We start from the raw sequence: 43,693 nt of genomic DNA on the forward strand, positions 1-43,693 counted from the left end.
CTGCTCGACGTGGCCGACCGGCACCGGGGCCGGGTCGACCCCGCCGCCATCGCCCCCACGGTGCAGTGGCGCAAGACGGCCAGCCGGCTGACGACCGCCGGCGGGCCGGGCGCGTAGACGGTCGACGCCTGACCGTCGGGGAGGACGAACGCCCTGCTTCGGCGCGGGCGGGGCGCGTCCTGGACGGCACGGTACGGCCCCGACCCCTGTCCTGTGCCGCCGCCGTGCGCGACCCTGAGAGGTCATGATGCCTGAGGCGGTGAAGTTCCTGGCGCTGGTGGCGTTGCTCGTCCTCGGTGCGTGGGGATGGGGGGCTGCGGCCGTGGCGGCCCTGGGTCGCGCCGGGTGGGCGTCTGCGCGTGACGAGCTGCGCGCACCGCTGCAACTCGTCATCGGCGTGTCGTTGTTCTTGGCGGCAGGCGGCATCCTGGTCGCCCTCGACGCGGCACGCCTTCCGTTCCTCCTCGGCTGGCACGTGATCGGCGCCGCACTCCTGCTCCCGCGAATCTGGGCGGGGACCCGGCGGTTCGTCTCTCCCGACGCTCGCACGCTGGTGGGTGGACTGGCCCTCGCCGCGGGAGGGCTCTTCTTGCTGCTCGTCTCGCTCGGTCTCGCCATCGGCTATGTCTTCTACAACCAGTACGACGACGACCCGGCGTACATCTACCTGGCGAAGCGGCTCCTGGGCACCGGGGGCCTGATCGACCCCTTCAATGCCCGGCGGATGACGAGCTACGGCGGCGCCACCCTCTACCACGCGCTCTTCCTCGACGTGACGGGGAACTCCTCCATCCGGGGATTCGAATTCACCTTCGCTGTGGTCCTGCTGGTCGTGGTCACCGTGGGCACATTCCGGCGCCGGTGGATCGCCCTCGGCACCGTGGTCCTCGGCATCGGGGTCATGGCCGGCCACAGCATCGGGCCGATCCAGAACCTCAGCCCGACCCTGTCAGCAGCCGCGCTGTCGTTGGCGACGTACCAGCTCCTGGGCAAGGTGCGCAGAGCCCCGGATGCTGACCAGCCATGGCTGTTCGTCGTCATCGGCGTCGTGCTCGGGGGAATCCTGGCATTGCGCTTCTACTATCTGTTCTCCGTCGTCGTGGCAGCCATCATCGCAATCGTCTTCGCCCGGCGGCGCCGCGCCATTCGAGCCGTCGCCGTGTGCGGGCTCGCCGGACTGCTGTCGGTCGCCGGTTGGGCCGTCGCCTCCTACCGATCGTCGCGGACACCACTGTTCCCGCTCGTCGAGGGCAACTACGACCCGTCGTATCCGGTCGGGCCGAACCCGTTCGCGGGTGGCGTCGGCGAGTACCTGCGCCATCTCGGCAGCGTCATCAATGGCTACGGGGTCGGGTGGGTCGCAATCGGTTGCATCGGCATCGCCGTGGGCGCCCTCGTCATCGGTCGCCGCGCACGAACGGACCCGAACCACGTCGCCCCGTTGCGCCATCCCGACCGCCAGGAGCTTGTGGTCCTCCTGGGCGCGGGGATCGGGTGCCTGGTCCAGCTCGTCGTCTACACCGTCGTCTTCTCGGGGTTCGCCGGCTACGAGATCGACCGCTTCGAGGGTCCCAGCACGCTGGCATGCGGTCTGTTCGCCGTTCACCTCTTCTGGCCGTGCCGTGATCCCGCCGTCGCCTCCGCCCGGCCCCGACGCGCGCCGCGACACGCCCCAACGACGCGCCGCGGTCCGCTCAGGCGCCTCGGCCCCACCGTTCCCTGGCGGGTACCGGCCAGGTTGGCGCTCGGCACCTTCGCCGTGGTGGGTCTGACATGCGTCATGTTCGGTGGGACGCCGCGCTCGTATTGGGATGCGACCCGCAGCAACGTTCGCAACGCCTGGGACATCCTGCAGGGGTCTTCCGGCTTCGTCGACCGGTACGTACTCGTGGAAAAGGAATACCGCCGGATGAACCGGACCGTGCCACGGGGTGCGACGGTCCTCGCCGCGGTCGACGAACCGAGCCTTTTGAGCTTTTCGCGCTTTCACTTCGCCACGCTGGACCTGGCGGGCGCCGCCTCACCCGCGCCGCACATGCCCTACTTCAGGGGGGCGGCGGCCAAAGCGACGTACCTGCGGCGACTGGGGTACCAGTACATCCTGGCCGATGCCTCGACCGGTCCTGGTCTGTACGACCTGGACGCCTGGCGGCAGGAGCTGCACGCCCCCCAGTACAACTACCGTTCCTGGGCCCCGTACTACTTCGACTGGGCCAAGTCGATCACCGATCTCGAGCACGACGGCAGGCACCGGGTGCGGTACGTCGGCACACTCGCCCTCATCGAGATCGGCGCCGGCTGAACGCGGCTGCGGCCGAGTCGAAACAACGACAGGGTGCCGCCCTCAGAAGATCCCGGCGGCGAGTCCCGCGGCGAAGGCGGCCCCCAGCTCGGCGGCCCGCTCCACCTCCGGCGCACCGGCCGCCCCCACGACGGTCACCGGCGCCAGCACCCGGCGCCAGCGCAGGCCGGAGGCGATGCGCTCGATGCTGGCCAGCGCCCCGTCGACGTCGGTGTCGCCCTTCACCAGCACGGCGTACGGCAGGCCTGCGGTGCGGTCCATGCACGGGTGGTAGATGCGCTCGAAGAAGTCCTTCATCGCACCCGACATGTAGCCGAAGTTGGCCGGCGTCACGAGCAGCACGCCGTGCGCCCACAGCACGTCCTCGGGGCCGGCCTGAAGGGCACCGACGGTGCGCACCGTGACCTCGTCGCCGACGGCCTCGGCGGCCGCCGCCCGCGCGGCGTCGCGCAGCACGCCCGTCGACCCCGTGCGCGAATGCCACACCACCAGGAGGTGGCGGGCCTCGTCGCCGCCCGCGTCCCCGACGGCGTCGGTGCCCGCATCGTCGGCCATGCCCAGATCGTACGGACCGCGCCGGGCCCGGGCGGGACCCCGCCCCGGAGGTGGCATCATCGGCGGATGGCCGAAACCGACGCCACCGTGACCGTCACGGACGCGGCCCGCCCCGGCGGCGGGCGGACCGTGTCCTCGGGCATGATCCTCGCCCTCGTCTGCGTGGGGCAGTTCATGGTCGTCCTGGATCTGTCGATCGTGAACGTGGCGCTGCCCTCCATGCAGCACGACCTGGGCTTCTCGACCGCCGGCCTGCAGTGGGTGGTCAACGCCTACGCGCTGTCCTTCGGGGGGTTCCTGCTGCTCGGCGGCCGGGCCGCGGACCTGTTCGGGCGCCGACGCGTCTTCATGCTGGGGCTGTGCCTCTTCGCGGCGGCCAGCCTGGTGTGCGCCGTCGCCCAGAACCAGCTCATGCTGGTGGCGGCCCGCGCCCTGCAGGGACTGGGGGCGGCCGTGCTGTCACCGGCCACCCTGACGATCCTCACGATGACCTTCCGGGCCCCGGCCGAGCGGGCCCGCGCCCTGGGCATCTGGAGTGCCATGGCGGCCGTGGGGGGCGCCTCGGGGGCGCTGCTCGGCGGGATCCTCACCGACCTGCTGTCGTGGCGGTGGATCTTCTACGTCAACCTCCCCGTGGCGATCGGCGCGCTGGTGGCGGCGCGTGTCGTGTTGGCCGAGACCCGGGCGGAGGGGGAACGGCCCTCGCTCGACGTGCCCGGTGCCATCACCGTGACCGGGGGCCTCGTGGCCCTCGTCTACGCCGTGGCCGGCACGCACACCCATCCGTGGGGCTCGACCGCCACCGTCGTGCCGTTGGCGATCGCGCTCGTGTCCCTGGCGGTCTTCGTGGTCGTCGAGACGCGCGGGGCCCGATCGCCGCTCGTCCCCTTCCGGCTGTTCCGGTCGCGCGCCCTGAGCACCGCCAACCTCGCCATGCTCTTCCTCGGCGGGGCCATGTTCTCGATGTGGTTCTTCGTCTCGCTCTACCTGCAGGAGGTGCTTCGGTTCTCCCCGCTCGTCACGGGGCTCGGGTTCCTTCCCCAGACGGCCGCCATCGCCGCCGGGGCCCAGATCAGCTCGCGCCTCGTGCCCCGCATCGGCCCGCGCCTGCCCCTCGTCGCCGGCGCGCTCATGAGCGCGGGCGGCCTCCTGTGGCTGTCACGTGCCGGGCCCACCGGGTCGTACTGGGCCTCGGTGTTCGGGGGCGCCACCCTGGCCACGTTCGGCATGGGCACCGCCATGACCCCGCTCGCCTTCGCGGCCACGGCCGGCGTGGCGCGCACCGAGGCGGGCCTCGCCTCGGGCGTGCTCAACACCAGCCGGCAGGTCGGCGCGTCCACGGCCCTCGCCGCCCTGGCCACCATCGCCGCCAACCGCACCCGTGCGATCCTCGGCACCGAGGGGCGCGCCGCGGCGCGATCGGTGGCCCACCAGGCCGCCGCGCTCACGGCGGGGTTCTCGCGGGGGCTGGCGGTGTCGTCGGCGATCGCCCTCGCGGGCGTCGTGGCCGGCTTCTTCCTCCCGCGCCAGACCAGGGCGGCCGTGGCCACCGTCACGGCCGTCGACGGCGGGGGCGTCAGGAGAACTGGCGCCAGTTCGCCACCGACGGATCGGTGACCGACGCCGGGCCGGTACCGAACACCGCGAAGACGTTCTCCATCATCCGCTCCAACACGGGCGTGACACCGGGGACCGCCGGGCGCACGATGTTGGCGCCGATGAGCGGGGCGTCGGCGAGCCTGGAGACGAACGCCGCCGACCCGGTGGCGAGGACGCCGCCGCCGCCCGGCGCGCTGTAGTAGGTCATGTCCGAGAACCGCCCCGGGCCGCGGTTGGCCACGGGCGAGTGGGCGAGGATCATGACGTCGTCGGGCCCGCCCAGCCCGGGCTCGTAGCGGTCGTACTCGCCCTGCACCACGCCCGGGAGGTGCTGGCCGTCGACGAGGCCGGTCCCCTGGAACACCCACGCGGCGGCGTCGACCACGACCAGGTCGGCGTTGGCGCCGACGTCGGCGTACTGCGAGCCCACGAGCTGCTGCTCGGGCCGGGGGTCGGGACCGTCGGGCCAGTTGGCGGTCACCTCGGCCGGGTCGATGCCCCACAGGGGGTCCTCGTGGGCGAAGTCGGTCTTGTAACAGACCTGGTGCCGGTCGGCACCCAGGGGCGACGGCTCCAGCCGGATGTGGCGGTAGACGGCGTTCGCCCCGAGGAACGCCAGGTTCACACCCTGACCGACGGCCCGCGACGCCCCGTCGCGCATGGCGCTCGACCAGTACTCGTCGTGGCCCAGGCTGAACAGGCAGCGGTGGCGGAGGAGCCGGTCGGGCTGCTGGTGCAGGTCGATGTCGGTGATGTAGGTCACGTCGAGGCCGAGGCGTTCCGCCAGGAAGACGACGGGGTACTCGTTGCCCATGAAGTCCGGTGCGCCCCACCCCCGCTGGTCGTAGGGCCGGTCGAAGGAGACGACCCGCGAGCGGTTGGCGCCGCCGGACTCGCCCCCGCCGCTGCTGCCGGGCCCGACGTACAGGCTCCGACCCCCGTAGGCGTTGTAGGCCTGCCAGGTCGTGACCGAGTGCATGACGGCGTAGGCCGCCGTGCTGTCGTCGTCGCGGACGCACAGAGGGATGTAGCCGGCGTGCAGGCCACCGTCGTCGCCCGTCAGCTTGATGAGGTACGCGCCAGGGGGCCAGGCGTGGTCGATGCCGATCCGGGTCGTGGGGCGCCACTGGCACTCGACCATGTTCGTGCCGGGGGCCACCGTCGCCGCCGGCTGGGCCGCCGCCGGCGCCATCCATCCTGAGCGCCACACCAGGCGGCCTCCCAGCCCGCCGTAGTACCCCATCCGGTACAGCTCGACCCGGTAGGGGACCGCCGGCGGGTCGACGAACAGGGTCACCTCGTCGCCGAGCACCGCGCTCACACGGTCGGCGTAGCCGTAGATGCGCGTGTCGGCGCCCATCACCCAGTCGAGCGTCCCTGGCCGCTGGTTCTCGTCGACCACCCAGTCGGCACTGGGGACGAGCACCCCGCTGTCGAGGATCACCACGCGCACCTTGTCGGGGGTGGCGGGCCGGGCACGGCCGGCGGGTCGGCTCCTCGTCGCCCGCCGCGCCTCCTCCGAGGCGACCCGGTCGACCTCCCACGCCGCGCCCCCCAGGGCGGCGAGCCCGATGCCCACACCGCCGACGACCAGGAGCCGGCGCCGGCCGATCGGCACCCGGGGTTCGTCACGCCCGGAGTCCCCGCGCCGATCGTCGCGCACCCGGGCGTCGAGCTCCCGGGCGAGCCCGTCGAGCAGCCTCCGACCGGCCCCCCGATCGGTGCCGGCCCGCTCGCTCGTCGGCCAGGTGCGCATGGCGACCCGGCAGCCCCCGTCGGGGGTCGCCGCCACCGTCACGCGCAGCGCCTGGCCCCCGGAACGCAACGTCGGACCGTGGCGGCCGGAGATCACGCCCTGGGCCTCGTCGGCCCTGAGCTCCATGTGCAGCGCCTCTCCCGCCGCCGTCACGAGGTGCACCGCTCGATCGGCCGGCAGGGGGAGGAGGACCTCGTCGTCGACGGCGCGGGGGTCGTCGCCGGTCCGAGCCCGCCGCGCCATCCGGCGCCGGATGCCGGGCTCCCGCCCGAAGGCGATCCCGATCGCCGCCGCTGCGAACAGCACGGTGGTGGCGATGAGCACCACGAGGCCCGAGGTCGACGACACGGCGCCCATGGTGGCCCACGGGCGCCGGATCGTCGGGACGGGCCCCACCGTCGTGCGTGCAGAGCGAACGTATGTTCGCTACGGTGGCCGAGTGCTCGAGCCCCCGCCCGCGCCCCACGCCGCGCCCCACGCCGCGGCCCGATCCGCGCCCCGATCCGCGGCTGGGCCGACGCCCCGGCCCGAGCCCCGCCCGGTGGCGTTGCGCTGGCGGCGGGCGGAGGACGACGGCGGCCAGCCCATGCTCTTCCCGGAGGAGGAGGTCGTCGACCGCCGCGTGGGCGTCGGCGAGTACCGCGGCCTGGAGTTCCTCCACGTGAACGCCCGGCGGGTCATCAACGAGGTGCCCGCGGCGTCGCGCATGCCGTTCCGCTACACCATCAATGCGTACCGCGGGTGCAGCCACGCGTGCACCTACTGCTTCGCCCGGCCCACGCACGAGTACCTCGGGCTCGGGATCGGCGAGGACTTCGAGCGCAAGCTGGTCGTCAAGGTGAACGCGGTCGAGCGCGTGCGCGCCGAGTTGCGGTCGGCCACGTGGCGGGGCGACCACATCGCCATGGGGACCAACACCGACCCGTACCAGCGCGCCGAGGGCCGGTACCACCTGACGCAGGGGATCGTGCGGGAGCTCGGGGAAGCCCGCAACCCCTTTTCGATCCTGACCAAGTCGACACTGATCCTGCGCGACCTCGATCTCCTGGTGGCCGCGGCGGCGCGCACCGACGTGCACTGCAACCTCTCCATCGGGACACTCGACGAGGAGGTCTGGAAGGCGACCGAGCCCGGCACGCCCCACCCCCGCCGCCGCGTGGAGGCGGTGCGGCGCCTCAACGACGCGGGGATACCGACCGGGGTGCTCGTGGCACCGGTCATCCCCGGCTGGTCGGACTCCGCCGAGCAACTCGCCGAGGTGGCGGCCGCCTGCGCGGAGGCCGGGGCGGTGTTCGTGACACCGATCCCGCTCCACCTGCGCCGCGGGGTCAAGGAGCACTTCCTCGGGGTCCTGGCCCGCGAGCGCCCCGACCTCCACGCCGAGCTGGCACCCCGGTACCGGCGTTCCGCCTACCTGTCGCGCGCCGAGCAGGAGGCGATCACGGCGCGCGTGCATGTCGTGGTGGGCCCGACCCGTCGCCGGCGCAGCAGGGCCGACACCTTCGGGCACCCCGAGGCCACCGCGATCGATGCCGGGCCGCCGAGGCCAGCCGGTGGTGTCGTCGACCCTCGCCCCGCCGGACCGGCCGGCGGTGCGGGCCCGGCGCCGTCCGTCGAGCAGCTCGCACTTCTCCCCTGAGGCGTCGAGCGGCTCCGGGCGGTGGCCTCCGTCACCGGGACCGGCGTCAGGCCGGGTGCCCCGTGGCGCCGCACCGCCATATCAGTCCTCGATGAGTCGCCCGTGGAGGTAGTCGTCGTAGGCACCCAGGTCGAGCAGGCCGTGGCCCGAGTACGAGAACAGGATGACCTTGGCCTCGCCCGCCTCGCGCGCCGCCAGCGCCTCGTCGATGACGGCGCGGATGGCGTGGGCGGTCTCGGGCGCGGGGATCGGGCCCTCGGTGCGTGCGAACTGCACGGCGGCGTCGAAGACCTTGCCCTGCCGGTAGGCCGTCGCCCGCATGCGCCCGTTCTTCACCAGGTTGCAGATGATGGGGGCGTCGCCGTGGTACCGCAGTCCGCCGGCGTGGATGGACGGCGGGACGAAGTCGTGGCCCAGCGTGTACATGGCCAGCAGCGGCGTCATCCCCGCGGTGTCCCCGAAGTCGTACTCGAAGCGTCCCTCGGTGAGCGTGGGGCACGAGGACGGTTCCACGGCCAGCAGGTCGACGTCGGCGTCGGGGACGAAGGGCAGGGCGATGCCGCCCAGGTTCGACCCGCCGCCACAGGACCCGATGATGAGGTCGGGGCGCTCCTCCCCGGCCAGGGCGAGCTGCTCCTTGGCCTCCAGGCCGATCACCGTCTGGTGCAGCAGCACGTGGTTCAGGACGGACCCGAGCGAGTAGTGCGAGTCGTCGCGGCCCACGGCGTCGCGCACGGCATCGCTGATGGCGGCCCCCAGCGATCCCGGGTGAGAGGGGTCGTCGACGGGGGAGGGCTCCACGTCCGCGCCCCACACCTCCATCATCACGCGGCGGTAGGGCTTCTGGTCGTACGACGCCCGCACCATGTACACCTTGCACTCGAGGCCGAAGCGCGCCGTGGCGAAGGCGAGGGCGCTGCCCCACTGGCCCGCACCGGTCTCCGTGGTGAGCCGGGGGACGCCCTCGGCTTTGTTGTAGAAGGCCTGGGGGACCGCCGTGTTCGGCTTGTGCGATCCCGCCGGGGAGACCGACTCGTCCTTGTAGTAGATCCGCGCCGGGGTGTCGAGCGCCTCCTCGAGGCGCCGGGCCCGCACCAGGGGGGTCGGGCGCCACGAGCGCAGCACGTCGAGCACCTCGCCGGGGATGTCGACCCACGGCTCGGCCGTGACCTCCTGGCCGATGAGCGCCATGGGGAAGAGCGGGGCGAGGTCGTCGGGGCCGATGGGCTGGCGCGTGCCCGGGTGCAGCGGCGGCTGCAGGGGCTCGGGCAGGTGGGGGACGACGTTGAACCACGCCTGGGGGAGTCGGTCTTCGGTGAGGATGAAGCGCATCGGGGCTCCTCGTGGTCCGGCGGGCCGGCGCAGCCGGCACCGGGGGCGGACGGCTCGGCTCCCGGTGCGACGAACTGTACCGGCACCTCCCCGGCGCGTCCCGTGGGCGGCGTCCCGTCAGGAGGCTGCGGCGGCATCTGCCAACATGACCCCATGGCCGCGGACCACGGTGCAGTCACCGCCACCCCGGGCGCGTCGGGCCGGGGGACGTGGGTCGTCGACCTCGACGGTGTGATCTGGCTGGCGGAGCAGCCCATCCCCGGCTCCGCCGACGCCATCGCACGGCTGCGTGCCGCCGGCTACGGCGTCGTCTTCGCGACCAACAACGCCGCGCCCACCCTCGCCGAGCTCCGTCAACGCCTGGCGCGCGCCGGTATCGACGCCGCGTCCGGCGATCTCGTCACCTCGGCCCAGGCGGCGGCGTCGATGCTCGAGCCGGGCTCCACCGCCGTCGTGTGCGGCGACGCCGGCGTGCTCGAAGCCCTGGCGGCCCGGGGTGTGTCCGTCGTCGCCGAGGGCCCGGCCGACGCCGTGGTGGTGGGATGGACACGACACTTCGACTTCGACCTCTTGGCGACGGCGGCGACCGCCGTGCGGGACGGGGCCAGGTTCGTGGGGACCAACGAGGACCCCACCCACCCCACGCCGCAGCGCCTCCTGCCCGGGTCGGGGGCGATCCTGGCGGCCGTGGCCACCGCCGCCCAGGCCACGCCGGAGGTCGCCGGCAAGCCTCACGAACCCCTGGTGGCCCTGCTGCGCAGCCGCGTCCCCGACGCCGTGCTGGTCGTGGGGGACCGACCTTCCACCGACGGCGCGCTGGCGAGGCGGCTCGGGCTCCCGTTCGCGCTGGTGCGCAGCGGCGTGACCGGCGACGGGCGCGAGCCCATGGTGGTCGAGCCCGACGAGGAGGCCGACGACCTCGCGGCCTTGGTGACGCGCCACCTGGCGGCCGACGGCTGACACCCCGTCGCCCGACGACCGCGACGACACCGGCCCCCGGGGGGAACGGTGCGGTCCACAAGGGACTTCCTGCCCTTGCCGCGGCGCGCGGCGGGCCGTAGCGTGGCCGCATGACAGAGAACGACGGACTGCGTCGCTACGTCGAGGCCGGCATGGCGCTCACGCAGATCACCCGGGCACGTGCCGAGGAGCTCGTGCGCGAGCTGATCAAGACCGGGGAGGTGGAGCGCCACCGCGCCCAGGACTGGGTCGAGGACATCGTGAAGGCGAGTCGCGAACGCTCCGAGGCGCTCGTCGCCACCGTCCGCGGTGAAGTGAGGCAGCAGCTCAAGGAGCTCGGCTTCACCAACGTCGACGACCTCGCCAAGAAGGTGGCCGACATCCTGGCCCGCTCCTCGGCGGCGGCACGCAGCGCCACCGGTCGCGGCGCCAAGGGCCCCAAGGCCGCCAAGAAGGCGACGGCCAAGAAGGCCGCCACCCGGGCGCCGGCCGCCAAGGCGGCGAAGAAGAAGGCTCCCGCCAAGAAGGCGGCGAAGAAGGCGGGCGCCTGACACCAGCGCCGGTCCGCCGCCGGCTCGACGCCGAGCTCGTGCGGCGGGGTCTCGCCGGCTCGCGTGAGAGCGCGCGTGCCCTCGTCGAGTCCGGCGTCGTGCTCGTGGCGGGTGCGCTCGCCGACAAGTCGGCGCGCCTCGTGTCCGAGTCCGAGCCGGTCGTCGTCGGGGACGACCGCTCGAAGCGCTTCGTCTCGCGCGGCGGGGACAAGCTCGATGCCGCCCTCGAGCGCTTCGGTGTCGACGTGGCCGGGTGCCGGTGCCTCGACGCCGGCGCGTCGACGGGCGGGTTCACCGACTGTTTGCTGCGGCGGGACGCGGCCTCGGTCGTGGCCGTGGACGTCGGCTACGGCCAGCTCGCCCCGGCGTTGCGCCACGACGCCCGGGTGACCGTGCGGGAACGGACCAACGTGCGCGCCCTGACGAGGGAGGACGCCGGGGAGGCGCCCTTCGAGGTCGTCGTGGCCGATCTGTCCTTCATCTCCCTTGCCACCGTGGCGCCGGTGCTTGCCGGCGAGATGGCCGCGCCGGGCGCCGCCATCGTCGTCCTGGTCAAGCCCCAGTTCGAGGCGGGACGCGCCCAGGCCAGCCGGGGGAAGGGCGTGATCCGCGACCCCGCCGTGCGCCGCCGGGCCCTCGACCAGGTGGCCTCCGCCCTCGCGTCGCAGGGAGCCACCATCATGGGGGCCATGGCATCGCCCCTGCTCGGCCCGGCCGGCAACGCGGAGTTCTTCCTGCACGCCCGGGCCCACGAGGCGCCCCCCGGGCTTTCGACACCGTCGGACCCCGCCGTGGCGGCCATGCTCGACGCCGCGGTGGTGGCGGCACCCGACGCCGATGCAGACGCCACCCCCCGCACGCCGACGGGCCCCGGGCCCGGGGAAGGGTAGGGACGCCGTGGCCACCGTGGCGTTCGTCGTTCACCCCTTCCGCCCCGAGGCGGCCTCGATCGCGTCGCGCGCCGGCGCGTGGCTGACCGAACGTGGGCACACCGTCGTGCAGCTCGACGACGTGGCGCCCCCCGGGTCGGACGTCTCCGAGGACGGCGACGGGGAGGGCGCCGACATCCGGCCCGCCGGCGGCGCGGCGGGCCCGTCGCTCGAGGACTCGGTCGACCTGGCCGTGAGCCTCGGGGGCGACGGCACGATGCTGCGGACCGTGGCGCTCGCGTGCACGGCGGGTGTCCCCGTCCTGGGCGTGAACCTGGGCCGCCTCGGCTACCTCACCGAGATCGAGCCGCACGGCCTCGAAGGCGCGCTCGAGCGGTTCCTGGCCGGCGACTACAGCGTGGAGGAGCGCATGACCCTCGAGGTCGCGCTCGAGCCGGCTGGAGGTGGGCCGCCGCGCCATGGCGCCACCGTCGTGCTCAACGAGGCCGTCGTCGAGAAGACCGTGCCCGGCCATACCATCAGGGTGACGGCGTCGATCGCGGGACGGCCGTTCGTCACCTATGCCGCCGACGGGCTGCTCGTGGCGACGCCCACGGGCTCCACGGCGTACAACCTCTCGGCGCACGGGCCGATCCTGAGCCCGGGGCTGCGGGCCCTCGTCCTCACGCCGGTGTCGCCGCACATGCTCTTCGACCGCCCGCTCGTCCTCGACCCCGAGCAGTGGGTGCGCCTCGAGCTGGTCGCCCCGCGACCCGCCGTGCTCGTCCTCGACGGGCAGAGCGTGGACTCGCTCCGACCCGGCGACGCCGTGGTGTGCCGCATGGGCCCCTCCCCGGCGCGCCTGGTCACCTTCGGGCCGCGCGACTTCTTCTCCATCCTGCGAGCCAGGTTCCACCTGGCGGACCGCTGATCGACGTCGGGGCGCCGGTGCTCGTCGAACTGCGGGTGCGCGATCTGGGGGTGATCGAATCGGTCGCCCTCGACCTCGGGACCGGCATGACCGCGCTCACGGGCGAGACCGGTGCGGGCAAGACGCTCCTCGTCGAAGCGCTCGAGCTCCTCGTGGGCGGGCGCGCCGACCCGGGCCTGGTGCGCCCCGGGGCCGCCGAGGCGCTCGTCGAGGGACGCTTCGTCGTCGACGACGAGGAGGTGATCCTCGCTCGCGCCGTCCCCGCACAGGGGCGGTCGCGTGCCTGGGTCGACGGCCGCATGGCGCCGGTGGCGGCGTTGGCCGAAGCCGGTGGGCGCCTCCTCGAGCTCCACGGCCAGCACGCCCACCAGTCGCTGCTCGACGCGGCCGCCCAGCGCCGCGCCCTCGACGCCTTCGCCGGCACCGACCTCGGGCCGCTCGAGGCCGCCCGCGCCCGGCGGCGGGCGCTGCACCACGAGCTCGACGGCCTCGGCGGCGACGAGCGCGCCCGGGCCCGTGAGACCGACCTCCTGCGCTACCAGCTCGAGGAGATCGACGGGGCCGCCCTGTCGGGCCCGCTCGAGGACGACGAGCTGGCCGAGGAGGAGGACCGCCTGGCGCAGGCGACGTCGCACCGCCAGGCCGCCGCCGACGCGCTCGCCGCCCTCGACGCCGGCGAGGGGGGACGCGCCGCGGCCGTCGACCTCATCGGCACGGCCCGGGCCGCCCTCGACGGCCGCGACCCCCTGGCGCCGCTCGCCCAGCGCCTGGCCGCCCTGCAGGCCGACGCCGCCGACACCGCCTCCGACCTGCGCCACGTGGTGGAGACCTGGGACGCCGACCCGGCGCGCCTGGAGGAGGTGCGCACACGACGCCAGCAGCTGCGCGAGCTGACGCGCAAGTACGGGGAGGGCCCCGCCGGGATCCTGGCCTTCGCCGAGGAGGCGCGCCACCGGCTGGCCGAGCTCGACGCCGTGGAGGAGCGGGCCACGGCCCTGCAGGCGGCGATCGACGGGGTCGAGGCCGAGGTCCGGTCGGCCGAGGCCGCCGTGGGCACGGCCCGCCGCGCCGCGGCACCTCGGCTGGCCGACGCCGTCGAGGAGCGCCTCCGGGGGCTGGCCATGCCCCACGCCCGGATCGAGGTGACCGTCGACGGGGACGACCCCGGCGACGACGTGTCCTTCCTCCTCGGCGCCAACCCCGGGGAGGCCGTGCTGCCCCTGGCCAAAGTGGCCTCGGGGGGCGAGCTGGCCCGGGCCATGCTCGCCCTGCGGCTGGTGCTCACCGAGGCGCCACCGACCATGGTGTTCGACGAGGTGGACGCGGGCGTCGGTGGCGAAGCCGCCCGGGCGGTGGGCCGGGCCCTGGCCGAGGTGGCCGAGCACCACCAGGTCCTCGTGGTCACCCACCTGGCCCAGGTGGCCGCGTGCGCCCGGCAGCAGCTCGGCGTGCGCAAGGAGGTCGAGGCCGGGCGCACCGTCGCCCGCACGACGCCGCTCGAGGGCGAGGACCGCGTCGTCGAGCTGGCCCGCATGCTGTCGGGCCGGCCCGGCTCGGCCACCGCCCGGCGCCACGCCGAGGAGCTCCTGGCGCCCCCGGCCCGCGCCCGGGGCCTCCACCGGTAGCCTGCATCCGTGGTCTACCGTGGAGCGATGCCCGGGAGGCACCGAGCGTGACCAAGTACGTCTTCGTCACCGGTGGCGTCTCCTCCTCACTCGGCAAGGGCCTCACCGCCTCCTCGCTCGGCCGGCTGCTCAAGTGCCGCGGCCTGCGGGTGACGATGATCAAGCTCGACCCGTACATCAACGTGGACCCGGGCACGATGAACCCCTTCGAGCACGGTGAGGTGTTCGTCACCCACGACGGCGGCGAGACCGACCTCGACCTCGGGCACTACGAGCGCTTCATCGACGTCGAGCTGCGCCAGACCTCCAACGCCACCACGGGGTCCATCTACCAGGCGGTGATCGACAAGGAGCGCCGCGGCGACTACCTGGGCAAGACCGTCCAGGTGATCCCGCACGTCACCGACGAGATCAAGGAGCGCATCCAACGGCTCGCCTCCGAGGAGATCGACGTCGTCATCGTCGAAGTGGGTGGGACCGTGGGCGACATCGAGATCGTCCCCTTCCTCGAGGCCATCCGCCAGTTCCGCCACGACGTGGGGCGCGACAACGTCTGCTACGTGCACCTCACCCTGGTGCCGTACCTGGCGCCGTCGGGGGAGCAGAAGACCAAGCCCACCCAGCACTCCGTGACCGAGCTGCGCAGTCGGGGCATCCAACCCGACATCATCGTGTGCCGCTCGGACCAACCCATCTCCGACGGGTTGAAGCGCAAGATCTCCCTGCTGTGCGACGTGCCCAGCGAAGGGGTGATCTCGGCGGTCGACGCGCCGAGCATCTACGAGATCCCCCTCGTCCTGCACGACGAGGGCTTCGACCGCGTGGTGTGCCAGATGCTCGCCATCGACAGCGCGCTGCACCCCGTCGACCTGTCGGGATGGGAGAAGGTCGTCAACCAGGTCTCCGCGTCGGAGCGGCCGGTGCGCATCGGCGTCGTCGGCAAGTACGTCAACCTCCCCGACGCCTACCTGTCGGTGGGGGAGGCGCTGCGCCACGCCGGGTTCCACCACGGCGCCAAGGTCGAGGTCGACTGGATCCAGGCCGAGAAGGTCCCCGATCTCCTCGGCACCGAGCGCATGCTCCAGCTCGACGGCATGGTCATCCCCGGCGGCTTCGGCGAGCGCGGCATCGAGGGGAAGATCCTCGCCGCCCGGTTCGCACGCGAGCGCGAGATCCCGTGCCTCGGGCTGTGCCTGGGCCTCCAGGTGATGGTCATCGACGTCGCCCGGCACCTCGCCGGCCTCGAGGGCGCCAACTCGCGAGAATTCGACACGGTCACGCCGTACCCTGTCATCGACCTCATGGACGACCAGCACAACGTGGTGGACATGGGCGGCACCATGCGCCTCGGGTCCTACTTCGCGCAGCTCGAACCGGGCTCGATGGTGGCGGCGGCCTACGAGGCCACGGTGGTGTCGGAGCGGCACCGGCACCGCTACGAGGTGAACCCCCGCTGGCGCCCCAAGCTCGAGGAGGCCGGCCTGCTGTGCTCGGGCACCTCCGCCGACGGCATGCTGGTCGAGTTCGTGGAGCTCCCCGGGCACCCCTTCTGGGTGGGGACGCAGGCCCACCCGGAGTTCAAGAGCCGACCGGACCGGCCCCACCCGCTGTTCCGGGAGCTCCTGGCCGCAGCCCTGGCCCGCGCCGAGGGTCGCCTGCCGCGACTGATCGCCATCGACGCCGACGTCGGTGCCGCCTCCTGACGGCGGGTCCCCGCCGGGCCGCTCCCCGCTCACCGACACCACTCCCGCCGCCGGGTTCCGCCACCTCGGTGACGACGTGCGCGTCGAGGGCTGGCGGATCTCACTGGTGAGCGCCGAGTTCGAGGCTCCCGACGGCACGCGCTTCACACGCGACGTCGTGCGCCATCCCGGCGCGGTGGCCGTCGTGCCCGTCACCGACCGCGGCACCGTCCTCCTCGTCCGTCAGTACCGCGGGCCCATCGACCGCGAGCTGCTCGAGATCCCCGCGGGGACACGCGACGTCGCCGGTGAGCCACCCGAGGAGACGGCGCGCCGGGAGCTCGAGGAGGAGGTCGGCGTGCGCGCCGGCACCATGCAGCTGCTCGGCACCGTGTTCAACACGCCGGGGTTCTGTGACGAGGAGACGCTCCTCTACATGGCGGGCGGGCTCGTGCCCGGCACGGCGGCGCGCCATGGCCACGAAGAGCGCTTCATCGAGGTCGTCGAAGTGGCACTGGCCGACGTCGATGCCATGACGGCGTCGGGCGCGCTCGTCGACGCGCAGACCGTGCTCGGCCTCCTGCTGGCGCGCCATGCGCTGGCGCGGCCGCGCCCCTGACCACCGTGGCCCCACGCGCCGTCGGCTCGGCCCCGTCCACACCCGCCCGGCCCGCCCCGCCCGCCCGGCGCGACACGGTCGCCCGACCGGGACCGCCCGGCACGCACGACACCGCCGGCACGCACGACACCGCCGGCGTCGACGACATCGCCGACGGGACGCGCCTGCTCAGCCGCGAGGCCGAGGAGTTCCTGACGTGGCTGACCGTCGAGCAGGGCCGGGCCCGCAACACCGTGGCCGCCTATCGGCGCGACCTGCGTTCCTACGAAGCCTTCCTGGCCGGGCGCGGGCGGTCGGTGGGGGACGCGGATCTGGCCAGCGTGGAGGAGCACCTGGCTGCCCGGCGCGCCGCCGGCCTCGGGCCGGCATCGGTGGCGCGTGCCCTGGCGGCCCTGCGCGGCCTGCACCACTTCCTCATCGAGGAGGGTGGCGCCACGGCCGACCCGACCGCGGACGTCCGCCCGGTCCGCCCGCCGCGCCGGCTCCCCAAGGCCATCGACGAGGACGAGGTCGAGCGGCTGCTCGCCACGACGACCGACGACGACCCCGCGTCGATCCGGGACCGGGCCATCCTGGAGGTGCTCTACGGCACGGGGATGCGCGTCTCCGAGCTGGCCGGGTTGTCACTCGGCGACCTCGGGTCGGACACCGGGCTCGTGCGCGTGCTCGGCAAGGGCGACAAGGAGCGGCTCGTCCCCATGGGCAGCTGTGCGCGCGACGCCCTCGACGACTGGCTCGGCCCGTGGGGCCGACCGGAGCTCGAGCCGCGGCGCTGGGCGCGGCGCGGCGATGCCGAGGCCGTGTTCCTGAACGCCCGGGGCGGCCGTCTGACGCGCCAGGGCGTGTGGGGCGTGTTGAAGAAGCGGGCGCGCGCCGCGGGGATCGAGGGCAAGCTCCACCCGCACGTCCTGCGCCACTCGTGCGCCACGCACATGCTGGCCCACGGCGCCGACATCCGCGTGGTGCAGGAGCTGCTCGGCCACGCGTCGATCGCCACGACGCAGCTGTACACCCGGGTGTCACCCGAGCACCTCCGCCAGGCCTATGAACAGGCACATCCGCGCGCCGGACGGGGGTCTGGGCAGTAATCTCGTGTCCGTGCCCAATGAGGCCTCCACCGTCGATCACCGCGCCCTGCTCGAGGAGGAGCGTGCGGACCTCCTGGCCAAGCTCGACGAGCTCGGGCTGTCCGGCGCGAGCCTGACCTACGACTCCAACTTCGCCGACTCCAGCCAGGTGACCGCGGAGCGTGGCGAAGTGGAGGCGCTGGGGGCGTCGCTCCGGGAGACCCTCGCGGACGTCGAGCGGGCGCTGGCCAAGCTGACCGACGGGAGCTACGGCGTGTGCGAGGACTGCGGGCAGCCGATCGACCCGCTGCGCCTGGAGGCGAAGCCCGCCGCGCGGTACTGCATCGACTGCGCCGCGAAGCACTGATCCGGACCCGGCGGTGAGCAACCCCTGGGGCGCGGCGGCACCGGGACCACCCCCGCCCCGACGGGGCCTCGACCCCCGCACCACCATCTGGATCATCGCCGGCATCGCCCTGGCCGTGGTGCTCGTGCGCTCGCACAAGATCACGACCTTCGAGATCCTGTTCTTCTGCGCCCTCGTCCCCTCGGTGATCCTGCACGAGGTGTCGCACGGCGCCATGGCGCTGGTATTCGGTGACGACACGGCCAAACGCGCCCACCGCTTGACGCTCAACCCGGTGCACCACATCGACCCGTTCGGGACCGTCATCCTGCCCGTCCTGCTCCTCCTGAGCGGCCACGGCGCCCTGGGGTACGCCAAGCCCGTACCCGTGAACGTGTCGCGCCTGCGCCATCCCCGCAACGAGAGCGTGCTCGTGTCGCTCGTGGGCCCGGCGGTGAACATCGTGCTCGCCGTGATCTGCGGCCTCGCCTACAAGAGCTTCGTCTCCGCCGCTGATCGTCCGCTGCCGCTCTTCGACACCGGGCCGATCTGGGTGCAGCTGCTGTTCATCGGCGGCTACGTCAACCTGATCCTGGCGGCGTTCAATCTCATCCCGCTGCCGCCGCTGGACGGCTCGGCGGTGCTGGAGCGCTTCCTGCCCAGGAGCCTGCTGCCCGGCTACTACCGGATCCGGCCCTTCACCATGTTCATCCCGCTGATCCTGATCGTGCTCGACCCGGCCGCGTTCAACAGCTTCTTCCAATGGGTCGCCAACCACTGGGCCGACGCCGTCGTCTGATCCCCTGCAGGGATCGGCTGAAGGGGATCCCCTGTAGGGATCGGCTGTCAAGGCGCCCGGGCATTCGTCACCCGGCACCCCTCAGGCGTGGAACCCGCCCGGGGGTGCGAGCAGCCCGACGGCGCGCATGGCACGGTCGAGCGTCGGGCCGGCCAGGGCGCGGGCCTTGGCGGCCCCCTCGACGAGCAGTGCCTCCACCGCACCGCGCTCCGAGCGCAGCTCGGCGTAGCGCGCGCGCACCGGGCGCAGCATCTCCACGAGCCCGCCGGCCACGTCGGCCTTCAACTGCCCGTAGCTGGCGTAGCGCGTCGCCAGCTCGGCGGGGTCGCCGCCCACCGACGCCGCCAGCAGCTCGAGCAGGTTGGACACCCCGGGCTTGGCCTCGGGGTCGTAGCGGACCTCGGTCTCGGTGTCGGTGACGGCCTTGCGCACCTTGCGGTCGATCTCCTCGGGCGAGTCGAGGACGAGGACGGTGCCGAGCGGCGAGCTCACCGACTTCGACATCTTGCGGGTGGGCTCCTGCAGGTCCATGACGCGCGCCCCCAGCGTGGGCAGGGCCGCCTCGGGCACCACGAAGGTGGCGCCGTAGCGGTTGTTGAAGCGCATGGCCACGTCGCGGGTGAGCTCCAGGTGCTGGCGCTGGTCCTCGCCCACCGGGACCCGGTCGGCGTCGTAGAGCAGGATGTCGGCCGCCATGAGCACCGGGTAGGTGAACAGCCCGGCCCGGACGGCCTCCTGCTCGCCGCCCTTGTCCTTGAACTGCGTCATCCGCCGCAGCTCCCCGAAGGTCGCCGTGCACTCGAGCAGCCACGTCAGCCGGGGGTGCTCGGGGACGTGGCTCTGCACGAACAGCGTGCACACCGCCGGGTCGAGGCCCACGGCCAGCAGGCTGGTGGCCGTCTCGAGGGTGCGCCCGGCCAGGAGGGCGGGGTCGTAGTCGAGGGTCATGGCGTGCAGGTCCACCACGCAGAACAGGGCGTCGTGGCCGTGCTGGTCGAGGACCCAGTTGCGGAAGGCGCCCAGGTAATTGCCCAGGTGGAGGTCGCCGCTCGGTTGCACCCCGGACAGCACCCTGGCCATGGCGTGCCATGGTACGGGACGCCCGGGCGCGCTCCCGGTGACCCCCCGGTGACCCCGCGGCGCTGCGGTGACACCCGGCCCGCGGCCGTCGGTCCTGGTCAGCGGGCATGCACAGGGGGCGGCGGGGGAGCCGGTAGGGTCGACGGTGTGGTGGCGCAGGTCTCGACACCCGTCTTCGAGGGCCCCTTCGACGTGCTGCTGGCGCTCGTGACGGACCACAAGGTGGACGTCTACGACATCAAGATCGCCGAGGTGGTGGACGCCTTCATCGCCGAGATGGCGGCCCGGCAGCCCTTCGACCTGCACACCGCCAGCGAGTTCCTGGTCATCGCCGCCATCCTGGTGGAGCTCAAGTCCAAGAAGCTCCTCCCCGGGGCCGACGACGTCGAGGACGACGAGGAGCTGTCGGGCTTCGAGGAGCGCGACCGCCTGCTCGCCCGGCTGCTCGAGCTCCAGGCCTACGCGGCGGCGGCCGACGCCTTCACCGTGCTGATCGACCGTGCCCGGCGCTCGCTGCCCCGGATCGCCGGGCTCGAGGAGCGCTTCCGGGACCTCGCCCCCGACCTGCTCGCCGGGATCACACCCGAACGCTTGGCGGCCGCCTTCGTGGTGGGGACGGCGCCGCGGCCCGAGCTCGTGCTCGACCTGTCGCACGTCACGGTGGAGGCGGTGACCGTGTCCGAGGCGGTGGCCGAGCTCGAGGAGCGCCTCCCGGGCGAGGGGCGCGCCACGTTCCGCGAGATCACCGCGCACTGCACCACGCGCATGCAGATCATCGTCCGCTTCCTCGCCCTGCTCGAGCTGTGCAAGCGGGGACTGGTCAGCCTGGACCAGGGCGAGACCTTCGGCGACCTCGTCGTCGTGTGGGTCGCCGGCTCGTCCGTGCTCTCCACCGTCGGTGGTGGCGAGTCGGTCGAGGAATACGACGGCTGAGGCCGCTGTCGGTGGGCATCCCCGAAGAACACCGCGCCATCGAGGCCGTGCTGCTGTCGGCGGTCGAGCCCGTCCCTCCCAACATGCTGGCCGAGCTCCTCGAGATGCCCATCGAGCGCGTCGAGGCCGCGTGCGCCGAGCTGGCGGCGGGTTACGAGGAGCAGGGCCGCGGTTTCGTGCTGGCGAAGGTGGCGGGCGGCTACCGCTACCAGACCCATCCCGACATGGCGCCGTTCGTGGAGCGCTACGCCATGGAGGGCGTGTCGTCGCGCCTGTCGTCGGCCGCGCTCGAGACGCTGGCCATCGTCGCCTACCGCCAGCCCGTGTCGCGCGCCCAGATCGCCGCGCTGCGCGGCGTGAACGTGGACGGCGTCGTGCGGCTGCTCGAGCAGCGCGGGTACATCAGCGCCGTGGGCCACGCTCCGGGACCGGGCGCGCCCGTGCTGTACGGCACGACGGCGGCCTTCCTCGAGAAGCTCGGTGTCTACGGCCTCGAAGAGCTCCCGCCGGTCGAGGACCTCCTCCCCGGACCCGAGGCGGTCGAGCAGCTCGAGGAGCGCCTGCGCCCCGGCGCCGATGCCTGACGGCCGCCGCCGGCCGCCCCGACAGGACCCCGACCCCGACCCCCAGGCTGACGGCGCCGCCGGTCCCGGCCCCGGCGCGGCACCCCGGGAAGGCCCCGACGCCGCACTCGGCGGCGCAGGACCGCAGGGGGAGCGGCTCCAGAAGGTCCTCGCCCGCGTGGGCCTGGGCAGCCGCCGGGCCTGCGAAGAGCTCATCGCCGAGGGCCGGGTGAGCGTCAACGGCGAGCCCGCCACCCTCGGGCGGCGCGTCGACGTGGGGCGTGACGCGGTGGCGCTCGACGGCGTCCCCCTGCCCGTGCTGCCCGGCCTGGTCCACTACCTGCTGCACAAACCGGCGGGCGTGGTCACCACGGCCGAGGACCCCCAGGGCCGCCCGACGGTCGTGCAGCTCGTGCCCGACGAGCCCCGGGTGTTCCCGGTGGGGCGGCTCGACGCCGACAGCGAGGGCCTGCTCGTCCTGACCAACGACGGCGACCTCGCCCATCGCCTGGCCCACCCCTCCTTCGGCGTCGAGAAGGAGTACCTGGTGGAGACCATGGGGGTGCCCACCCCCGGCGCGCTGCGGCGCCTGCGCCAGGGCGTCGACCTCGACGACGGCACCACCGCCCCCGCCCGGGTCGGGGTGGTGGCCCCCGGCGTGCTGCGCATCGTCGTCCACGAAGGGCGCAACCGCCAGGTCCGCCGGATGTGCGAGGCCGTCGGGTTCCCCGTGCGCCGCCTGGTGCGCACCCGCATCGGCCCGCTCACCGACGCCCGCCTGGCGCCGGGGCGGTGGCGCCCGCTCACGGGGGACGAGGTGCGGGCACTGGCACGCGCCGCGGTGCCCCGACCAGGGCCGGGCCGGGCCCGGCGGCCGCCGGGGCGCCCGGGTCGGCCTGGGTAGCATGCGGGGCCATGCCCTCCGTCCGCGCCCTGCGCGGCGCCACGACCGTCGACGCGGACACCCCCGAGCAGGTCACGACGCGCGTGCAGGCCCTCCTCGACGCGCTGCTCGAGCGCAACGGCGTCGACCGCGACGACCTCATCAGCATCGTGTTCACGGCCACGAGCGACGTGGTGTCGATGTTCCCGGCGGCCGCCGCCCGGGCCATGGGCCTCGGCGACGTGCCGCTGCTGTGTGCCCGGGAGCTCGACGTGGTCGGGTCCACCCCCCGGTGCCTGCGGGTGCTGGTCCACGTCAACACGGCGCGGTCGCGCCAGGAGCTCCACCACGTCTACCTCGAAGGGGCCCGCGGGTTGCGCGATGACCTCCCCGAGTGAGGACGGCCCCGGGCCGGCGCCGGGGCAGCGCCGCGCCGCGGTCATCGGCACCGGGCTCATCGGGGGCTCGGTCGGGCTCGCCCTGCGGGCACGCGGGTGGTGGGTCACCGGCCGCGACGCCGACCCGGCCAGCGCGGCCCGGGCCCTGGCCCTCGGCGCCCTCGACGCCGTGGGCGACGACCCCGAGGCCGAGGTGGTCTTCGTGGCCACGCCCGTGGGCGCCGTGGTGGCCGAGGCCGAGGCCGCCCTGCGGCGCGCCGCCCGCGGCGACGCCGTGGTCACCGACGTGGCCGGCGTCAAGGCCTCCATCGCCGCCCGCCTGCCCCATCCCAATTTCGTCGGCGGCCACCCCATGGCGGGCTCCGAGCAGGTGGGCGTGGAGGGCGCCGACGCCGACCTCTTCGTCGGGGCCACCTGGGTCCTCACGCCCACGGCGACCACCGACGCCGACGCCTACTCGAGCCTGCGCGCCGTGGTCACGAGCCTGGGCGCCGAGGTCGTGGCCCTCGCCCCCGAGCAGCACGACACCCTCGTGGCGGTGGTGTCCCACGTCCCGCATCTGACCGCGGCCACGCTCATGAACCTGGCCGACCGCCTGGCCGCCGAGCACGGCGCCCTGCTGCGGTTGGCGGCCGGGGGATTTCGCGACATGACCAGGATCGCGGCCGGCCAGCCCGGGATCTGGCCCGACGTGTGTACCGACAACGCCGTCGCCATCGTGGCCGCCTTCGACATCCTGCTGCAGGACCTGTCGGCCATGCGCGACCGCGTGGCGGCGGGCGACCGCGGCGGCCTGCTGGGCGACCTCGAGCACGCTGCGGTGGCACGGCGCTCGCTCCCGGCGCGCGTCGTGCGCCCCGAGCGCCTGGCGGAGCTCCGGGTGCCGGTCCCCGACCGCCTCGGCGTGCTGGCCGAGATCACCACGCTCGCCGGCGACCTCGGTGTGGACATCGTCGACATCGAGATCGCCCACAGCGCCGAGGGTGACCGCGGCGTGCTGGTGCTGGTGGTCGACGCCGACGCCGCCGACCGCCTGCGTGACGCCATCGCCGGACGCGGCTACCGCCCCACGACACGGGCCCTCGGATGAGCACCGCCGCCGCCGCCGCCGGCTCGCGCCGCGCCGTGTTCACGGTCGAGGGAGGCCGCCCCCTCGTCGGGCGCCTCCGGGTGCCGGGCGACAAGTCGGTGTCGCACCGCGCCCTGCTGCTCGGGGCCATGGCCCACGGCGAGTCCGCCGTGCGGGGCCTGTCCGACGGGGACGACGTGGCCCGCACCGCCGCCGCCGTGCGCACCCTCGGCGGGCGCGTCGAGGGCGACCGGGTGTCCGGAGGGCCCGACGGGCTGCACGCCGCGTCCGTCCCCCTGGACCTGGGCAACTCGGGCACCACCATGCGGCTGCTCGCCGGCGTGGTGGCGGGCCGCCCCTGGACCACCACGCTCACCGGCGACCCCTCGCTGTCGGCGCGCCCCATGGACCGCGTGGCCGAGCCACTGCGCCGCATGGGCGCGGTGGTGGAAGGACGGGGGGAACGCTGCCTGCCGCCCCTCACCATCCGGGGCGGGTCGCTGCGGGGGATCGACTTCACGACCCCGGTGGCGAGCGCCCAGGTGAAGTCGTGCGTCCTGCTGGCCGGCCTCGGGGCCGAGGGTGACACCGTGGTGCGCGAGCCGGTGCTCACCCGGCTGCACACCGAGGAGCTGCTGGCCCGCTGCGGCGCCCGCATCACCGAGGAGGAGGGGCCCGACGGCCACGTGGTGCGCCTCAGCCCCTCGGCACTGTCGCCCTTCGAGCTGGACGTCCCCGGTGACCCCTCGCAGGCGGCGTTCTGGATCGTGGCGGCCTGCGTGGTGCCCCGCAGCGAGGTCACCGTCGAACGCGTCTACGTCGGGCGCGGCCGGCGCGGCTATCTCGACGTGCTCGTCCGGATGGGGGCGGACCTCGACGAGGTCCCCGCCACGGGCGCCGGCGACCTGGCCGACAGCGCCGACCTCGTGGCCCGCGCCGGCCCCCTGCACGGCACCGCCGTCCACGCCTCGGAGATCACCGGGCTCGACGAGGTGCCCGCGTTGGCCGTGGCGGCCGCCTGCGCGCAGGGCGACACCGTGTTCGAGGCGGTGGGGGAGTTGCGGGTGAAGGAGTCCGACCGCCTGGCCGGGGTGGCCGCGCTGGTGCGCGCCTTCGGCGCCCGCGCCGACGTCGACGGCGACGACCTCGTGGTCCACGGTTCGGGCCGCCTGGCGCCCGGCGACGTCGACGCCCGCGGCGACCACCGCATGGCCATGGCCGCGGCGGTGGCGGGCCTGGCGGCCCCGGGCGGGCCCACGCGCGTGACGGGGTGGGACGCCGTCGCCACCAGCTACCCGCGCTTCGCCGAGCACCTGGCCCTCCTGCTCACGGGGACGTCCCCGTGATGCCTGCGGCGGTGCGCGTGGTGGCCATCGACGGGCCCGCCGGCGCGGGCAAGTCGACCCTGGCCGAGGCGGTGGCCGCCCACCTCGGTGTCGAGCGGCTCGACAGTGGGGCCATGTACCGGGCGGTGGCCTGGTCGGCCCTGCGCCACGGCGTCGACCCGGCCGACACCGAGGCCGTCGCCCGCCTGGCACGGGCCATCCACATCGAGGCGGCCGAGGAGGTGATCGTCGACGGCGAGGACGCCACCGACGCCATCCGGTCGGCCGAGGTGGACGCGGCGGTCTCGGCGGTGGCCGCCAACCCCGAGGTCCGAGCCGAGTTGGTGGCGCGCCAGCGGGCGTGGGTGGCGGCGCGCGGCCGCGGCGTGGTGGAGGGTCGTGACATCGGGACCGTCGTGCTCCCCGACGCCGATCTCAAGGTCTACCTGACGGCGTCGAGCGAGACCCGGGCGGAGCGGCGGTCCCGCGAGCGGGCCGACGGGCGCAGCGTCGACGACGTCCACCGGGCCCTCGTGCGGCGCGACCGCCTCGACTCCACGCGCCCCACGTCGCCGCTGCCGTCACCCGAGGACGTCGCCGACGACGCCAGGGTGATCGACTCGACCGGGAAGTCCGCCCGGGCCGTGCTGGAGGAGGTACTCGCATGCCTGTGAGATACGACACCGGCGCGCCCTCGCGGGGCACCGGCATCGGCTTCCCGCCGTTCGTCTACCGGTTCCTGCGGCTGCTGGCGCATCTCATCAACCGCGCCTACTGGCGGGTGGAGGTCGACGGCGCCGCCCACGTGCCCGCCACGGGTCCCGTGATCCTGGCCCCCGTGCACCGCAGCTTCATGGACTTCTTCGCCGTCTCCGAGGTGACGAAGCGCAAGATCTTCTACATGACCAAGGACGAGATGTGGAGAACGCCCCTGTTGGGCTCGTTCCTCGACGCCGTGGGCGCGTTCCCGGTGCACCGCGAGGGCGCCGATCGGCTGGCGCTCGACCGCGCCCAGGACGTGCTCGAACGCGGCGACGTGCTCATCCTCTTCCCCGAGGGGACGCGCCGCGCCGGTCCCGTGGTGCAGGACCTGCACGAGGGGGCGGCCTTCCTCGCGGCGCGCACGGGGGCGGTCATCGTCCCCATCGGTGTCGGCGGCACGGCCCAGGCCATGCCCAAAGGATCGAAGTTCGTCCGGCCCGTGAAGGTCCACCTCGTAGTGGGCGCGCCGCTCGCCGCCCCGGAGCGCTCGGCACGCGGGCGCGTGCCGCGCACCCAGGTCCACGCCCTCACCGAGCAGCTGCGCACCGACCTGCAGGCGCTCTACGACACCGCCGAGGGGCGCGCCGCCCGCCCCGGCGGGCGGGCGGGCGCGCCCGGCGGTTAGCCGTCCGCCGCCTGCGCCTGCACGTCGACGGCCACGAGACTCGAGCCGCTGGCGTTGGCGGCCACCTCGACGTCCTCGCCGGCCACCAGGGCCCCGCCCCCGTCGTTCTCGATGGATGCGCCCACGAGCGAGATGTCGAGCGAGGTCGGGTCACCGTTGGCGTCGAGCCACGCCTGCGCGGCGTCGTTGACGTCGTTGTAGGTGATGTTCATCGTGGTCGACCCGTCGGTGGTGTTGACCGTGCCCTGGAGCTCGAGGGTGGCATCGCTCACGTTGCCCCCCTGGCAGTCCGCGTTCTCCTGGTCGTCCTGACCGGCACCGACCACGGTGACCTGCGCGCTGCCGGTGCCGCAGTTGATGGTGTCGCTGCCGGAGCTCGCGTCGATGACGTCGCTGCCGCTCGACCCGGCGTCGAGCGTGTCGTCACCGGTGCCGCCGATGAGCGTGTCCTGGCTGCTCGGGCTGGACGACGCGATCAGCTTGTCCTTGCCGGGACCGGCGATCAGGGTCACCGCACCGGGGCCGACGGCACGGAGCACGTCGTTGCCGGAGACGCCGCACACGACGGCACCGGCGCGGCCGACGACCTTGCGGTGGTGCTTGGTGGCGACCACCGTGCAGACGTGCCCGTGCATGACGACGGGCTTCGCCGGCTTGCTCCTGGCCAGGGCGGCGGGTGCGCCCACGCCCAACGACCCTGCGACCGCCAGCGACGCCACCCCCACCGCGACGCGCCAACCCGACCTGATCCCGATGCCCTGCATGACGACCCCCTCGACGCTCGTTGTAACCCCGTACCCGTCGCCGTCTCCCCGCCGTGCGGCCGCCCTCGCCGCCGTTGAGCAGGCAGCGGCATCGTCACCCGGGAACGGGGACCCGTCAAGCACCGGCGCGGTGCATGAGAGCTTTCTCATACCCGTCTTCGACAACCACGGCGCGACGTGTGTCCGCCGGCACGCTCCGTGCCGGTGGCGGCGGCCTCGATGGTGACTGCGCGTGCTATTCCTCAATTTTGGGACGCGGCAGCCAGAGGACGCGGCAGCCAGAGGACGCGGCAGCCAGAGGACGCGGCAGCCAGAGGATGAAGGCGCCGCGCACCGTCGTCGAGCCCGCGCCGGGCCGAGGAAGTCGTTGTCCCGCGCCCTGGCACGGTTTACGATCGCCCTGACGCCGTGCGCCGGTGACCGCCGGCGGAAGGAGGGGGGCAATGGCTCGCAGGATGCTGGTGGGCGCGATCGTGGCGGCGGTGGTCTCCGTGGGCCTGAGCACCGCCGCACACGCCTCGACGACGATCGCGCTGCTCCTCCCGCAGTCGACGGCGTTCACCGTGCTCGGGCACTCCTGCGGCGGCATCCAGGAGCAGTCGCTGGCGACCGGGTTCGACGCCGTCAGCGGCGACCCGACGGGCGACGTCTACCTGCAGACGCGCTGCGGCGGCAGCGGGCGCGGCGGCGGGTACACCGTCACCACCTACGCCGCCTGGGTGTCGGCGTCGTGGGACTTCACCGGCGCGGTGAGCACCGAGGCCACGCTGGCGAGCGCGCCGGGGACGATCGACCCGACCTTCACCGCCTTCGACGCCAACGGTAACGAGGTCTCCACCGTGTTGAACGCCGTGAACGTCCTGCCGCCCAACTGCACCGTCGGCGACACCACCTACTGTTCCTACCGGGCGTACCTCACCGTCGTGCAGGCGCCCCCCGGCCCGGTGCCCTGCGGGGCGGGCACCTTCAGCGCCACCGGGAACGCGCCGTGCACGGCCGCGCCACCGGGGACGTTCGTGACCGGCACGGGCGCCACCGCGCCGACGCCGTGCCCCGCCGGCTCCTACCAGCCGAACTCGAGCGCCACCGCGTGCCTCCCCGCACCGGTGGGGACGTTCGTGCCCGGTTCGGGGGCGACCTCGCCCACGCCCTGCCCCGTCGGCACCGGTCAGGAGCTGACTGGCCAGGCCTCCTGCGACCCGCTCGACTTCTACGTGGCCACCGTCACCGTCCCCGATGCCGCACCCGGCGTGCGCTTCAGCATGCCGCTCCACACCGTGGGGGCGTCGACGCGGGTGCGGTGGAGGCTCGTCGACGGGACGCTGCCCCGGGGCCTCCGGGTGCGCCCCACCGGCCTGGTGGCCGGCGTGCCGAACCGACGGGTGGCGGCACCCGGTGACTACGTCTTCACCGTGCAGGCCACGGCCAGGGCGGTCGGTGCCCAGCCCGCCCGGACGACCACACAGGTGCTGATCCTGACACTGTCGTAACGGGTGCCGGGGTGCGGGTGCTCCTGACACTGTCGTAAGGGGTGCCGGGTGCTGCGGGCGCCGGGCGCGCTCGAGCTCAGGCCTCGTGCCGGAAGAGGCGCCGGCGCATGGCCGGCCACCGGCCGAGCAGGACCAGCGCCAGTACCCCCAGCCCGGTGGCGGTCAGCCCTTCGGTGACCCGGTGGGGCCGGTACACGAAGCGGACCTCGGACGTGCCCGCCGGCACGCGCACGGCCTCGACGAGCCCGGCACGGCGCACCCGGGCCGACCGGGTCGGGCCCGTGGGTCGCATCGACGCGCCGGCGACGGGCGTCACCGTGGCCTGCCACCCCGTGGCGAACTGCTCCGACCGCACCAGCCGCGCCGGGCGCGTCGTGGTCACGCGGATCGATTCGTCGCCCCACGGCGTGCTCGACACCACGTGGGCGGTCGCCCCGGCCACACCCTCCACCCAGGCCCGCCCCGGCGCCGACGGCCGGTCGAACACGGTGAAGGGACCGATGGTCTTCACGAAGCGCCACTGGCCCGGCGCCACCAGGTCGCGCAGGGAACCGTCGACGCGGTAGGTGCCCTGGCCCTCGGTGCGCACCACGGCCGTGCCGACCGACAGCACCGGGGCAACCGTCGTGCCGGCGGTGCGCGCCTGCAGGACGATCCCGCTCGCCGCCATGGGGCGGGGCGCCTCGACCGTGGCGGAACCGGCGCCGCCCGCACCCGCCGACGCCTCGCCGATCCAGGTCGTGGAGCGGCCGTCGGGGGAGAGCAGGCCCACCCGCAGGCTCGGGCCCGCTCCCGGCGACACGCTCCGGACGGGCGCCGTCACCGCGGTGACCGACAGCACGGTGCCGAAGAACTGCGTGCGGGGCTGGGCCCCCACGGCGACGGCGGGGGCCGGCGCGGGCGCGTCGTCGTAGGCGTTCGCCGGCGTCGGGGGCGGCACCGTGCGGTCGGCGGGGGCGCCCGGCGTCGGGCCCACGGGCGGCAACGGCGTGGAGCCGTTGACCGCGCTCCCGGGTGCCGAGACGGGCGGGGTGACGAGGTGCACGAAGTACTGCGGCACCGAGGCCAGGACCCCGAGATCGAGGCGGGCGAAGGTGCCGTTGCCGAGCCCGGCGGCCGTCATGCTCAGCTGCCGGTGGGTGCCGGTGGCGCGGTCGTAGGTGGCGTCGACCACCGCGCCGTAACCCTGCACGCTCGGCAGCCCCCGGACGATGTTCAGGTCGGGCTCGCCCAGGCGGTCGGCCTCGAGCGGGTAGTAGCGGTCGGGGTCGAAGATGGCCACCCGGTGCAGGCCCCCGGCCGGCCCCGGGCCCTGGGCGACCACCACCGCCGCCAGAGCGTTCGCCCACGCGCTGTCGGACGACGTGGCGTCCTGGCGATTGGGGCCGCCCTGGACGAAGACGTTGAAGAACACGAGGTCGGCGAGCACGAGCAGCCCCAGCAGGCGGGGCATGAGGCGACGGAGCGGGGCGCGCCGCAGCACCAGGACCGCGGCGCCGATCGCCAGCGCGCTCGGCACGGTCAGCAGCGCCACCAGGGGGAGCAGGGACGACCGCGTCACCTGGCCGGGCACGTGGGCGAAATGCGGGAGCCACGTGCCACCGGCGAGCATCACGATCTGCAGGCCCACCAGCGCCGCCACGGGCACCAGTGGCAGCACGATGTCGGAGCGCCACCCGCCCGGGCCTGCCACCCGCTGCCACCACCGCCCGGTCGACACGGCCGCGGGGGTGGGGGTCGGGGCCAGGAGCATGTGGTCGACCCAGGTGGCGAAGAGCACGGCCAGGGCCAGGTCGACCTCGAGGATGTTGCGGGAGAGCAGGCGCTGGCGGTTGAACAGGGGAAGATGGAAGAACACGTGGCCGAGGGGGGTGAAGTCCCCCCACGTCAGGATGAGCCCGAGGGCCAGGATGCCGTACCAGATGCGCCACTGGCGGGCCTCGGGGTGGCGGCGGTGGCGCCGGGCCAGCAAGCCGACCAAGGCCATGACCGGCACGATGCCGATATAGCTCGACACCTCCGACAGGTTGTAGGTGGCGAAGAACGGCACCGAGAAGGCGTGGTTCGCCCCGAAGATGAACGGGTCGAGGCCGAGCAGGGTCAGCGACTTGTTCATGGAACCCGAGCCGAAATACCAGTAGTCGTGCACGGCGCGCTGGCTCTGCGACTGGATGAGCGCCCCGGGCACGAGCTGGGCGCCGGCGAGCAGGAGCCCGACGCCCACCCCGACGGCCGAGGCGACCACGAGGGCGATGCGCCGCCCCCGGTTGTGCACGATGAGCCACAGCGCGTAGACGGCGAGCACGACGCCGCCGTCGAGGATGGGCTCCGCCGCGCCGGAGAGGCCCATGAGCCCGATGGCGCCCGCCAGCAGCGCCACCCACGGCACGGCCGAGCGACCCTGGGGACGGTGCGCGATCCGGTCGAGCGCGGCGAAGGCCCACGGCAGCCAGGCGGCCGCCTGCACCACGTCGATGTGCAGCGCCTGCACCGCCATGAACCCGCCATAGGCGAACGACAGGGCACCGAGCCCCGCCGCCGTCCAGCTGCGCCCGAGCACGCGCAGCAGCAGCAGCATCCCGGCGGCGGCGGCCACCTCCACCACGGCCTGGTTCACCACCCAGGCCAGCACCCCGGGCAGCACGGCGAACAACCACGTCGTCGGGTAGGCGGCGCCGGCGTTGAACGCCGAGAGCAGGGGCGAACCGCTCCACAGGTAGGGGTCCCACAGCGGGAGGTGCCCGTGTCGCAGGTCGGTGCCCACGAGCACGCGCAGAGGGAAGTTCTGGATGAGGTTGTCCCCGACCAGCCACGTGACGCCGACCGCCGCCGGCACGCCGAACAGCGCGAAGGGCAGCGCCACGAACAGGGCCACCAGCCGGCGGACCGACCGCCGCGACGCGCCTGCGCCGCGCGCCGGGCGCGCCCGGCGCGCGTCCACGGAGCTCACCCGATCAGGCGCCCGACGACAACGATCAGCGGCGGTGCATGACGGGCCGGCGCACGCCGTCGAGGCGTCGGCGCTCACGCGCCCGGGCGCGCGTGAAGGGCGCGAGGAGCGAACCGGCCATCAGAAGGTCCGGGGCCGGGCGAAGACCCTGCGGACCGCCGGCTCGAAGTGCGACAGGGGCTCGGTCGGGTAATCGGGGTCGAAGCTCGCCTGGTCCCAGTCGTCGGCGAAGCGCTCGCCGAGGGCGAACCACTCCTCGCCCCGGTACTGCTCGCGGGCCTCGGGGTCCCCGCCGAAGTGGTGGTAGTAGTGCCGACCCTGGAAGTCCTGGTGGGTCCGGATCACGTGGAACACCTCGTCGCGCACGTAGGGGCGCAGGATCTCGGCGGCGATGCGCGGGTGGTTGGGGACCGACACGTACTTGCCGATGTCGTGGCACAGGGCGGCGACGACCATCTCCTCGTCCGCGCCGGCCTGCTCGGCCCTGGTGGCGGTCTGCAGCGAGTGCCGGAGCTGGTCGACGGCGAACCCGTCGGTGATGTCGCCGAGGGACCCGAGCATGCCCAGGACCTGGGTGGCCACCCGGGCCTGGCGCTCGGACGTGCGCGCCCCGATCTCCGCCCATTGCGCGGCGGTCGACTCGTCCATCCGGCGGAAGCTCCCGGTCGTGGTCATGGTGCCATTCTCGCGCCCCGGAGGCCGTCGGACGCGATTCGGCCCATGCGGCTCAGCTTCCTCACAGACACGGGCCCGCAGCCCGGGTCGGGTGGGACTGCCCGCGGTCGGGCGGGGTCGACGGGCGGCAGGGTCAGGCGGTGCCGACCGCCGCCGCGGCGACGGCGCCGGCACCGGCATCGGCGCTCTGACCGTCGACGCCGTGGCCGATCGGCGTCGCCTCGAGCGCACAGCACATGGGGACCGGGGCGGCGAGACGCGCCCGGGCGGGGGCACCGCGCCCGGCGCCGGGGTTGCGGATGAGGGCCCCCGCCAGCACACCCCCGAGCGCGGAGGCCGACCCGGCGAAGACCACGGCGTGGCGGAACCCGGCGGCGAACGCGGCGGGGTGCAGGTAGCTGTGGCCGGTCAGGCCCGACACCGCCGGCAGCAGGGCCACGGCGATCAAGCCGCCCGCCCGGGCCACGTCGTTGTTCACCGCCGAGGCCACCCCGGCCCGCTCCATGGGGGCCGACGACAACGCCGTCGAGGTGAGGGGCGCCACCGTGACGGCGAGGCCGACCGCCAGCACGAGCACACCGGGCAGGACCTCGGTGAGATAGTCGCCCCGGGCGTCGATCATGCGCAGGAGCACCAGGCCCGCGCCCACCACCACGGGCCCGACGGCCATCTGCAGCCGCGGCCCGATGCGCGCCGCCAGGGCACCCGAGCGCGCCGAGAAGACCAGCATCACGACGGTCAGGGGCAGCAGCGAGGTCCCGGCCTCGATCGGCGAGTAGTGCGACACCTGCTCGAGCTGCACCGGCAGAAGGAACAGCGCGCCGCCGAGGGCGGCGTAGACGACGAAGGTCACCGCATTGGTGGCGCTGAACTGCAAGGAGCGGAACACGCCGAGGGGGAGCATCGGATGCCGGGCGCGCCCCTCGCGCAGCACAAAGGCGACGAACCCGGCGGCCCCCCCGACGAGCGCGCCGAGCACTATCCCCGACGTCCACCCGCGCGCCGGCGCTTCGATGAGCCCCGCGGTCACCCCGACCAGCGACCCGGTCACCAGCGCGGCGCCGAGCACGTCGATACGGCCGGTGGCGCCGGGGTCACGCGTCTCGGGGACGTGCCGGGCGGCGATGGCCACCACCACGACGGCCAGGGGCAGGTTGATGAGGAAGATGAGCCGCCACGACACCGCCCCGATGAGGAACCCGCCCAGGAACGGGCCGATGGCGGTCCCCACACCACCGAGACCGGACCACGCCCCGATGGCGCGCGACCGGTCGTCGGGATCGAACGACGCCTGCAGGATGGCGAGCGACCCCGGGGTGAGCAGAGCGCCGCCGACGCCCTGCAGCGCCCTGGCCGCCACGAGGACCTCGGGGCTGCGAGCCGCCGAGCACACGAGCGACGCCAGCGCGAACCACACCACGCCCACGACGAAGACCCGTCGTCGTCCGTAGCGGTCGCCGAGGGCGCCGCCCACGAGCAGCAGGCCGGCCAGGGAGAGCAGGTACGCGCCCACCACCCACTGCAGGCTCGGCACCGCCATGTGGAAGTCGTGCCCGATGGCGGGGAGGGCGATTCCCACCACGGTGGAGTCGACGGCCGTCACGGCCGAGCCGAGCACCGCCGCCGTGAGCACCCACCGCCCCGGCGCGCTCGACAAGCGCAGCAGGGGGGCCGGCCCGGCGGTCACCCCGCCAGCCGGGCCAACACGTCGGCCGCCGAGACCTGGCGGTCGCCGGCGACGGCGCCGGGGTCGGTGTCCGCGCCGGGTGCGCCGGTGCCCGGGACGCCGGTGGCCGCCGGCGCGGCCAGGCCCACCGCCAGGGCGGCGCCCAACCCGCGCAGCAGGTCGCGCAGCTCCGGCGGCGGCGGGAAGTACTCGTCCTCGTCGGTGACGTGGACCTCCTCCACCCCCAGGCGGGGGGCCAGGCGGGCGACGACCGCCTCCACCAGCTCGTCGGGGGCCGAGGCCCCGGCGGTGACGCCGACGGTGCCCGACAGGTCCCCGGGGAGCTCGGCGGCCTCGTTGACCCGCAGGACCCGCGGGCATCCCGAGGCGGCGGCCACCTTCTCGAGAGCGCGCGTGTTGGACGAGTTGACCGACCCGATGACGACCACGACGTCGGCCCGCCCGGCGATGGCCTTCAGCGCCGCCTGGCGGTTCGTGGTGGCGAAGCACAGGTCCGAGCGGTTGGGCATCCACAGCCCGGGGAAGCGCTCCTTGGCCCGGCCCATGATGCCGGACCACTCGTCGTGGCTCAGGGTGGTCTGGGCCAGCAGGGCCACCGGCGCGCCCGGGCCGATCTCGGCGGCGGCCTCGTCCACGTCGTCGGGGGAGCGCACCAGCCGCACCGAGTCTGGCGCCACCGCCATGGTGCCCACGGCCTCCTCGTGGCCCTCGTGCCCGACGTAGAGGACGGTGTAGCCCTTGCCCGCCCGCACCTTCAGCTCGTGGTGGACCTTGGTGACGAGCGGGCACACGGCGTCGACCACCACGCGGCCGCGGTCACGGGCCGCCGTGACGACCTCGGGGGCCGAGCCGTGCGCCGACAGCATGAGGGGAGCGCCCGCCGGCACCTGGTCGACGTCGTCCACGAAGACGACGCCCCGGGCCCGGAACTGCTCGACGACGTGCCGGTTGTGCACGATCTCGTGGTAGCAGTAGACGGGCGGCTCGAAGACCCGGACCATCCACGCCAGGGCCTTGATCGCCTTCTCCACGCCGGCGCAGAAGCCGCGGGGTGACGCCAGCAGGACGCGCTCGACCGGCACGGATGCCAGGCTACCGGCCGGGGTCACCGGGGCTCCGCGGCAAGCGGGGCCGGGGCCGGCCGGTTCGGGCCCCGCCGCCCACCCGGTAGCCTGACGTGCATGTCGGTGCCCCGGGTGGTCTCGGTGGCGGCCGGGTCCCCGGCGCAGCTCGCCGGGCTCCGAGCAGGCGACGAGCTGCTCTCCATCGGCGGCCGCGCGCCACGCGACGTGATCGAGTACCGGCTCCTGGTGGACGAGACCGACCCCGAGCTGGAAGTGCGCCGCGGGCACGAGGAGCTCACCGTGCAGCTGGTCAAGGAGGCGGGCGCGGTGCCCGGGATCGAGGTGTCCTCGGCGGTCTTCGACCGGGTCCGCACGTGCGACAACCACTGCGAGTTCTGTTTCATCTACCAGCTGCCCAAGGGCATGCGCCGCAGCCTCTACCTGAAGGACGACGACTACCGGCTGTCCTTCCTCTACGGCAACTTCACGACCCTCACCCGGTTCACCGAGCTCGACCTCGAGCGCGTCCTCGGCGAGCGGCTGTCACCGCTCTTCGTGTCCATCCACTCCACCGACCCGGGGCTGCGGTCGCGCATGCTGCGCAACCCCCGCGGCGCCACCAGCCTCCGTTGGTTGCGGGCCCTGCTCGACGGGGGGATCGAGGTGCACGGGCAGGTGGTGGTGTGCCCGGGCGTCAACGACGGCGCCGCCCTCGAGACCACGCTCGCCGGGATCGTGGACGAGTACCCCGACCTCGCCACAGCGGCCTGCGTCCCCCTGGGGGTGAGCGACCACACCACCGAGCCGGCCATGCGCCCGCACACCGCGGCCGAGGCCGGCGCCGTGGTCGACGCCGTCGAGCAGTGGCAGGAGCGGTGCCTCGAGGTGCTGGGTCGGCGCCTCGTCTACGCCGCCGACGAGTACTACCTCCTCGCCGGGCGGCCGTTCCCCGAGGCCGCCGCCTACGACGGCTTCCCCCAGCACGAAAACGGGATCGGCATGGCCCGGGCCTTCGAATCCGCCTTCCATGGCGACGTGTCGGCCGCCCACGGCGTGCAGCCCGGCTTCTTCGCCTGGGTCGACGGCGCCCCCGCCGCCGGCTACCGGGCGCCGCGCAGCGGGGTGGGCGACGTGGCCGGGGGCGGCGTGGACGGGGGCGGCGCGGCGGTGGCAGGCCGCGCCGCACCGGCGGGCGCGGGGGTGGCCATCCTCACCGGCGAGTACGGCGCGGCCGTGCTGGCGCCGTTGCTGGGCGACCGACTCGGGCCGCGTGGTGCGGCGTCGGCCGACGGCCGCGTCCCGCTGCGGATCGTGCCCGTGCGCAACGAGTTCTTCGGCGGCAACATCGCCGTCACCGGCCTCATGACGGGCCGCGACCTCACCCGCGTGCTGACGACGCAGCCGCTTGGCGACCGCTACCTGCTCCCCGACGTGTGCCTGTCTGAGGGTCGCTTCCTCGACGGCACGACCGTGGCCGACCTGCCCCGGCCCGTGGAGGTGGTCCCGAGCGACGGCTCCTCGCTGCGGCTCGCCCTCGACGGCGCGCCGAGCGCCCCCGCGGCGGCACCCGGCGCCACGGTCTCCCCGGTCCTGGCCATCCGAGCGGCGCGGTGAGCGCCGTGGCCCCCGCCGGCAGCCCCCGGTCCGGCCCGTCCGCCCGGGGCGCGCTCCGTGCCCCGGGCGCGACGGCCCGTCCGCTGGTGGTGGTGGCCGGACGCCCGAACGTCGGGAAGTCGACGCTCGTGAACCGCTTCGTGGGCCGCCGGGCGGCGGTGGTCGAGGAGAAGCCCGGCGTCACCCGGGACCGCCTCGAGCTCGAGGCGGAGTGGAACGGGCGCGCCTTCGTCGTGGTCGACACGGGCGGGTGGCTCGGCCGGGGGGACGCTCTCGACGCCAAGGTCGCCGGGCAGGCCGAGCGGGCCGTGGCGGCCGCCGACCTCGTCCTGTTGGTGGTGGACACCGCCGTGGGGGTGACCACCGAGGACGAGGACGTGGCCCGGGTGCTCATGCGCGCCGGGCGGCCGGTGCTCGTGGTCGCCAACAAGGTGGACAACGAGCGGCGCGAGGCCGAGGCGTGGGAGTTCGTCTCCCTGGGCCTCGGCGAGCCCTGGACGGTGAGCGCACTGCACGGCCGGGGGACCGGCGACCTCCTCGACGAGGTCGTCCGGCGGCTCCCGCCCGAGGAGGACACCGGCACCGAGACCGGTGTCGCCGGGACCGCTGCCACCGGGACCGGCGGAGCATCCCTCGACGACGGGAACCCCGAGGCCACCCGGGTGGCCATCGTGGGACGCCCCAACGTGGGCAAGTCCACCCTCTTCAACCGGCTCCTGGGGGAGGAGCGCTCCGTCGTCCACGACCTCCCCGGTACCACCCGCGACGCCATCGACACCCAGCTCGACACCCCGGATGGCCCCATCCGCTTCATCGACACCGCCGGGATGCGGCGCCGGTCGCGCACCGAGGAGGGGACCGAGTACTACGCCATGGTCCGGGCCCTGCAGGCCCTCGACCGCGCCGACGTGGTGCTCCTCGTGATCGACGCCACCGACGGCGTGACCCACCAGGACCAACGCCTGGCCGAGCGCATCGGGGCCTCGGGGAGCCCGGTCGTGGTGGTGCTCAACAAATGGGAGCTCCTCGGCACCGACGACCGCCGCCAACGCGTGGAGGACGTCGAGGACCGGCTGGCCTTCCTGGGGGACTCGCCCATCGTGAAGGTGAGCGCGCAGACCGGCATGGGGGTGCACAAGATCCTCCCCGCCCTCGGGAAGGCCGTCGAGGCGTACCACCACCGGATCCCGACCGGGGAGCTCAACCGGGCCATCCGCTCCATCCAGGCGGACCACCCCGCCCCCGGGTCGCGCATCCGCTATGCCGTGCAGGGGGCGATCGACCCGCCCACCTTCACCCTCTTCGCCACCCGGCGCCTGCCGGCGCCCTACCTGCGCTACATCGAGCGCCGGCTGCGCGAGCACTTCGGCATCGGGCCCACACCCGTGAAGTTCCGCGTGCGGATCGGGTCATGAGCAGCACCGGGCCGGTACCGGAACGGGCCGATGGAGCCCGCGACACCCCCGGGGCCTGATCGTGCCCTGGTGCGACACCTGTGACCGCATGATCGAGGACGACGACCTCACCGACGACGGCGAGTGCCCCGAGTGCGGCGAGGATCTGGCGGGTCGCCGGCCGATCCCGTGGCACCTGAAGCTCATGATCGGCGTCACCGCCGTCTACCTGGGCTGGCGGGCGTTCCAGGGCATCACCTGGCTCCTCCATCACGCCTGACGGCGCAAGCCGTCTAGACTGCCGCGTTGCATCAACGGGCTGTGGCGCAGCTTGGTTAGCGCGCTTGACTGGGGGTCAAGAGGTCGCGAGTTCAAATCTCGCCAGCCCGACGCAAAGCCCCAGACCAGTGGGCGGGACTCTCAGGCTCGGCCGGGTTCCGCTCTCCTGCGTGCCGCGCCGCGGCCAAAGGCGGTTGATGCAGCGGGAAGGAACTGTACCGACCGGGGCCCGCCTGATCGAGGTGGACGGGCCCCTCGTTGCCAGCGGCAGCCGGCATCGGCACGGCCCATCCCCATTCCCGAAACGGCCCCTCGGCGGGCGCCCGGCAAGCCACGCCCCGTCAGGACCAAGCGTGAGTGTCGAAGGTCGCTTCAGCGGAGCCCACAACGTGCCGAAGACCGAGTCAACCGTCATTGACGGCGTTTCACGGGTGAGGAACCGAGGATTGGACCATGCCGGCTCTCGATGTCGTGGTAGGTCGTCAACCGATCTTCGACCGCGACCGTTCTGTGTTCGGCTATGAGCTGCTCTTCCGGACGCTTGGTGGTCCGACGGCGGCGGAATCTGCCGGTAGCCTCGGTGACCAGATGACGGCCGACGTGATCTTCAACTCGGTCAGCATCGGCCTCGATCGCCTGGTGGGAGACAAGACGCTCTTCTGCAACGCCAGCCGGGGGGTCCTCACCGGCGTGGTGCCGATCCTGCTCCCGCCTCGGCAAACCGTCGTTGAGATCGTCGAAACCGTGGTTGCGCATGAGGAAGTGCTCGCCGGATGCGCCCGCTTGCGCGATGAAGGTTTCACGCTAGCCCTCGATGACGTGACGAGTCTGGCGGACATAGAGCGGTTCGCAGATCTCGTGTCAATAGTGAAGATCGACCTTCGGGACACTGAACCGGCGGATCTTCCTCATCTCGTTGAGCACTGTCGGCGACTTGATGTAGCTCTGGTGGCGGAGAAGGTCGAAACCACCGACGAGTTCAACCATTGTGAAGCGTTGGGTTTCGACTATTTCCAGGGTTACCTTCTGGCGCGGCCCTCCGAAGTTGCCGGACGCGCCCTGGACCCCGGGCGTGTGGCGCAACTGCGTCTAGCAGCGCATCTTCTTGACCGTGAGTGCCCGATGGCGGAACTCGAAGACATCGTTCGGAGGGACCCGGCCATGACGCTTCAGCTGCTCCAGCTGGCGGGCATGGGGGCTGCCGGGGGGATGCGGAGGACCGTCCAGACCGTGCGAGAGGCGCTCGTTCTCGTCGGCTGGCGTCGGCTCCAGAGTTGGGTGTCGCTGCTGCTCATCGGTGGGAAGGGGCAGGCATCGGACGAGGAGCTCACGACGGCATTGACCCGGGCCCGCACGTGCGAGTTGGTGGCCGAGACCGTCGACCGGTCGCTGTCAGCGACGGCCTTCACCGCAGGGCTTCTCGCCAGCTTCGACGTTCTGCTCGGTGTTCCGCTCGAGGACATCTTGCGCGATCTTCCTCTTGACGACGGTCTCCGCCGGGCGATCCTGGACGCAGAGGGAACGCTGGGCCGGTTGGTGGCGGACGTGGCGGACTTCCAGGTTGGTCGATCCGAGGATGCCGTCCGGAGCGGGTTCGAGGACTCGACCCTGTCGTCGGCAGCGCTCAAAGGCCTCATGTGGGCGGTCGAGATGACCTCAACGTTGGCTGTCGCCAGTTGACGATGCGAGCGGGTGTCGCCCACCTCAACGCAACTGGCCTGATCCTGCTCCTCGTGCATCCCCACAGGTCCGGGGGTAGCGAGCTCGGCAGTCGTTCACACCGGTCCAGTTGGCGCGGCGTTCCAGTGGGCGACTCACAACGCTCCGTGAAACTCTCCCCATGGTTACGAATCCCGGCGCTGAAACGATCAGCAGTCGAAGGTGTCGGCATCGCTACCCCTAAGCACGTCGACGGCCTGGATTAGGGGGTCGTGACACGTCCGATGGTGTCGCTGCCGAAGTTCGTGAACCACAGGGCGCCGTCAGGGCCCGCCGTGATCGAAGTCGGGTCGTAGACGCCCGGGGCGGTATAGGTGGTGACGACTCCCGCAGTTGTGATCCGGCCGATCGATCCGATCTCATTTGGCAGAGAGGATGGAGAGTATGGGATGCCCTCGGTGAACCACACGGCTCCGTCAGAGCCAGCGGCAATACCTCCATCAATGCCACTTATGGGGTCGATGTTCGGCCCGCTATAGAAGTTGGTAAAGACACCGGCAGTCGTGATTCGCCCAATGGCACTGTTCCCGCTCGGGTAATAGGCGTCTATGAACCACAGGGCACCATCAGGCCCGACCGTGATGTCGTCGGGGTTGCCACCACTGGGGTCAGGATATGTTGTCACTACCCCTGTTGTCGTAATCCGTCCGATGAAACCAGTCGCCGGGTTGTAGTTCGCATGCGCGAACCACAGGTTGCCATCAGGCCCGACGATGAGGTTGGAGTCAGAACCGGCAAAACTCGGGATGACGTGAGTAGTGATGAGTCCAGCGGTCGTTATTCGCCCTACGTAGGAGGCCCCTCCACTTGCGGGAGGAAACGAGCCGAAGAACCACAGAGCCCCGTCGGGCCCGGCGGTGATGTCTGCCACACGACCATTGGTTGGATAGACCGTGACCGTCCCCGAAGTCGCAATACGCCCGATGGCATCGCTGATGTCGCTCGTGAACCACAGGGCGCCGTCTGGACCGGCCGTGATGCTCGTCGCGGAGTCGTCCCGCCCGCTGTACAAGGTGACCGCGCCCGAGGTGGTCATCCGTCCGATGGAGCCGTTGTTGACGAACCACAGGGCACCGTCGGAGCCACTGACGATGGCACTCGGGTCATAGACCCCACCGCAGTTGGGTCCGGTGCCGATCCGGTAGATGGCGATGGGGCCGCCCCCGGGGCCACATGGTGGACCCATCGTGATGGTTCCCGTGACCGTCGCTGACTTGAGGCCTCGGCGGCTTGCGCATGCCGAGGCCAGCGTGGGGGGAATGTTGAGGCTAACGCTTGCTGCGCCAACGAAGCTGCCCTTTCCGTTGGCTCCGACGCTGTTGTTGACCACATGGCTAGGTCGAAACGACGTGGGGACATGATCGTAAAAGCCGCGCCATGTGGCAATCCCCGTGATAGGTGCACCCGGCGCTGAAAGCGTGGCGCACCTCAAGGGGCTGTGCGCAAAGAATCCTCTGAAGTGCCCGTCGGTGACCTGCGCCAATGACAATGTGTACGCGGCGCCTCCCTCGGTGCAGCCGGAGAGCGACGCCGACATCCTGGACTGGTGGGAGCCACCGCCCGAATCTGTGATCGGTGGGGAAAACTTCACCGATGCCACAAATGTACAACCCACCGATGTTGCGGCCCAGTGCTTTGGGGCCGCTGAAGCGGGCGAGGGCGTCAGTCCGAGGAGTGGAACGCCAACTGCCAAGACAGCCATCAACCGGCCAATACCCATGCGGGGTCCGGTTGCAGACCTATTGCGCCATGGACGGAGCATGATCCCACCTCCGCACGCTCGTTCTGGCCGAACTGTAGTCACACGGACCGTCACATGCCTGGCCGTCAAATGTCTGGGTCGAGGAATGGGATGGATTACTTGGTCGATCCTGACCTCCAATGGCTCATCCGGTTCGTGCCAGCACCCCGACCTGGGGCCACCCTGAGCGATTACGGCGGCCCCCTTTAGCGATCCTGAGTGGCCTGGCTGGCACGGCCGCTCTGGAAGACCCACTTCAACGCCCGAGCCGTGAGATACCCTCGACGACATGAAGGTCGTGATCATGATCCCGTGCCTCAACGAGGAGCATACGCTTCCGCTGGTCCTCGAGACGATCCCGAAGAGGATCGAAGGCATCGATGAGATAGACGTGCTCATCATCGACGATGGGTCGACAGACAACACAGTCGCGGTCGCCAAGCGGCTTGGCGTGACTGAGTTCGTGCACCATCCCCAAAACCGTGGCCTCGCACACTCTCTGCGCGACGGGATTCAACGAGCGCTCGAATTGGGCGCGGACATCTTGGTCCTGACCGACGGTGACAATCAGTATCCACAAGAGCGCATCCCGGACCTGATTCGCCCCATCATGAAGGGAGAGGTGGACACGGTCATCGCCGATCGACAAGTTCAGACCATTGAGCACTTCTCTCCGATGAAGAAGTTCCTGCAGAGGTTCGGCACCGGGGTGATGAATCTGGCGGCGGGAACGCACCTGCCTGATGGAACCAGTGGCTTTCGGGCGTATTCCAAGGAAGCAGCGATCAAGCTCAACCTCATCGGGCGTTTCAACTTCGCGGCAGAGACGACGATCCAGGCGGCGAACAAGAGACTGGCGTTCGCGACCATCACGATCGAAACCAATCCCAAGACTCGTGAGTCACGGCTCTTCAAGTCATCCTGGGAACACGTGAGAAAGAGCATGGTTGCCATGCTCAACAGCTTCACGATGTACAGGCCGTACACGGTGTTCCTCGGCATCGGAGGAGCGTTTTTCATCCTCGGCATCATTCCGTTCGCTCACTATTTGTACCTGGTGCTCACGGTGAAGAATCCCAACGGGGCCCATCACCTACAATCGCTTGTCATCGGGGCGGTGCTGCTGAACGTGTCGTTTGTCTCCGTGACTCTGGGCATCGTCGCAAACCTCATTCGCATCAATCGATCGCTACTCGAAGATACCCTGGAAGTCATCAAGCGCGACCTTTACAAGTGATCGTTGGTACCGGTTGGTCGACGCGAAAGGACCCATGAATCGAACAACTCTCGGGCGACAACGTTTGTGCTACCGCTTCAGGAGATCACCAGGAGCGGCGCCGGTCGGTTCGCTCGAGTAGGACCCGCCGATGAGCGCGGGGGAGTGCTCGAGCTTACGCGAGCCACCACCTGAAGCTCGCTGGCCGCAGCGACACGCTCTTCTCCGACGACGCGCTTGACCGCATCCACCAGGCCTCCCGGGTCCTGCGCCGGGCGGTCGACAACCTCGCGCGCCAGTCGCTCGTCGCCGCGTTCGCGAACCGCGGCGCGTGCCGTCAGCAGTACGGCCCGAAGCCCGGGTCGACGTGGGCCTGACCGGGGGGCTGGGCCTGGCCGACCCGGGCTTCGGACGATCAGTTGCCGTGGACGCGCCCTGGAGGGCAGCGGTCGTGGCCCGCGACAGTGGCCGTGCGCTCCGCCGCTCCTACCACGGGGCGCTGAGCCCGCGGGTCTCAGGTGTTGCCTGCGGCCCGCGGGCTCAGCACCCGCACGTCGACCTACAGCGTGGCGTTCCCACCGAAGGCGACGGCGTCCAGCCCGGTGCCCGAGCAGGCCGACCCCAGGTTCGAGGCGGTGTCACGGCTGTCGAGGGTGGCCGTCCCCGTGGTCGTGGCGAAGGACCCGGCCACGGTGATGCCGCTGTAGGAGATCTCGACCTTCCCGTTGGCGAGCGTGGTGAGCGTCCCGGTGCTCGTGTCCGACAGGGTGGAGCCGGCGACCCTCGACGGAGGCGTCCACCGCACGCCGATGCCGCCGAGCGCCGGTGTC

General features: G+C 72.9%; 38 protein-coding genes and 1 tRNA gene. 28 read left to right on the forward strand and 11 right to left on the reverse strand.

What is annotated here, in order from left to right; genetic code table 11:
- The first annotated feature begins 244 nt into the window (after positions 1–244).
- On the forward strand, positions 245–2,302 hold the full coding sequence (locus VMV22_13205; GenBank protein ID HUY23288.1) for a hypothetical protein: 2,058 nt from the start codon (positions 245–247) through the stop codon (positions 2,300–2,302).
- Positions 2,303–2,344: 42 nt separating this feature from the next.
- Here VMV22_13205 and VMV22_13210 read toward each other — a convergent pair whose 3' ends face one another.
- Positions 2,345–2,857 carry a flavodoxin gene (locus VMV22_13210; protein ID HUY23289.1) on the reverse strand — a complete coding sequence of 171 codons (513 nt, stop codon included), beginning with the start codon at positions 2,855–2,857 and terminating at the stop codon, positions 2,345–2,347.
- A gap of 66 nt (positions 2,858–2,923) precedes the next feature.
- On the opposite strand from VMV22_13210, the gene VMV22_13215 reads away from it, so the two are divergent.
- Positions 2,924–4,474 carry an MFS transporter gene (locus VMV22_13215; GenBank protein HUY23290.1) on the forward strand — a complete coding sequence of 517 codons (1,551 nt, stop codon included), beginning with the start codon at positions 2,924–2,926 and terminating at the stop codon, positions 4,472–4,474.
- Here the strand turns inward: VMV22_13215 and VMV22_13220 are convergent.
- Positions 4,434–6,560 (reverse strand): N,N-dimethylformamidase beta subunit family domain-containing protein, encoded by a 2,127-nt coding sequence (locus VMV22_13220; GenBank protein HUY23291.1) that lies wholly within the window; start codon positions 6,558–6,560, stop codon positions 4,434–4,436. The genes VMV22_13215 and VMV22_13220 overlap by 41 nt on opposite strands.
- 193 nt (positions 6,561–6,753) lie before the next feature.
- On the opposite strand from VMV22_13220, the gene VMV22_13225 reads away from it, so the two are divergent.
- A complete protein-coding gene (locus VMV22_13225; GenBank protein ID HUY23292.1) occupies positions 6,754–7,851 on the forward strand; it encodes a radical SAM protein in 1,098 nt (365 codons plus the stop codon).
- Positions 7,852–7,932: 81 nt separating this feature from the next.
- Here the strand turns inward: VMV22_13225 and VMV22_13230 are convergent, their stop codons facing one another.
- Positions 7,933–9,183, reverse strand: a complete 1,251-nt coding sequence (locus VMV22_13230) for a TrpB-like pyridoxal phosphate-dependent enzyme (GenBank protein HUY23293.1) — start codon at positions 9,181–9,183, stop codon at positions 7,933–7,935.
- A 153-nt stretch (positions 9,184–9,336) separates the two neighbouring features.
- Between VMV22_13230 and VMV22_13235 the strand changes: the two genes are divergently transcribed.
- The 10 genes from VMV22_13235 (at position 9,337) to VMV22_13280 (ending at position 18,632) form a co-directional block, all read left to right on the forward strand.
- A complete protein-coding gene (locus VMV22_13235; GenBank protein ID HUY23294.1) occupies positions 9,337–10,143 on the forward strand; it encodes an HAD-IIA family hydrolase in 807 nt (268 codons plus the stop codon).
- Between the two features lie 110 nt (positions 10,144–10,253).
- Positions 10,254–10,694 carry a hypothetical protein gene (locus VMV22_13240; GenBank protein ID HUY23295.1) on the forward strand — a complete coding sequence of 147 codons (441 nt, stop codon included), beginning with the start codon at positions 10,254–10,256 and terminating at the stop codon, positions 10,692–10,694.
- Entirely contained in the window at positions 10,691–11,584 is an 894-nt protein-coding gene (locus VMV22_13245) for a TlyA family RNA methyltransferase (GenBank protein ID HUY23296.1), read from the forward strand. The genes VMV22_13240 and VMV22_13245 overlap by 4 nt, the downstream gene beginning before the upstream one ends.
- A gap of 7 nt (positions 11,585–11,591) precedes the next feature.
- Positions 11,592–12,494 (forward strand): NAD(+)/NADH kinase, encoded by a 903-nt coding sequence (locus VMV22_13250; protein ID HUY23297.1) that lies wholly within the window; start codon positions 11,592–11,594, stop codon positions 12,492–12,494.
- A 17-nt stretch (positions 12,495–12,511) separates the two neighbouring features.
- Entirely contained in the window at positions 12,512–14,119 is a 1,608-nt protein-coding gene (gene recN, locus VMV22_13255) for a DNA repair protein RecN (protein ID HUY23298.1), read from the forward strand.
- A 47-nt stretch (positions 14,120–14,166) separates the two neighbouring features.
- Positions 14,167–15,822, forward strand: a complete 1,656-nt coding sequence (locus tag VMV22_13260; GenBank protein HUY23299.1) for a CTP synthase — start codon at positions 14,167–14,169, stop codon at positions 15,820–15,822.
- On the forward strand, positions 15,809–16,420 hold the full coding sequence (locus VMV22_13265) for an NUDIX hydrolase (protein HUY23300.1): 612 nt from the start codon (positions 15,809–15,811) through the stop codon (positions 16,418–16,420). Before VMV22_13260 ends, VMV22_13265 begins: the two co-directional genes overlap by 14 nt.
- A 5-nt stretch (positions 16,421–16,425) precedes the next feature.
- Positions 16,426–17,508, forward strand: coding sequence for a site-specific tyrosine recombinase (locus VMV22_13270; protein ID HUY23301.1), 1,083 nt, complete (start codon positions 16,426–16,428; stop codon positions 17,506–17,508).
- Positions 17,509–17,518: 10 nt separating this feature from the next.
- A complete protein-coding gene (locus tag VMV22_13275; protein HUY23302.1) occupies positions 17,519–17,854 on the forward strand; it encodes a TraR/DksA family transcriptional regulator in 336 nt (111 codons plus the stop codon).
- 13 nt (positions 17,855–17,867) lie between these two features.
- Positions 17,868–18,632, forward strand: a complete 765-nt coding sequence (locus tag VMV22_13280) for a site-2 protease family protein (protein HUY23303.1) — start codon at positions 17,868–17,870, stop codon at positions 18,630–18,632.
- A gap of 81 nt (positions 18,633–18,713) precedes the next feature.
- On the opposite strand, the gene trpS is transcribed toward VMV22_13280, so the two are convergent.
- Positions 18,714–19,712 (reverse strand): tryptophan--tRNA ligase, encoded by a 999-nt coding sequence (trpS, locus tag VMV22_13285; protein ID HUY23304.1) that lies wholly within the window; start codon positions 19,710–19,712, stop codon positions 18,714–18,716.
- A 147-nt stretch (positions 19,713–19,859) separates the two neighbouring features.
- Between trpS and VMV22_13290 the strand changes: the two genes are divergently transcribed.
- From VMV22_13290 to VMV22_13325, 8 genes are read left to right on the forward strand one after another with little or no spacing between them, the layout of a single operon-like run.
- The gene (locus VMV22_13290; protein ID HUY23305.1) at positions 19,860–20,645 is read left to right on the forward strand and encodes a ScpA family protein; all 786 of its coding nucleotides are present in this window, start codon (positions 19,860–19,862) and stop codon (positions 20,643–20,645) included.
- 11 nt (positions 20,646–20,656) lie between these two features.
- The gene (gene scpB, locus VMV22_13295) at positions 20,657–21,229 is read left to right on the forward strand and encodes an SMC-Scp complex subunit ScpB (GenBank protein ID HUY23306.1); all 573 of its coding nucleotides are present in this window, start codon (positions 20,657–20,659) and stop codon (positions 21,227–21,229) included.
- Positions 21,222–22,112 carry a pseudouridine synthase gene (locus VMV22_13300; GenBank protein HUY23307.1) on the forward strand — a complete coding sequence of 297 codons (891 nt, stop codon included), beginning with the start codon at positions 21,222–21,224 and terminating at the stop codon, positions 22,110–22,112. Before scpB ends, VMV22_13300 begins: the two co-directional genes overlap by 8 nt.
- Before the next feature lie 11 nt (positions 22,113–22,123).
- A complete protein-coding gene (gene aroH / locus VMV22_13305; GenBank protein HUY23308.1) occupies positions 22,124–22,489 on the forward strand; it encodes a chorismate mutase in 366 nt (121 codons plus the stop codon).
- Positions 22,473–23,579, forward strand: a complete 1,107-nt coding sequence (locus VMV22_13310) for a prephenate dehydrogenase/arogenate dehydrogenase family protein (protein HUY23309.1) — start codon at positions 22,473–22,475, stop codon at positions 23,577–23,579. The genes aroH and VMV22_13310 overlap by 17 nt, the downstream gene beginning before the upstream one ends.
- Positions 23,576–24,904 (forward strand): 3-phosphoshikimate 1-carboxyvinyltransferase, encoded by a 1,329-nt coding sequence (aroA, locus tag VMV22_13315; protein HUY23310.1) that lies wholly within the window; start codon positions 23,576–23,578, stop codon positions 24,902–24,904. The genes VMV22_13310 and aroA overlap by 4 nt, the downstream gene beginning before the upstream one ends.
- Entirely contained in the window at positions 24,904–25,557 is a 654-nt protein-coding gene (cmk, locus tag VMV22_13320) for a (d)CMP kinase (GenBank protein ID HUY23311.1), read from the forward strand. The genes aroA and cmk overlap by 1 nt, the downstream gene beginning before the upstream one ends.
- Positions 25,548–26,270 carry a lysophospholipid acyltransferase family protein gene (locus tag VMV22_13325; GenBank protein ID HUY23312.1) on the forward strand — a complete coding sequence of 241 codons (723 nt, stop codon included), beginning with the start codon at positions 25,548–25,550 and terminating at the stop codon, positions 26,268–26,270. Before cmk ends, VMV22_13325 begins: the two co-directional genes overlap by 10 nt.
- On the opposite strand, the gene VMV22_13330 is transcribed toward VMV22_13325, so the two are convergent.
- On the reverse strand, positions 26,267–27,034 hold the full coding sequence (locus tag VMV22_13330; GenBank protein ID HUY23313.1) for a hypothetical protein: 768 nt from the start codon (positions 27,032–27,034) through the stop codon (positions 26,267–26,269). The genes VMV22_13325 and VMV22_13330 overlap by 4 nt on opposite strands.
- Before the next feature lie 443 nt (positions 27,035–27,477).
- Here VMV22_13330 and VMV22_13335 point away from each other — a divergent pair, with 443 nt between their 5' ends.
- Positions 27,478–28,524, forward strand: coding sequence for a hypothetical protein (locus tag VMV22_13335; GenBank protein ID HUY23314.1), 1,047 nt, complete (start codon positions 27,478–27,480; stop codon positions 28,522–28,524).
- Between the two features lie 76 nt (positions 28,525–28,600).
- On the opposite strand, the gene VMV22_13340 is transcribed toward VMV22_13335, so the two are convergent.
- From VMV22_13340 to ispH, 4 genes are all read right to left on the reverse strand, one after another.
- Positions 28,601–31,474 carry a DUF6044 family protein gene (locus tag VMV22_13340; GenBank protein HUY23315.1) on the reverse strand — a complete coding sequence of 958 codons (2,874 nt, stop codon included), beginning with the start codon at positions 31,472–31,474 and terminating at the stop codon, positions 28,601–28,603.
- Positions 31,475–31,594: 120 nt separating this feature from the next.
- Positions 31,595–32,149, reverse strand: a complete 555-nt coding sequence (locus tag VMV22_13345; GenBank protein ID HUY23316.1) for an HD domain-containing protein — start codon at positions 32,147–32,149, stop codon at positions 31,595–31,597.
- A 133-nt stretch (positions 32,150–32,282) separates the two neighbouring features.
- On the reverse strand, positions 32,283–33,836 hold the full coding sequence (locus VMV22_13350; protein HUY23317.1) for a DHA2 family efflux MFS transporter permease subunit: 1,554 nt from the start codon (positions 33,834–33,836) through the stop codon (positions 32,283–32,285).
- Positions 33,833–34,918: a 4-hydroxy-3-methylbut-2-enyl diphosphate reductase gene (ispH, locus tag VMV22_13355; GenBank protein ID HUY23318.1), complete on the reverse strand. Its 1,086-nt coding sequence runs from the start codon at positions 34,916–34,918 to the stop codon at positions 33,833–33,835. Before ispH ends, VMV22_13350 begins: the two co-directional genes overlap by 4 nt.
- 99 nt (positions 34,919–35,017) lie before the next feature.
- On the opposite strand from ispH, the gene VMV22_13360 reads away from it, so the two are divergent.
- The 5 genes from VMV22_13360 (at position 35,018) to VMV22_13380 (ending at position 39,867) form a co-directional block, all read left to right on the forward strand.
- Positions 35,018–36,514, forward strand: a complete 1,497-nt coding sequence (locus tag VMV22_13360; protein HUY23319.1) for a DUF512 domain-containing protein — start codon at positions 35,018–35,020, stop codon at positions 36,512–36,514.
- Positions 36,515–36,606: 92 nt separating this feature from the next.
- Positions 36,607–37,929, forward strand: coding sequence for a ribosome biogenesis GTPase Der (der, locus tag VMV22_13365; GenBank protein ID HUY23320.1), 1,323 nt, complete (start codon positions 36,607–36,609; stop codon positions 37,927–37,929).
- 88 nt (positions 37,930–38,017) lie between these two features.
- Positions 38,018–38,188: a hypothetical protein gene (locus VMV22_13370; protein ID HUY23321.1), complete on the forward strand. Its 171-nt coding sequence runs from the start codon at positions 38,018–38,020 to the stop codon at positions 38,186–38,188.
- 35 nt (positions 38,189–38,223) lie between these two features.
- A tRNA-Pro gene (locus tag VMV22_13375) sits at positions 38,224–38,298 on the forward strand.
- Positions 38,299–38,640: 342 nt separating this feature from the next.
- The gene (locus tag VMV22_13380; GenBank protein ID HUY23322.1) at positions 38,641–39,867 is read left to right on the forward strand and encodes an EAL domain-containing protein; all 1,227 of its coding nucleotides are present in this window, start codon (positions 38,641–38,643) and stop codon (positions 39,865–39,867) included.
- A 241-nt stretch (positions 39,868–40,108) separates the two neighbouring features.
- Here VMV22_13380 and VMV22_13385 read toward each other — a convergent pair whose 3' ends face one another.
- Positions 40,109–41,443 (reverse strand): hypothetical protein, encoded by a 1,335-nt coding sequence (locus tag VMV22_13385; protein ID HUY23323.1) that lies wholly within the window; start codon positions 41,441–41,443, stop codon positions 40,109–40,111.
- A gap of 493 nt (positions 41,444–41,936) precedes the next feature.
- On the opposite strand from VMV22_13385, the gene VMV22_13390 reads away from it, so the two are divergent.
- A complete protein-coding gene (locus VMV22_13390; GenBank protein ID HUY23324.1) occupies positions 41,937–42,884 on the forward strand; it encodes a glycosyltransferase family 2 protein in 948 nt (315 codons plus the stop codon).
- Positions 42,885–43,422: 538 nt separating this feature from the next.
- Here VMV22_13390 and VMV22_13395 read toward each other — a convergent pair.
- Positions 43,423–43,693 (reverse strand): hypothetical protein (locus VMV22_13395; protein HUY23325.1); only part of this gene is annotated, 271 nt, incomplete at its 5' end.

The sequence above is a fragment of the Acidimicrobiales bacterium genome, from assembly GCA_035531755.1.
GTDB lineage: Bacteria > Actinomycetota > Acidimicrobiia > Acidimicrobiales > UBA8190 > DATKSK01.

Excerpts from the sequence above, each read along its gene's own strand:
- VMV22_13235 (HUY23294.1), top strand. The coding sequence starts at position 9,337 with ATGGCCGCGGACCACGGTGCAGTCACCGCCACCCCGGGCGCGTCGGGC.
- VMV22_13335 (HUY23314.1), top strand. The coding sequence starts at position 27,478 with ATGGCTCGCAGGATGCTGGTGGGCGCGATCGTGGCGGCGGTGGTCTCC.
- VMV22_13205 (HUY23288.1), top strand. The coding sequence starts at position 245 with ATGATGCCTGAGGCGGTGAAGTTCCTGGCGCTGGTGGCGTTGCTCGTC.
- VMV22_13330 (HUY23313.1), bottom strand. The coding sequence starts at position 27,034 with ATGCAGGGCATCGGGATCAGGTCGGGTTGGCGCGTCGCGGTGGGGGTG.
- VMV22_13240 (HUY23295.1), top strand. The coding sequence starts at position 10,254 with ATGACAGAGAACGACGGACTGCGTCGCTACGTCGAGGCCGGCATGGCG.
- VMV22_13390 (HUY23324.1), top strand. The coding sequence starts at position 41,937 with ATGAAGGTCGTGATCATGATCCCGTGCCTCAACGAGGAGCATACGCTT.
- cmk (HUY23311.1), top strand. The coding sequence starts at position 24,904 with ATGCCTGCGGCGGTGCGCGTGGTGGCCATCGACGGGCCCGCCGGCGCG.
- VMV22_13380 (HUY23322.1), top strand. The coding sequence starts at position 38,641 with ATGCCGGCTCTCGATGTCGTGGTAGGTCGTCAACCGATCTTCGACCGC.
- VMV22_13385 (HUY23323.1), bottom strand. The coding sequence starts at position 41,443 with ATGTCGGCGTCGCTCTCCGGCTGCACCGAGGGAGGCGCCGCGTACACA.
- trpS (HUY23304.1), bottom strand. The coding sequence starts at position 19,712 with ATGGCCAGGGTGCTGTCCGGGGTGCAACCGAGCGGCGACCTCCACCTG.
- aroH (HUY23308.1), top strand. The coding sequence starts at position 22,124 with ATGCCCTCCGTCCGCGCCCTGCGCGGCGCCACGACCGTCGACGCGGAC.
- VMV22_13310 (HUY23309.1), top strand. The coding sequence starts at position 22,473 with ATGACCTCCCCGAGTGAGGACGGCCCCGGGCCGGCGCCGGGGCAGCGC.
- aroA (HUY23310.1), top strand. The coding sequence starts at position 23,576 with ATGAGCACCGCCGCCGCCGCCGCCGGCTCGCGCCGCGCCGTGTTCACG.
- VMV22_13370 (HUY23321.1), top strand. The coding sequence starts at position 38,018 with ATGATCGAGGACGACGACCTCACCGACGACGGCGAGTGCCCCGAGTGC.
- VMV22_13210 (HUY23289.1), bottom strand. The coding sequence starts at position 2,857 with ATGGCCGACGATGCGGGCACCGACGCCGTCGGGGACGCGGGCGGCGAC.
- VMV22_13360 (HUY23319.1), top strand. The coding sequence starts at position 35,018 with ATGTCGGTGCCCCGGGTGGTCTCGGTGGCGGCCGGGTCCCCGGCGCAG.
- VMV22_13300 (HUY23307.1), top strand. The coding sequence starts at position 21,222 with ATGCCTGACGGCCGCCGCCGGCCGCCCCGACAGGACCCCGACCCCGAC.
- VMV22_13230 (HUY23293.1), bottom strand. The coding sequence starts at position 9,183 with ATGCGCTTCATCCTCACCGAAGACCGACTCCCCCAGGCGTGGTTCAAC.
- VMV22_13345 (HUY23316.1), bottom strand. The coding sequence starts at position 32,149 with ATGACCACGACCGGGAGCTTCCGCCGGATGGACGAGTCGACCGCCGCG.
- VMV22_13325 (HUY23312.1), top strand. The coding sequence starts at position 25,548 with ATGCCTGTGAGATACGACACCGGCGCGCCCTCGCGGGGCACCGGCATC.
- VMV22_13215 (HUY23290.1), top strand. The coding sequence starts at position 2,924 with ATGGCCGAAACCGACGCCACCGTGACCGTCACGGACGCGGCCCGCCCC.